Source organism: Promicromonospora sp. NPDC023987 (assembly GCF_040639055.1).
GTDB lineage: Bacteria > Actinomycetota > Actinomycetes > Actinomycetales > Cellulomonadaceae > Promicromonospora.
The window spans coordinates 1-48,531 of the sequence record NZ_JBEZZF010000045.1; the positions used below are offsets into that span (position 1 = coordinate 1).

The 48,531-nt window shown below is 72.2% G+C and carries 45 protein-coding genes and 1 riboswitch; of the genes, 7 read left to right on the forward strand and 38 right to left on the reverse strand.

Annotated elements, in window-relative coordinates:
- The first annotated feature begins 380 nt into the window (after positions 1 to 380).
- Positions 381 to 959 (forward strand): TOPRIM nucleotidyl transferase/hydrolase domain-containing protein, encoded by a 579-nt coding sequence (locus tag AB0F40_RS18585; protein WP_357470714.1) that lies wholly within the window; start codon positions 381 to 383, stop codon positions 957 to 959.
- 78 nt (positions 960 to 1,037) lie between these two features.
- Here the strand turns inward: AB0F40_RS18585 and AB0F40_RS18590 are convergent, their stop codons facing one another.
- Positions 1,038 to 1,928, reverse strand: a complete 891-nt coding sequence (locus AB0F40_RS18590) for a LysR family transcriptional regulator (RefSeq protein ID WP_357470717.1) — start codon at positions 1,926 to 1,928, stop codon at positions 1,038 to 1,040.
- A gap of 78 nt (positions 1,929 to 2,006) precedes the next feature.
- Here AB0F40_RS18590 and AB0F40_RS18595 point away from each other — a divergent pair, with 78 nt between their 5' ends.
- Entirely contained in the window at positions 2,007 to 2,978 is a 972-nt protein-coding gene (locus AB0F40_RS18595) for a DMT family transporter (RefSeq protein WP_357470720.1), read from the forward strand.
- A gap of 35 nt (positions 2,979 to 3,013) precedes the next feature.
- Here the strand turns inward: AB0F40_RS18595 and AB0F40_RS18600 are convergent, their stop codons facing one another.
- Genes AB0F40_RS18600 through AB0F40_RS18610 form a run of 3 tightly spaced genes read right to left on the reverse strand, consistent with a single transcriptional unit; the run spans position 3,014 to position 5,547 of the window.
- Positions 3,014 to 4,060, reverse strand: a complete 1,047-nt coding sequence (locus AB0F40_RS18600) for an alcohol dehydrogenase catalytic domain-containing protein (protein ID WP_357470723.1) — start codon at positions 4,058 to 4,060, stop codon at positions 3,014 to 3,016.
- A 24-nt stretch (positions 4,061 to 4,084) separates the two neighbouring features.
- Complete coding sequence (locus AB0F40_RS18605) at positions 4,085 to 4,699, reverse strand: TetR/AcrR family transcriptional regulator (protein ID WP_357470726.1); 615 nt, start codon at positions 4,697 to 4,699, stop codon at positions 4,085 to 4,087.
- Positions 4,699 to 5,547 carry an oxidoreductase gene (locus AB0F40_RS18610; protein WP_357470729.1) on the reverse strand — a complete coding sequence of 283 codons (849 nt, stop codon included), beginning with the start codon at positions 5,545 to 5,547 and terminating at the stop codon, positions 4,699 to 4,701. The genes AB0F40_RS18605 and AB0F40_RS18610 overlap by 1 nt, the downstream gene beginning before the upstream one ends.
- Positions 5,548 to 5,824: 277 nt before the next feature.
- On the opposite strand from AB0F40_RS18610, the gene AB0F40_RS18615 reads away from it, so the two are divergent.
- Complete coding sequence (locus AB0F40_RS18615) at positions 5,825 to 6,856, forward strand: tyrosine-type recombinase/integrase (RefSeq protein ID WP_357470732.1); 1,032 nt, start codon at positions 5,825 to 5,827, stop codon at positions 6,854 to 6,856.
- A gap of 52 nt (positions 6,857 to 6,908) precedes the next feature.
- Positions 6,909 to 8,219, forward strand: a complete 1,311-nt coding sequence (locus tag AB0F40_RS18620) for a phospholipase D-like domain-containing protein (protein ID WP_357470735.1) — start codon at positions 6,909 to 6,911, stop codon at positions 8,217 to 8,219.
- 6 nt (positions 8,220 to 8,225) lie between these two features.
- Here the strand turns inward: AB0F40_RS18620 and AB0F40_RS18625 are convergent, their stop codons facing one another.
- The 10 genes from AB0F40_RS18625 to AB0F40_RS18670 form a co-directional block, all read right to left on the reverse strand.
- Positions 8,226 to 9,311, reverse strand: coding sequence for a mechanosensitive ion channel domain-containing protein (locus AB0F40_RS18625; protein WP_357470738.1), 1,086 nt, complete (start codon positions 9,309 to 9,311; stop codon positions 8,226 to 8,228).
- Positions 9,312 to 9,413: 102 nt separating this feature from the next.
- On the reverse strand, positions 9,414 to 10,094 hold the full coding sequence (locus AB0F40_RS18630; protein WP_357470741.1) for an MBL fold metallo-hydrolase: 681 nt from the start codon (positions 10,092 to 10,094) through the stop codon (positions 9,414 to 9,416).
- Positions 10,095 to 10,208: 114 nt separating this feature from the next.
- Positions 10,209 to 10,799 carry a MerR family transcriptional regulator gene (locus AB0F40_RS18635; protein ID WP_357470744.1) on the reverse strand — a complete coding sequence of 197 codons (591 nt, stop codon included), beginning with the start codon at positions 10,797 to 10,799 and terminating at the stop codon, positions 10,209 to 10,211.
- A 122-nt stretch (positions 10,800 to 10,921) separates the two neighbouring features.
- Positions 10,922 to 11,431, reverse strand: coding sequence for a bifunctional nuclease family protein (locus AB0F40_RS18640; protein ID WP_357470830.1), 510 nt, complete (start codon positions 11,429 to 11,431; stop codon positions 10,922 to 10,924).
- A 178-nt stretch (positions 11,432 to 11,609) separates the two neighbouring features.
- Complete coding sequence (locus AB0F40_RS18645) at positions 11,610 to 12,404, reverse strand: MerR family transcriptional regulator (protein WP_357470747.1); 795 nt, start codon at positions 12,402 to 12,404, stop codon at positions 11,610 to 11,612.
- Entirely contained in the window at positions 12,401 to 12,874 is a 474-nt protein-coding gene (locus AB0F40_RS18650; protein WP_357470750.1) for an FHA domain-containing protein, read from the reverse strand. Before AB0F40_RS18650 ends, AB0F40_RS18645 begins: the two co-directional genes overlap by 4 nt.
- A gap of 222 nt (positions 12,875 to 13,096) precedes the next feature.
- Complete coding sequence (locus AB0F40_RS18655) at positions 13,097 to 13,984, reverse strand: DUF881 domain-containing protein (protein ID WP_357470833.1); 888 nt, start codon at positions 13,982 to 13,984, stop codon at positions 13,097 to 13,099.
- Positions 13,985 to 13,986: 2 nt separating this feature from the next.
- Positions 13,987 to 14,319, reverse strand: a complete 333-nt coding sequence (locus tag AB0F40_RS18660; RefSeq protein ID WP_357470753.1) for a small basic family protein — start codon at positions 14,317 to 14,319, stop codon at positions 13,987 to 13,989.
- A complete protein-coding gene (locus AB0F40_RS18665; protein WP_357470755.1) occupies positions 14,316 to 15,200 on the reverse strand; it encodes a DUF881 domain-containing protein in 885 nt (294 codons plus the stop codon). Before AB0F40_RS18665 ends, AB0F40_RS18660 begins: the two co-directional genes overlap by 4 nt.
- A complete protein-coding gene (locus tag AB0F40_RS18670) occupies positions 15,197 to 15,751 on the reverse strand; it encodes a CDP-alcohol phosphatidyltransferase family protein (protein WP_357470758.1) in 555 nt (184 codons plus the stop codon). The genes AB0F40_RS18665 and AB0F40_RS18670 overlap by 4 nt, the downstream gene beginning before the upstream one ends.
- A gap of 363 nt (positions 15,752 to 16,114) precedes the next feature.
- Between AB0F40_RS18670 and AB0F40_RS18675 the strand changes: the two genes are divergently transcribed.
- Entirely contained in the window at positions 16,115 to 18,136 is a 2,022-nt protein-coding gene (locus AB0F40_RS18675; protein WP_357470761.1) for a DEAD/DEAH box helicase, read from the forward strand.
- A 111-nt stretch (positions 18,137 to 18,247) separates the two neighbouring features.
- Here the strand turns inward: AB0F40_RS18675 and AB0F40_RS18680 are convergent, their stop codons facing one another.
- The 8 genes from AB0F40_RS18680 to rpe all read right to left on the reverse strand — a co-directional run bounded on the left by AB0F40_RS18680 (position 18,248) and on the right by rpe (position 25,042).
- Positions 18,248 to 18,745: a PH domain-containing protein gene (locus AB0F40_RS18680; protein ID WP_357470764.1), complete on the reverse strand. Its 498-nt coding sequence runs from the start codon at positions 18,743 to 18,745 to the stop codon at positions 18,248 to 18,250.
- Between the two features lie 5 nt (positions 18,746 to 18,750).
- Positions 18,751 to 19,614 carry an ATP phosphoribosyltransferase gene (gene hisG / locus AB0F40_RS18685; protein ID WP_357470767.1) on the reverse strand — a complete coding sequence of 288 codons (864 nt, stop codon included), beginning with the start codon at positions 19,612 to 19,614 and terminating at the stop codon, positions 18,751 to 18,753.
- 55 nt (positions 19,615 to 19,669) lie between these two features.
- Positions 19,670 to 19,933: a phosphoribosyl-ATP diphosphatase gene (locus AB0F40_RS18690; protein WP_108494143.1), complete on the reverse strand. Its 264-nt coding sequence runs from the start codon at positions 19,931 to 19,933 to the stop codon at positions 19,670 to 19,672.
- Between the two features lie 225 nt (positions 19,934 to 20,158).
- Positions 20,159 to 20,638, reverse strand: coding sequence for a 6,7-dimethyl-8-ribityllumazine synthase (gene ribH / locus AB0F40_RS18695; RefSeq protein ID WP_357470770.1), 480 nt, complete (start codon positions 20,636 to 20,638; stop codon positions 20,159 to 20,161).
- Positions 20,635 to 22,083, reverse strand: coding sequence for a 3,4-dihydroxy-2-butanone-4-phosphate synthase (gene ribB, locus AB0F40_RS18700; RefSeq protein ID WP_357470773.1), 1,449 nt, complete (start codon positions 22,081 to 22,083; stop codon positions 20,635 to 20,637). The genes ribH and ribB overlap by 4 nt, the downstream gene beginning before the upstream one ends.
- Positions 22,080 to 22,748, reverse strand: a complete 669-nt coding sequence (locus AB0F40_RS18705; protein WP_357470776.1) for a riboflavin synthase — start codon at positions 22,746 to 22,748, stop codon at positions 22,080 to 22,082. Before AB0F40_RS18705 ends, ribB begins: the two co-directional genes overlap by 4 nt.
- Positions 22,748 to 23,875, reverse strand: coding sequence for a bifunctional diaminohydroxyphosphoribosylaminopyrimidine deaminase/5-amino-6-(5-phosphoribosylamino)uracil reductase RibD (gene ribD / locus AB0F40_RS18710; protein ID WP_357470779.1), 1,128 nt, complete (start codon positions 23,873 to 23,875; stop codon positions 22,748 to 22,750). The genes AB0F40_RS18705 and ribD overlap by 1 nt, the downstream gene beginning before the upstream one ends.
- Positions 23,876 to 23,995: 120 nt before the next feature.
- Positions 23,996 to 24,130: riboswitch (FMN riboswitch) on the reverse strand.
- Between the two features lie 249 nt (positions 24,131 to 24,379).
- Complete coding sequence (rpe, locus tag AB0F40_RS18715; protein ID WP_357470782.1) at positions 24,380 to 25,042, reverse strand: ribulose-phosphate 3-epimerase; 663 nt, start codon at positions 25,040 to 25,042, stop codon at positions 24,380 to 24,382.
- On the opposite strand from rpe, the gene AB0F40_RS18720 reads away from it, so the two are divergent.
- Positions 24,950 to 26,443 (forward strand): hypothetical protein, encoded by a 1,494-nt coding sequence (locus AB0F40_RS18720; RefSeq protein WP_357470785.1) that lies wholly within the window; start codon positions 24,950 to 24,952, stop codon positions 26,441 to 26,443. The two genes, rpe and AB0F40_RS18720, sit on opposite strands and share 93 nt — an antisense overlap.
- Before the next feature lie 49 nt (positions 26,444 to 26,492).
- On the opposite strand, the gene AB0F40_RS18725 is transcribed toward AB0F40_RS18720, so the two are convergent.
- The 9 genes from AB0F40_RS18725 to mihF form a co-directional block, all read right to left on the reverse strand.
- Positions 26,493 to 28,064, reverse strand: coding sequence for a transcription antitermination factor NusB (locus tag AB0F40_RS18725; RefSeq protein ID WP_357470788.1), 1,572 nt, complete (start codon positions 28,062 to 28,064; stop codon positions 26,493 to 26,495).
- On the reverse strand, positions 28,061 to 29,029 hold the full coding sequence (fmt, locus tag AB0F40_RS18730) for a methionyl-tRNA formyltransferase (RefSeq protein ID WP_357470791.1): 969 nt from the start codon (positions 29,027 to 29,029) through the stop codon (positions 28,061 to 28,063). The genes AB0F40_RS18725 and fmt overlap by 4 nt, the downstream gene beginning before the upstream one ends.
- A gap of 109 nt (positions 29,030 to 29,138) precedes the next feature.
- Positions 29,139 to 29,786: an HAD family phosphatase gene (locus tag AB0F40_RS18735; RefSeq protein ID WP_357470794.1), complete on the reverse strand. Its 648-nt coding sequence runs from the start codon at positions 29,784 to 29,786 to the stop codon at positions 29,139 to 29,141.
- Positions 29,783 to 32,161 carry a primosomal protein N' gene (locus AB0F40_RS18740; RefSeq protein WP_357470797.1) on the reverse strand — a complete coding sequence of 793 codons (2,379 nt, stop codon included), beginning with the start codon at positions 32,159 to 32,161 and terminating at the stop codon, positions 29,783 to 29,785. Before AB0F40_RS18740 ends, AB0F40_RS18735 begins: the two co-directional genes overlap by 4 nt.
- 181 nt (positions 32,162 to 32,342) lie before the next feature.
- Positions 32,343 to 33,533: a methionine adenosyltransferase gene (gene metK, locus AB0F40_RS18745; protein WP_357470800.1), complete on the reverse strand. Its 1,191-nt coding sequence runs from the start codon at positions 33,531 to 33,533 to the stop codon at positions 32,343 to 32,345.
- Between the two features lie 76 nt (positions 33,534 to 33,609).
- Complete coding sequence (gene coaBC / locus AB0F40_RS18750) at positions 33,610 to 34,887, reverse strand: bifunctional phosphopantothenoylcysteine decarboxylase/phosphopantothenate--cysteine ligase CoaBC (protein ID WP_357470803.1); 1,278 nt, start codon at positions 34,885 to 34,887, stop codon at positions 33,610 to 33,612.
- Positions 34,888 to 34,970: 83 nt separating this feature from the next.
- A complete protein-coding gene (rpoZ, locus tag AB0F40_RS18755) occupies positions 34,971 to 35,306 on the reverse strand; it encodes a DNA-directed RNA polymerase subunit omega (RefSeq protein ID WP_129788923.1) in 336 nt (111 codons plus the stop codon).
- A gap of 94 nt (positions 35,307 to 35,400) precedes the next feature.
- Entirely contained in the window at positions 35,401 to 36,009 is a 609-nt protein-coding gene (gene gmk, locus AB0F40_RS18760) for a guanylate kinase (protein WP_357470806.1), read from the reverse strand.
- Complete coding sequence (gene mihF / locus AB0F40_RS18765) at positions 36,002 to 36,313, reverse strand: integration host factor, actinobacterial type (RefSeq protein ID WP_357470809.1); 312 nt, start codon at positions 36,311 to 36,313, stop codon at positions 36,002 to 36,004. Before mihF ends, gmk begins: the two co-directional genes overlap by 8 nt.
- Before the next feature lie 473 nt (positions 36,314 to 36,786).
- On the opposite strand from mihF, the gene AB0F40_RS18770 reads away from it, so the two are divergent.
- Positions 36,787 to 38,958: an SGNH/GDSL hydrolase family protein gene (locus tag AB0F40_RS18770; RefSeq protein ID WP_357470812.1), complete on the forward strand. Its 2,172-nt coding sequence runs from the start codon at positions 36,787 to 36,789 to the stop codon at positions 38,956 to 38,958.
- Positions 38,959 to 39,036: 78 nt separating this feature from the next.
- Here AB0F40_RS18770 and pyrF read toward each other — a convergent pair whose 3' ends face one another.
- From pyrF to pyrR, 7 genes are read right to left on the reverse strand one after another with little or no spacing between them, the layout of a single operon-like run.
- Positions 39,037 to 39,984, reverse strand: a complete 948-nt coding sequence (gene pyrF / locus AB0F40_RS18775) for an orotidine-5'-phosphate decarboxylase (protein ID WP_357470835.1) — start codon at positions 39,982 to 39,984, stop codon at positions 39,037 to 39,039.
- A gap of 20 nt (positions 39,985 to 40,004) precedes the next feature.
- Positions 40,005 to 43,397 carry a carbamoyl-phosphate synthase large subunit gene (gene carB / locus AB0F40_RS18780; protein ID WP_357470815.1) on the reverse strand — a complete coding sequence of 1,131 codons (3,393 nt, stop codon included), beginning with the start codon at positions 43,395 to 43,397 and terminating at the stop codon, positions 40,005 to 40,007.
- On the reverse strand, positions 43,397 to 44,674 hold the full coding sequence (carA, locus tag AB0F40_RS18785; protein WP_357470838.1) for a glutamine-hydrolyzing carbamoyl-phosphate synthase small subunit: 1,278 nt from the start codon (positions 44,672 to 44,674) through the stop codon (positions 43,397 to 43,399). Before carA ends, carB begins: the two co-directional genes overlap by 1 nt.
- 8 nt (positions 44,675 to 44,682) lie before the next feature.
- A complete protein-coding gene (locus tag AB0F40_RS18790) occupies positions 44,683 to 45,297 on the reverse strand; it encodes a hypothetical protein (RefSeq protein ID WP_357470818.1) in 615 nt (204 codons plus the stop codon).
- On the reverse strand, positions 45,294 to 46,637 hold the full coding sequence (locus AB0F40_RS18795) for a dihydroorotase (protein WP_357470821.1): 1,344 nt from the start codon (positions 46,635 to 46,637) through the stop codon (positions 45,294 to 45,296). Before AB0F40_RS18795 ends, AB0F40_RS18790 begins: the two co-directional genes overlap by 4 nt.
- Complete coding sequence (locus AB0F40_RS18800; RefSeq protein WP_357470824.1) at positions 46,634 to 47,644, reverse strand: aspartate carbamoyltransferase catalytic subunit; 1,011 nt, start codon at positions 47,642 to 47,644, stop codon at positions 46,634 to 46,636. Before AB0F40_RS18800 ends, AB0F40_RS18795 begins: the two co-directional genes overlap by 4 nt.
- Complete coding sequence (pyrR, locus tag AB0F40_RS18805) at positions 47,641 to 48,306, reverse strand: bifunctional pyr operon transcriptional regulator/uracil phosphoribosyltransferase PyrR (protein ID WP_357470827.1); 666 nt, start codon at positions 48,304 to 48,306, stop codon at positions 47,641 to 47,643. Before pyrR ends, AB0F40_RS18800 begins: the two co-directional genes overlap by 4 nt.
- Positions 48,307 to 48,531 lie beyond the last annotated feature (225 nt).

The window sequence follows — 48,531 nt, forward strand, 5'->3', positions numbered from 1 at the left end:
GTGGGGGTTGCTAGGGCTCTGGCTTTCTACCCCCCCACACACCCCCCCCCCGACCGAGCTCACAGGCCCGGACGCGCCAAACTGCCGAACTCACGGGCCTGGACGTCACACCTGACCGAGCTCGTCGCCGTGCAGCCACCCGGGGGTGCCCAGAGCCGTCCAGGTGCAGCGTTTCCTCAGCACACCCTCACTGCACCGCGCTCACAGCATGACCGTTCGGCACGACCCCTCGCCCGCCCCGCACGATCAACCGTGAACCGCCTCAAAGCACTGTGTTTAGCGCAACACAACGGTTAGTCGGCATGAAGTAAGGGCAAAACAGTAGCAGGACGGAAATCCGTCGGGCCCGTCCCCGGCCCTGCGGCATACGATCCAGGGACATGAACCCCGTAGGAGTACCCCCTGCTTCCACGAGCGCCGCCGTGCTCGTGGAGGGCGAGAGCGACCGGGCGGCGGTTGAGACGCTCGCCGCCCGCCTGGGCCTCCCCCTTGCCGACCTCGGGGTGCAGGTCCTCGCGATGGGCGGGATCACGAACATCGGGCGCCACCTCGTCGCGCTCGGCGACCAGGACATCCGTCTGGGCGGCCTGTACGACGCCGCGGAGGAACGCTTCGTCGTCAAGGGCCTCGACCGCGTAGGGCTGCGTCCGTTCGCGGCCACCACTCCCCTGACCGACCTCGGCTTCTTCCGCTGCGACCGGGACCTCGAGGACGAGCTCATCCGGGCGATCGGCGTCGACGGGTTCCTCGCCCTGATCGATGCCGAGGGAGAGCTGCGCAGCTTCGAACGCCTCCAGGGCCAGCCGGCGCAGCGGGAGCGCACCACCACCCAGCAGCTGCACCGCTTCATCGGCTCGAAGGGCGGCCGCAAGGAGCGCTACGGGCGCCGTCTGGCGCAGGTGCTGCCGCTGGACCGGGTACCGGCTCCGCTCGACGCGCTCCTGCGCTGGGCAGTCTGAGCCGCGACTGAGGCCCCGACCCGGCCTGAGCCAGACCCGGGGTCGGGCGGCAGGCAGGCGGCGCGGGTTCACCGGCAGTCAGTCGCCGCCCAGCCGAGCAAGCCGGTCGGCAAGGTGCAGCACCGCGCGGCTGCTGCTGCGCCGGTTGGTGGCGAGGACGAGCTCCCGCCACAGGGGCTCGGCCAGTGGGAGGAACGTGACGTCGTCGGAGGCGTACCGGCGAGCGGAGGCAGGGACGCACGCCACGGCGAGCCCAGCGCGGACGAGCTCGATCTGCGTGACGTGGTCCGCGACGTGAAAGCGCACGTCCACGTCGACGCCGCGCGAGTGAGCGACCTGGGTGAGCGCGACATGCGGGTCGGACCCTGCTGGGCAGGTGGCCCAGGACGCGCCCTCGAGGTCCCGGAGATCGACCTCGGCCCTGGTGTGTCCCGGGTGGCTGGCGGGCAGCGCGATGTACGCCTCCTCCGTGGCGAGCCGCCGGTACGTCAGACCGGCAGGGAGCCGGACCGGGGTCGGGGACCATGACTCGGCGATCACGAGGTCCAGGTGTCCCTCCGCGAGCCGGCGAACATGATCGACCGCTTCGCCGTCCTCGACGAACACGTCGACGCCTGGATGGGCCGCGCGCAGGTCGACGAGCTCGGTCGTGAGGACCGTTCTGACCGCCGACGCGACCGCACCGATACGGACCACGCCGGCCAGCGGGTCCCGGGCGTGCACGGCGTTGTCGGCCTCTTGCATCAGGGCTGCCACTCGCCCCGCGTAGCGGGCCAGCACCTCCCCCTCGGAAGTGAGCCGGATGCCTCGTCCGCACGGTTCGACAACCTTGACCCCTGCCTCGGCCTCCAGTCGCCTGAGCTGCTGGGAGACCGCTGGCCCCGACATGCCGAGCAGCGTGGCGGCTTCCCTGACCGAACCGGTGCGGGAGAGCGCGTCGAGTGCTCTGAGCCGATTCCATTCCCACATATTCTTAACGTTAGCTTATGACTTGATTCAACAAACCGGTCGTAGACAAGCGCAATTCCGGCCCATAGCGTCACCTGCGTGGAGAAGACCAGGACGATCGCGCAGCCGAGACGCCAGAGCACGGCACGATCACACAGAGCCGCATCCCTGTCGGTGCTCGCCGGGGCGCTGTGTCTCTCCGCCTCGGCGGTCCTCGTCAAGCTCGCCGGGGTCGACCCGTCCACCACCGCGGTCCTGCGCTGCGCGATCGCCTGCGCGTTCCTGGTCCCGCTCGCGCTGTGGGAGCGTCGACGCCGGGGTGCGCCCTCGCGGACCGCCACGCTCTGGGCCATCGTCGCCGGGATCGCGCTGGGTGTGGACTACGCAGCGTGGACGGCGTCGATCTACCACGTCGGCGCCGGGATCAGCACCGTGCTGGTCAACGTGCAGGTGATCGTCCTGCCCGCGCTCGCGTTCGCCTTCGACGGTGAACGTCCACCGCGACGGTTCCTCCTCGCGGTCCCGGCGATGGGCGCGGGGATCGTCATGGTCGGCGGGATCGGCGCCGGCGCAGAGACCGACGGTGACCGCGTCGTGTCGGGAACGGTGCTCGGAGTGCTCGCAGGCGTCGGGTACGCCGTCTACCTCTATCTCACCCGCCGCGGGAATCGGGCGTCACCCGGTAGGACCGTACAGTCGCTGGCCTGGGCGACCCTGTCCGCGGCGACCACGGCCGCGCTCCTCGCCCCGTTCGGCTCCGGCCTCGACATCACCGGCATCTCCGCCCGCTCGTGGCTCCTGTTGCTCCTGCTGGCCGTCCTCGGCCAGGTCATCGCCTGGATGTTCATCAACACGGGCAGCGCCGAGCTCGCGCCGAGCACGACCGCGGCGCTGCTGCTCGTCCACCCGATCCTCGCGCTGGCGCTCGCCGCGGCCGTCCTCGCGGAGCGGCCCCAGCCCACCCAGCTCGTGGGCGCCGTGCTCGTGGTGACCGGTGTCGCCGTCGCCGGCAATGCCGTACCGGGCGCCGTGGCGCTGCTGCCTCGTGGGAAGCGCGGCGCCGGGCGTTAGCAACGCCCCGCACCGACCGAGGGTGTGGCTCCCCGTCACGCCCGCCGCGGGTCGAGAACGACCATCCCGGCGCGCGGCGTGGTGTCCATCGTCGGCAGGAGCTCCGCGGCCTGCGCCAGGCCGACGACCCGGTCGAGCAGGTCCTGAGGACGTAGCGCCTCGGAAGCGACCAGGTCGAGCATCTCGGGGTAGTCGGCCGCTGCCATACCGTGGCTGCCCAGCACGTCGAGCTCCCAGGCGATCACCCGGCCCATGGGCACGCGCGGGCCGCCGTCGACGGGCGGGAACAGGCCCACCTGGACGTGGCGCCCACGACGGCGCAGGCTCCCGATCGCGTCGGCGCACGTCTGCTCGCTCCCGACCGCGTCCACCGCGACGTGCGCGCCGCCGTCGGTCACCTGCCGCACGACGCCGGGGACCTCGAGACCGTCAGCGAGCACCGTGCGCTCCGCTCCGGTGCGCCTAGCCGCGTCCAGCGCCACCGCGGAGCGGTCGACCGCGACGACGCGCGCCCCACGGGCCACGGCGATCATGATCGCGCTGAGGCCGACGCCGCCCGCGCCGACGACCACCACCCACTCCCCTGCCCGGACCTGCGCCCGCCCGGCCACTGCCCGGTAGGCGGTGGCGAAGCGGCAGCCCAGGCTCGCCGCGGTCTCGAACGAGACGCCGTCAGGGATGGCGACGAGGTTCGCGTCGGCCGCGTGCAGCGCCACGAGCTCCGCGTAGGAGCCCCAGTGCGTGAAGCCGGGCTGGGTCTGGTCGGGGCAGACCTGCGCCTGGCCGGTCCGGCACCACTCGCAGGTACCGCAGCCGCTCACGAACGGCACGGTGACCCGGTCCCCCACGTGCCAGCCCGTGACGCCGGTGCCGACCTCCGCGACAACTCCCGCGAGCTCGTGGCCCGGGACGTGCGGCAGGGCGGCGATGTCGGCGTCGTGCCCGGACCAGGCGTGCCAGTCACTCAGGCACAGGCCGGTGGCGTGCACCCGCACGACTACTGCGCCGTCGGGCGCCCGGGGATCAGGTACCTCGCGGACCTCGACGGGACCGTGGAACTGGTCGAAGAGAATGGCTCGCACGAGCGGATTCAATCACGGGGTGCGTCAGGCCTTCAGGCCCGCGCTGATCAGCCAGATGTGCTCGCACGTCGCGGAGGCCCGGCGCAGCTCTTGCGGGGACTGCTGGGAGGCGTGGTAGAAGGTCCGCTCGATCATCCAGCACAGCGCGCGACCCATCGCTGACGCCTGCTCCGGGCCGGTGCCCGCCTGGACGCCGGCCCGCTCCAGGACGGCGGTGATGGCCGCGCTGAACAAGTCTGCGGTCCGGCTCCACAGCGCGCCGATCTCCGGCACGCTCAACGACAGGTCGATCGCGGTGCGCATGACCGGACCATGGTCGCTCCACAGCTCGATCGTGCGTCGCATGGCCACCGCGATGGCCTGACGCGGCTCCTCGGCCTCCGCGGTGGCCCTGGACCGCTCCCACAGGTGCGCGACGGTCCGGGCCACCAGCGCCGTGACGACCTCCTGCTTGGAGCCGAAGTAGAAGTACAGGGCGCCGCGGGTGATGCCGGCGCCCTGAGCGAGGTCGCCGACCGTCACGGCGTCGTAGCCCTGGCGCGCGAGCAGCGCTTCGCAGGTGTCCAAGATGGCCCGTTCCCGCAGGTCGCCCTTGCGATCTGCGGTGCGCCGCCGCCGTGCGGCGTGGTCGCCGGTCATCAGAGCTGAGCGCCCTCGGTGAAGTCGGTGGTCCGGGAGAGCGTCTCCCAGGTGCGGATGTCGTCGTCCACGGCAGCTCGCGCGGCGGTGATCAGGCGCAGGGCGTCCGAGCCCAGGACGAGGTGGGCCGGCGGCTGGTCGAGCGACGCGATCTGCACCACAGCCTGTCCCGCCTGGACCGGGTTGCCCAGCTGGTTGCCGCTGGCCTTGTGCCGCGCCGCCCGGATGGGGTCGAACAGCTCGTCGTAGTCGTCAACGGTCCGCGCGGCCCGGGACATGGACCGCCCGGCCCAGTCGGTGCGGAAGGATCCGGGCTCGATGGCCGTCACATGGATCCCGAACTGCGCGACCTCCTTGCCCAGCGCCTCCAGGACGCCTTCCAGCGCGAACTTGCTGCCGCAGTAGGCAGACATGCCGGGCACCGCCATCAGCCCGCCCATGGAGGTGACGGCCATCAGGTGCCCGCGCCGGCGTCGGCGCATGTGCGGCAACGCCGCCTGCAGCGTGGCCATCGCCCCGAAGACGTTGACCTCGAACTGCCGCCGCACCTCCCCCAGCGGGGTCTCCTCGAACGTGCCCTCCAGGCCGTAGCCCGCATTCGCGACGACGACGTCCAGGGGCCCGACGTTCTGCTCGACCTCCGCGACGACGTCCGACACGGCGTCGCCGTCGGTCACGTCCAGGACGCGGCCGTGCGCGTACCCGGGGGCGAGTCCCTCGAAGGCCTGCAGGTCCTGCGCCGAACGAACGGTTCCGACGACGGTGTGCCCGGCCGACAGGGCGGCCTGGGCGAACGCGCGCCCCAGGCCTGAGCTGACGCCGGTGATGAGCCACTTCTGCTGCTGCACTGCCCCTCCGAGGAGTCGTGTGGAGAGCCTGCTGCCCTCTGCCTGCCAAAGTCTACACCGTGTCGATTTTAGTAAACGCACTGTAGATTCCTCGGAGGCAGTACCTGGGTGCTGTGGTGCTCACGGTGCCGCGCCGCCGCGACCTCGCCTGAGCCACACCGCCCCGGCGTACCACGGCGCACCCGCGGCACCTGTCGAGAGGTGCGGATCGCATCGCAGGTCAGCGGCATATTCCGGCATATCGGGAGTGTCAGTGGTCCCGCCTAGGGTGACGGTCATGGTCGCCCCTCCGCGCCTCGAGCGCATCACCGTCGCCGAAGCCACCCGTCGTTATCTCGCGGCGGTCGAGGTCGAGACGATCCGCGGTGTCCTGTCCCCCGCCACGGCACGCAGCTACACGCGTGACGTCACCGAGTTCGGCCGGCTGACCGGCCGCGACCGCGTCCTCGACGACGTGACGGGGCCCGACGTCGACAGCGTCCTGGTGCGCTACCAGTCCGCACCCGACGCCCGGTACACCGACCCGGACCGCAAACCAGGCCCCGGACGCAGCACGGCCACCGTCAACCGGTTCCGGCAGTCCGTCACCCGGTTCCTCGCGTACGCCGCGCGCGAGTGCTGGGTACAGGCCGACCCCATGCAGTGGGCCGCACCGCCCGCCAAGGTGCGCGGCACCCTGCGCACCGCCCGCACAGCCCTGTCCGCCGGTGCGGCACGCAGCCTGCTGACCACCACCCCCGCCGACGCACCGGCCCGCACCGACCAGGACCTCGTCCTGCGCGACCGGCTCGTGGTCGCGCTCCTGCTCGTCCTCGGCCCGCGCGTCTCCGAGCTCGCCCGCACCGACGTCGACGACGTCGCCCGAGAGCCCGAGCGCACCACGTGGCGCATCCGCGGCAAGGGCGGCAACACCCGCACCGTGACCCTGTCACCGCCCCTGGCCCGCGCCCTCGAGGACTACCTCACCAGCCTGCGCCCCACCCTCGCCACGAAGCGACCCCAGGACGCCGACGCCCAGCGCGCCCTCCTGCTGTCCTGGCGCGGACGCCGCATCGACACCCAGGCGATCCGCGCTCTGCTGTCCCGCGCCGTGTCCCGCATGCCCGCGCCCTACCAGCGCGAGGCCACCCCCCACGCCCTGCGGCACACCACCGCGACCCTGCTCGTCGCCGACGGATGGGACGTCAAGGTCGTCGCCGAGCTGCTCGGGCACGCGTCGATCGCCACCACCGGCGTCTACCTCGACCGCATCGAGGGCGAGCTCGCCGCCGCCATCCGCTCCCACCCCCTGGCAGCGGCGATCGACTGAGACCGAAGCACAAATCCGATGCCAGAACCGCGAGACCGGGTACCGTGAGCCCGTGGCGTCTCGCAAGGTCCCCGGTAACCTCCCCCAGCTCAGCAACCTCCCCAAGCTCACGCTCGACATCCCGTCCGGATTCGTGCAGCGGGCCCGCACGCTCGCGACCCGGGCCGCGATCGTCGCGGCCGCCGTACCGGTCGGCGCAGCGGTCGCACTCACCGTCACCGACATGGTCCGACGGCGCCGGCACCCGCTCACGGCGAAGTTCCCCACCGAGAAGCCGCTCACCGAGCACATCGACCAGACCGCCACCACGGTCTACACCTACGGCGCCGACCTGTTCGAGGCGATGCTCGAGGCGATCCGCGGCGCTCGCAGCACCGTGATGCTCGAGTCGTACATCTGGAAGAACGACCACGTGGGCCAGCAGTTCAAGCAGGCCCTCATCGACGCGTCCGCTCGCGGGGTCGAGGTCTACGTCATCGTGGACGGCTTCGCCAACCTCGTCGTGCCGTACTCGTTCTTCCGCTTCCCGCCCGCCGTGCACATGCTGCGCTTCCCCGTGCTGCGCCCCGGGATGGCCTACTTCAACATCCGCACCTCCGGGCGCGACCACCGCAAGATCCTCGTCGTCGACGACGAGATCGGGTTCGTCGGCGGGTACAACATCGGCTCCCTGTACGCCACGCAGTGGCGCGACACCCACGTGCGCCTCGCCGGCCCGTCCGTGTGGGAGCTGCGCAACGCGTTCGTCGACTTCTGGAACCGGCACCGCAAGCCGCGCCACCCCATCCTGCCCGACGTCGGGTCCGAGGCCTGGCTCCCCCACCTCAAGGCCGCCCGCAACGCGCCCTCGGAGCTGGTGTTCCCGATCCGCGGCCTCTACCTCGACGCGATCGACCGCGCCACGAACCACGTGTACATCACGCAGGCGTACTTCATCCCGGACCACGACATCCACGCGGCGCTGCTCGCCGCGGCCGCACGCGGCGTCGACGTCCGGGTCCTGGTCCCCCACCGTTCCAACCATGTCGTGGCCGACTGGCTCGCCCGCGGCCAGTACGCGTCCCTGCTGCGCGGTGGCGTGCGGATCTTCCTGTACCAAGGCGCCATGGTGCACGCCAAGACCGCCACCATCGACCGCCGGTGGACCACCATCGGCACGGCCAACATCGACCGGCTCAGCCTGACGGGCAACTACGAGGTCAACCTCGAGATCGTCGACCCCGGCCTGGCTGGCCGCATGGAGGACATCTTCGCCATGGACCTGTCCAACGCGCAGGAGCTCACGCTCGCGCAGTGGGAGGAACGCGGGGCGCTCGCGAAGATCGGGGAGTACCTCCTGATCCCGCTGCGCCCCCTGCTGTAGAGGCCCTCACACCGCGGCCTGGGCGGCGCTCCGCACCACGGCCCCGGCATCGGAGTGCTCCCACCGGGTTCGCGGGAGCGCGTCCGGTGCTTCCCGCTGGAGCCACGTCACCAGGCCCTCGCGCACCAGGCACTGCAGGTCCCACAGCGCCAGGCTGTCCGCGCTGCTGATCGTCGCCCGCGCACGCACCAGCCCGGACACGGCGGAGGTGACCTTCAGGCTCACCACCCGGCCGTCCCACAACGGTGACTCCACCAGGATGCGCCGCAGCTCGTCGCGCATCGGCTCCAGCGGCACCCGGAAGTCGACGTCGATCTCCACGATGCCCATGACCTCCGTCTTACGCCGCGTCCAGTTCTCGTACGGCGTGGAGGTGAAGTACGTGCACGGCAGGATCAGCGTGCGCTCGTCCCAGATCTGCATCACCACGTACGCGAGCGTGATGTCCTCGATGGTGCCCCACTCGCCCTCGACCACGACCACGTCACCGACACGCACCGCATCGCTGAACGCGATCTGCATCCCCGCGAACAGGTTCCCCAACGAGGACTGCGCCGCGAGGGCCGCCACGACCGACAGCACGCCGGCCGACGCCAGCAGGCTCGCGCTGGCGGTCCTGGCCTCGGGGAACGTGAACAGGACCGCCGCGCACGCCACCACGGACACCAGGCCGATCGTGAGGCGCCGCACGACCAGGATCTGGGTACGCAGCCGGCGCGCGTGCCGGCCTTCCATGCTGGTGCCCACCCGGTGCAGCGCGCGGTCCTCGACCACCAGGGCCACGGTGGCGACCATCCACGCGGAGCTGACGATCACCGACACCACCACGACGTGCTCCAGCACGGGGAACCAGTGGTCACCACGGTTCGCGGTCGACCACACGGCGATCCACATGCCCAGGACCATGAACGTGGCGTGGGCGGGCTTGCGCAGCCGCACGGCGATCTCCCGGACGGTCTCGTTGCTGCGTGCGGCGAACCGCACCACCTTCGAGGCCAGCATCACGGCGAAGAACGCCACGGTGATCGCGAGGGCCACCCATCCGAGCGTCACGGCGAGGTTGGTTGCCTGTTCGATCTCTTCCTCTGCCACGGGCACAGCGTCGCCCATCGGTACCGCGCGCCGCAAACTCCACAACCGGGACATTGCGGAGTTCACCCTGGCGGTCGTCGGGCTGCTGCGGTGGTGGCCGCGTCAGACGGTCAGCGACTCCCCTGCCGACAGGCGCGTGTAGGTGTACTTCCCGCCGAGGCGTGCCGTGTCCAGCCACCGCGCGGTCAGGGTGTGGCCCACCTCGGACAGCGGTGCGTCATGGATCGGCACGACGACGGCGGCGGGGACGGCGCGCGCGAAGTCGATGACCTCGGCGAGCTTGACCCAGGGTCCGGAGACCGGCACGAGCAGCACGTCGAGGACGTCGTCGGGCAGGGCGTCGGGTGCGGTGTATGAGTCGCCGGGGTGGTAGATCCCGCGCCCGGGCGTCGTGACGTGATAGGTCACGTTCCTGGCCAGCCGGGGGGCGTCGGGATGGATCTCGGCGTGGTCTCCCCCGCCGACGGTGACTTGGGCGCCCGAGATGTGCAGGACGTCGCCGGGCGTGACCTCGTGGACGCGTTCCGTCGGTGCGTCGCCGGAGAGGAGGTCGTCGATGGCCGAGCGTGGGCCCCACACGTGGGCGTCGGTGCCGGATGCGAGGTGCTGGAGCACTGCTTCCGCGTCCAGGTGGTCGGCGTGGTCGTGCGTGATCAGGACGGCGGTGGCACCGTTCAGGGCGGCCTGGGTGTCGGAGAAGGATCCGGGGTCGATGACGAGCGTGCCGCCGCCGTCGGGCAGGGCGAGGCTGACGCACGCGTGACCGTGGAAGGTGAGCTGCATGCTGGCAGGTTACGCCTGCACGCCGTATCCAGCAGGGATACAGCAGACCGCCTGGTCGGGTTCGTCGCGGCCCCGTCCCAGACGGCTGAGTGATGCGGTGTGGTGGCGGCCGGGTCAGCCGGCGGAGCGTGCCGCCCGGCGTTGCGCGAGCTCGTCGCCCTCGACGGCGGGGACGTCGCCGGGCTCGCCCGGGTCGAGGGTCTCGGTCGGCATCTGGGCGAGGGTGCCTTCGATCTCTCGCCACACCCGGCCGACGGCGATGCCGAACACGCCCTGGCCGCCCGCGACGAGGTCGACGACCTCGTCGGGTGAGGTGCACTCGTACACGCTCGCGCCGTCGGACATGAGGGTGATCTGTGCCAGGTCGTCGACGCCCCGCTCACGCAGCGCGGTGACGGCGGTGCGGATCTGCTGCAGGGAGACACCGGTGTCCAGGAGGCGCTTGACGACCTTCAGCACGAGGATGTCGCGGAAGCTGTACAGCCGGTGCGTTCCGGAGCCGGTGGCCGGTTTGATGCTGGGCTCGACGAGTCCGGTGCGGGCCCAGTAGTCGAGCTGGCGGTAGGTGATGCCGGCGATGTGGCATGCCGTGGTTCCGCGATAGCCGGTCGTGGAGTCCTGCTCCGTCAGGTCCTCACCGAAGAGGAGGCCCTGCGCGCCGTGCGGGACCGTAGCGCGTGTGGCTCTCTCACCGCTGGTGTTCACTGTGCCTCCTGGGGTGTCGTGACCACGCTATGGCGCGTCGAAGGTGATTTCAAAGATGCGCGCCGTGAAAGGTTCGGCGTGTCGCGAGCTGTTCGGTTTTCACCCGGTGAGTTGGTCCGCTTTCATCCGGTTCGGCCACCACCGCCTGGGGTGCCGCCACCTGGGGGTCCGAGGAAGTCCTCGGGGGTGACGTGGTCGAGGAAGTCGCGGAACCGTTCGACCTCGGCCTGCTGGTCGACGTCGACGATCTCGACGCCGGCCAGTGCCACGATCTCGGCGGAGCACAGGACGGGGCTGCTGGTGCGCACGGCGAGCGCTATGGCGTCGGAGGCCCGGGAGTCGAGGTGGACGCCGTTGCTCAGGACGAGCTCGGCGAAGTAGATCCCGCCTTCCAGGGCGACGATCTCCACGCGTTCGAGCGTGACGCCGACGGCGCCGAGGACGTCGCGCAGGAGGTCGTGGGTCATGGGGCGGGGTGTGGCGAGGCCTGCCTGAGCCATGGCGATGGCGCTGGCCTCACGTGCGCCGATGACTATGGGGATGGCCAGGTCGGCGGCGCTGTCCAGCAGCAGCACGACGATCTCCTGATCGCGTTGCTGCTGTCGCACACCGATGATCTCCACGGGAACCATCGGCACGTCGTCGGGCCTCACGCTTTCACCGTACGGCTTCTCGTGGTCACTCGTCGCGCGCGCGGGACAAATTCCTGGTCACCGACGGGTCGGCCGGCGGCAAAGACGGGTGATCTTTACGTGCGGGCGCGGCGCGGGAGGGGCCACGTGGCGGGGCCGTGTCCTGGGCGGACGCCGGTCAGCCGAGGTCGTCGATGCCCTGCCGGACCCATGCGGCGTGCAGGCGGGTGAACAGCTCACCGATGTCGCTCGCCATGCTGGCGGCGCGGCCGCGTGCCGCGCTGGCCTGCTGGCTGCGCAGCGGTGCGACGACCTGGTCGACGAGCGCGACCTGCCGGTCGGCGGAGGTGCGGAAGGAACGCAGGTGGCGGGGCTCGATGCCGAACTCTGCCAGGGCGCCGGCGATCCGGGCGACGTCGACGGCGCTCGACCCGAAGGTGCTGCCCGACGACGGCAGGAGGCCTGCCCTGGCCAGGTCCTGCACGAACTCTTCGGTGACGCCGGCCGCGTCGGCCACGGACTGCGCGGTCCAGCGGCGCCGGGCGGGTGCGGCGGCGCCGGCCAGGCGTGGTGCGGGGTGCTCGGCCGAGTCGGGGTCGGCGTCCATCGCGGCGAGGCGTTCCTTGATGACCTTCAGCGGCATGTAGCTGTCGCGCTGCTCGGTCAGGACGAACCGCAGTCGTTCGACGTCGGCCTGGCTGTACTGGCGGTAGCCCGACGGCGTGCGCACCGGCTCGATCAGGCCCTGCTCCTCGAGGAAGCGGAGCTTGGAGTGCGAGACGGAGGGGAACTCCTGGCCCAGCGCACGCAGCACGTCGCTGATGCGCATCGTGGCCTGGCGGGAGATGCCACGGGGCCAGGGCGCGTCGAGGTCGTCCTGGTCCTGACCGTGCTCGGTGTCCTGTGCACGGTCGTGGCGCGGGACGGCGGGGCCGTGGACCCCACGATCGTCGCGCGCGGCGCCGGTCGTCACGGGGCGGGCGTCCCCGCGCCCCACTGCCCCGGCGACTGCGGGCTGGCGTGGAAGGTCAGGCGGAACTTGCCGATCTGCACCTCGTCGCCGGTGACCAGCGTGGCCGCGTCGATGCGGCCACGGTTGACGTAGGTGCCGTTCAGTGAGCCGATGTCACGGACGACGAACGAGTCGCCCTCGCGCACGAACTCCGCGTGCTTGCGGGACACGGTGACATCGTCCAGGAAGATGTCGGCCTGCTCGCTCCGGCCGGCCACCGAGCGACCGGTGTCCAGGAGGAAGCGTGCACCGAATCCTGGGCCGCGCTGCACGATCAGCAGCGCGGAGTGCCGCGGCAGAGCGGCGACCGCGGCGGCTTCCTCCGGGCTGAGCGCCGTGCGTGGCGCCTGCTCGTCGGAGGTCGGGAACGCGATGCGACCCAGGTTGGCCGTGGTATCGGGCCCGACCGGATGGGCGCTGGGGTCCGTCATCAGGTCTCCTCGGGTGCGGTGATGATGTGCTGGGTTACTACGCTCGGACAACGGCTGGGACCGTCCCCGGGTTCCACTCAACCTACCCCGACCACGATGGACACGGAAACCAAAGTTGGGAACCAACCCGGATAAAACTACCCACGTCGCGGCGGTTCCGCATGCCGGTTTCCACAGCTCGTACCACCGGCCCCCCGATCAGCGCCCGGAACGTGGCGCGGGTCACTCCTCCTCGACCGGTTCGGCATGCTCCGGTTCCCCCGGGATACGCAGCGCGTCCACCCTGACCTGGTCGGAGACCGTGGTGGTCGCTTCACCGCCCTCCTCACGGATCCGCGGCAGCGCACCACCCGGGATCTCCAGCGCACGGTCGATCGTCTCGGGGTCACCGATGGCCGTCCACTCGTACGGGGAGCTGATCGCCGACCCGTCCAGCACCACGCTGCCACCGGAGTCCACGAAGTAGCTGGTCGTCACGAGCCGCACCCCGTTGACCTGGATCGCCTCGGCCCCCGCGTTGCGCAGCTCCTCGAGCAGGTTGAACAGGACCTGCGCCTCCAGCGGCCGCTCACCGTCGGCCACATGGATCTGCACCCCCGGACCATGCGCAGGGAGCCTGCCCGAGAGGATGCCCTCCTGCTCGGCACGCTTCAGCGCGAGATCCCGCGCGGCCTGGTCCCGGCCGTCCTCCGACCGCAGCTCGTCCCGGATCTCCTCCAGGTTCGCCACCTCCGCGTCGAGCTGGTCCGCGCGCTGCGTCACCTCGTCCAGCAACCGCACCAGCTCGTCCTGGCGCAGACTGCTGAGCTGGTCCCCCGTCGACTGCCCCACCTGCACCGCCAGGGCAAAACCCAGCAGCAGGCACAGCAGCCCCGTCAACAGCTCCGAACGCGTACCACGCGGCCGCAGCAGCTGCGCCACCCGCCGCCAGCCCGACGCCGGCAGCGGCTGCTCGGCGCTCGCCGGCGCACCGGGCTCGTCGTCGACCCGATGCTCGACCCGGCCCTCGGCCTCCGTCTGGTCCACGCCCCGGTCCTCGCCGCGGTCCTCGACCCCGTCACGGGCCTGGTCCGCAGACCCGTCCGGTCCCCTGCCGCGCTCGTCGCCCATGCTCACGCCTTGAAGATGTGCCGGCGGATCGAGGCAGCGTTCGAGAAGATCCGGATACCGAGCACGACCACCACAGCCGTCGACAGCTGCCCACCCACACCGAGCTGGTCACCGAGGAACACGATGAACGCGGCCACCACCACGTTCGACAAGAACGACACCAGGAACACCTTGTCGTCGAACAACCCGTCGAGCATCGCCCGCAGCCCCCCGAACAGCGCGTCCAGCGCCGCCACCACCGCGATCGGCAGGTACGGCTGCAGCATCAACGGGACGGTCGGCTGCAGCACCAGGCCGGCAACCACCCCCACCACGAGCCCCACGATCGCGATCATCCGTCGTCCTCCTCGGATCGGTCCTCTGTCGTACGCGCGAACCGCAGCGTCGGGGAGCCCGCACCCGGCAGGTACATCCCCTCGCTCGTCGTCACCTCGTTCTCGATGCCGTACTCCGCTTCGAGCAGCTGCAGGAATCCCAACCCCGCCGACCGCGCGAACTCGGCCTGCATGTCCTCCGGGTCCCCCACGGCCTCCACCGTGTACGTCGGCCCGTTCAACGGCTGCAGATCCACCAGGATCGCGTCACCCGCGTTCCGGATCGCCGACAACGACGTCAACCGCTCATCATTCACCGCGACCGCCTCAGCACCCGCCGCCCACAGCTCGTTCACGACGAACTGCACGTCCGCGTCCCGCACCCGCGACTCCGCCGGCGCATCACCCGGATCCACCAGCCCGCCACCCGAACCGTCAGTCAGCCTCACCACCATGCCAGGACCCCGCACCGGCACCGCACCGCTCACCCACCGGTCCAGCTCGTTCACCTCCACCAACGCAGACGGCAACAACCCACCGCTGCGCAGCCCGTCCACCTCCGCACCGAGCTCCACCGACCGCCGCGACAACGACTCCACCGCAGCACTGCGCTCCTGGATCCGCTCCATCAGCACCGTACGTCCCTTCGCCACCGACGGCTGCGGCGCCCGCAGCTCGCGGACCGCGACCGTGGTCGCCGCACCGAGCAGGACCGCCACCAGCAGCCACGTCACCACGCTCACCGCGCCCCGCCGCGACGTCGTCTCCCCCGCCTCCGCGCGCCGCTGAGCCATCTGCGCGTACCCCGGGTCCAGCGGACGCTCCGTGACCTCGCGCAGCAGCGTCATCGACTCGTCCGGGCGCCGGACCTGCGCACCCGCCGACGAACCCGGTGCGGTCATGCCCCGCCCGCCAGTCGCCGCACCTGCGCCACGTACTGCAGCCCCGCCAGCCAGTACAGACCCACACCCCACCAGGTGAAGGCCCAGCCCACCACGTGGGCGCTCGCGCCGACCCAGCCCGGCGCCTCCGCGAGCAGCAGCAGCGGGAACGCGTACAACAGGGCGAACGTCGCGACCTTGCCGACCAGGGTCACGTTCAGCGTGCCGTACCCGAGACGGGCCAGCACCGGCACCGTCAGCGCCAGCAGCACGTCACGCGCCACGATCGCCACCACGAGCCACAGCGGGACCACCTCACGCCAGGCCAGGCCGATCAGCGTCACGAAGATGAACAGGCGGTCCGCGAACGGGTCCAGCATCTGCCCCAATCGGGTGACCTGGTTCAGGCGACGGGCCAGCACACCGTCGAGCCAGTCCGACACGCCCGAGACCGCGAGCACGAGCAACGCCCAACCGTCCTCGCCCAGGACGATCAGCACGGCGAAGACCGGCACGAGCGCCAGCCGCACCAGGCTGATCACGTTGGGCACGGTCAGGACCCGGGAGCTCATCTCCGCCCCAGCAGACACGCACACCGCCCTTGTTCACGCCGGTTTCGTCTCGGCCGCCATCCTACGTGGCCGCCGTTGCGTATCCGCACTGGCGCGCCGTCCAACCACACAACCACGCCCCTCACCACGCACAACATCACCCCCGTGCTGCACGTCACGCTCCCCGCACCTGTGCCGAAGCCCCCAGCAGCCGATAGGGTGGTGTCACATCCCCTTGGAGTTCGTCGTCTTCCCGTGTGTGCACATAACGTGCGAGGCAGGCCCGCAGCCTTGGCTGCGGGGAAGGTGTTTCGGGAGCGAGCGACGCGAGGGCCCTCACCTCGGCCCTGACTCCGCCCGCGACGACGAACGGTGCAGCACTGCATGTCTATCGACACCCATGACCTGATCGCGCCTGCTGAGCAGGACACCGAGCAGGCCATCGCCGACACCGGCGACCAGACGACCCCCGAGGCCGTCACCACTGAGGGCACCACCTCGGAGACCACCTCCGAGACCCCGGCCCCCGAGGCAACCGCCACGGAGCCCGCCGCCGAGCCGGCCACGTCCGAGCCCGCAGCGCCCGCCCCGGAGCCGGAGCCCACCGGCCCGACCTTCGCAAGCCTCGGCCTCCCCGCGCAGCTGATGGCAGCCGTCGACAAGCTCGGCTTCGTCACGCCCTCCGCCATCCAGGCGCGCGCCATCCCCGAGCTGCTCGCCGGCCGCGACATCACCGGCGTCGCCCAGACCGGCACCGGCAAGACCGCCGCGTTCGGCCTCCCGCTGCTCGCCGCCATCGACCCCAAGCTCCGCAAGGTCCAGGCCCTCGTCCTGGCCCCCACCCGCGAGCTCGCCATGCAGGTCGCCGACGCCATCGAGTCCTTCGCGACCGAGCTCGACGACGTCCGCGTCCTGCCCGTCTACGGCGGCGCCCCCTACATCCCCCAGCAGCGCGCCCTGCGCGACGGCGTCCACGTCGTCGTCGGCACCCCCGGCCGCATCAAGGACCACCTCGACCGCGGCGCCCTCAAGCTCGACGACATCCGCTTCCTCGTCCTCGACGAGGCCGACGAGATGCTCCGCATGGGCTTCGCAGAGGACGTCGAGGAGATCTTCGGCCAGGCACCCACCAAGCGCCAGGTCGCCCTCTTCTCCGCGACCATGCCCCCGGCCATCCGCAAGGTCGCCGACCACCACATGACCGACCCCGTGCAGATCGCCGTCACCCGGCAGGCCTCCACCGTCACCGCGGTGCGCCAGACCTACGCCGTCGTGCCCTTCCGCCACAAGGTCGGCTCCCTCGCCCGCGTCCTCGCCACCTCCGACGCCGACGCCGCCATCGTCTTCACCCGCACCCGCGGCGCAGCAGAAGACGTCGGCTCCGCCCTCATCGAGAAGGGCATCTCCGCCGCCACCATCTCCGGCGACGTCGCACAGAAGGAACGCGAGAAGATCGTCGAGCGGCTCCGCTCCGGCGCCCTCGACGTCCTCGTCGCCACCGACGTCGCAGCCCGCGGCCTCGACGTCGACCGCATCGGCCTCGTCGTCAACTTCGACGTCCCCGGCGAGCCCGAGGCCTACGTCCACCGCATCGGCCGCACCGGACGCGCCGGACGCACCGGCGAAGCACTCACCTTCGTCACCCCCCACGAGCGCGGCAAGCTCCGCAGCATCGAGCGCACCATCCGCGCCTCGCTCGAAGAGATCGAGATCCCCTCCCCCAAGGACGTCTCCGCCCACCAGGTCAAGCGCACCCTCGGCAAGGTCGCGACCCGCCGCGAAGCCGGCCGCCTCGAGATGTACACCGACCTCATCCGCACCTACACCCAGGACAACGACGTCGACCCCATCGACGTCGCCGCCGCCATCGCGGCGCTCGCGGTCGGCGACGACGGTCCCCGTGCCCGTGCGGAGCAGGAGGAGTACGAGCGGGAGCGCAGCGAGGCCAAGTCGGCCGCGGCCCGGCGCAACGCCCGTGACGGTGACCGGCACGACCGGGCCCCGCGTGGCCGTTCCGAGGGCGAGCGCGGCATCCGTCGTCCGGCCCGTGGCACGCGCTACCGCATCGCCGTCGGCCACACGCACGGCGTGCAGCCGGGCGGGATCGTCGGTGCGTTGACGGGCGAGGGCGGCATCACCGGCGCCGACGTCGGCAAGATCGACATCTTCGGCAGCTTCTCCCTGGTGGACATCATCGCGCCGCTGGACAACGACGCGCTCGACCGTCTGGCCCGCGCCCGCGTGGCCGGCAAGCCGCTGCGCATCACGCTCGACCGCGGTCCGGCACGGCCCGGAGGCGACCGCGACCGTGCGCCCCGCAGCGGTGGCGACCACCGCCGTCCGGACGGCGAGCGTGGTCCCCGTGCCCGCAGCACCGCCCACTGGGAGGCGCGCAGCAGCCGCTGACCCGGCTGACGCTCGACGAGCAGTCGCATGACGACGGCGGTCGAGCTTGCCGAGACCTGGTCTCGGCAAGCTCGACCGCCGTTCTTGCTGCCCGGGCGCTTCCCGGTCCGGCTACCTCTGGTCGGGCTCGTCCCGGTCGGGCTCGGGGGCCTCGCCCAGCTCGGCGATGAGCGCCACCAGGCGGCGCGCCTCGGCCATTCCGTGCTCGCCGTCGGCGCGCTGGATGCCCATCACGGCGAGCACGTCGCCGTCGGCCAGGTCGAGGTGCACCCACGGGTCGTTCGGCCCGAACCGCACGCCCACGATCTCGGCCCACGACAGCCGACGGCGCTTGGCGTAGTTCACCACGGTCAGGCCGGTCGGGTCCGGGAGGGCGCGCACGGCACCGAAGCGCCAGGCGATGACGGCGCCCAGGAGACCGAACACGATGATCCCCGCCCGGTTCGCGGCGTCGGCGCTGTTCGCGGCCAGCGCGACGAACGTGCAGCCCCCGGCGACGAGCAGCGCGAGCCCGTACGCCGTCGGCGTCCCGAAGCGCCCGCGGAAGGCACGGAAGTGGTCCCGGCCCCGGTGGGGGCCGGTGTCGCCGCTGCCGGTCTCCGCGCTCATGGGGCCTACAACCGGGAGGCGTGGATAGACGTCACGATGATGGCGCGCGCACCGACGTCGTACAGCGCGTCCATGATCTGGTTGGTCTCGCTGCGGGGCACCATGACGCGCACCGCGCAGGCGTCGCTGTGGTGCTGGGCGGAGACGGTCGGGGACTCCTTGCCCGGCGTGATCGCCACGGCCCGCTCCAGCCGTGCCGCGGGGACCACGTAGTCCATGAGCACGTACTCCCGGGCCGTGATCACGCCCTCCAGCCGCCGCGTCAGGACGTTCAGGCCCGCGGGCTGCTCGACGTCCGCCTGCCGGATCAGCACGGCCTCGGAGCGCAGGATCGGGTCGCCGAAGACCTCGAGGCCCGCGGCCCGCAACGTGGTACCGGTCTCCACGACGTCGGCGATGACGTCCGCGACGCCGAGCCGCACGCTCGACTCCACGGCGCCGTCCAGGTGCACGATCGCGGCGGGCTCGACGCCCTGCTTCGCCAGGTGCTGGGCCACGAGTGTGGTGTACGACGACGCCACGCGCCGCCCGGCGATCTGGCTCACCTCGGTCACCGGCGCGGTCTCGCCGGGCCCGGCGGGCGCCGCGTACCGGAACGTGGACCGGGCGAACCCGAGGCCGAGGTGCTCGACCGCGTCGGCGCCCGAGTCGAGCATCAGGTCCCGGCCGGTGATCCCGACGTCGACGGTTCCGGTGCCCACGTACACCGCGACGTCGCGCGGGCGCAGGAAGAAGAACTCGACGTCGTTCTCGGGGTCGGCGAGCACGAGCTCGCGGGTGTCACGGCGCTGACGGTAGCCCGCCTCGCGCAGCATCTCGGAGGCGGGGCCGGACAGGGCACCCTTGTTGGGGACGGCGATGCGCAGCATGTGGTTGGTTCCTCTCTGGGTGTACGGCGGATCTGGGTGCGAGGTCGAGGCCTCGCTACAGATGCGTGTACACGTCCTCGAGGGTCAGTCCCTTGGCGACCATCAGAACCTGCAGGTGGTACAGGAGCTGGGAGATCTCCTCCGCGGTCTCGCTGTCCGACTGGTACTCGGCTGCCATCCACACCTCGGCGGCCTCCTCCACGACCTTCTTGCCGATCGCATGGACGCCGGCATCCAGCTGGGCCACGGTGCCTGAACCCGCTGGACGGGTCTCGGCCTTCTCGGTCAGCTCGGCGAACAGGGTCTCGAAGGTCTTCACGGGCCCAGCCTAGTCGGGCACCGGGGGCACTACCCGCCGCCGTCCCACCTGCTGGCCATGTCGGACCTATGGCGCAGGCCACTCCCGGGCTTCCCGATCTTGGCTGAGGTGCGATGTGCTTGGGAGCTCCGGGTGGGTTCAGAAGTGCTTGGCACACTATTAATCTCGGTGTCAACCATGACATGTCGCGGTGGCCGCTCCCTTCGCGGCCACCGCGACAGCAGGTCACCGGGGTGCGGGCACCAGGTCCCGGAGCGTCACGGCCGTGGCGACCGCGGCCTCGGCCGCCTCGGCGCCCTTGTCCTCGCGGGAGCCGTCCAGACCGGCCCGGTCCAGCGCCTGCGCCTCGTCGTCGCACGTCAGCACCCCGAACCCGACCGGGACGCCCGTGCGCACGCTCACGTCGGTCAGGCCGGTCGTCGCGGCGGAGCACACGTACTCGAAGTGCGGCGTCCCGCCCCGGATCACCACGCCCAGCGCGACGACGGCGTCCGCTCCCCCGGCGGCCGCGCGTGCCGCCGACACCGGAAGCTCGAACGAGCCAGGCACCCGGACCTCCGTCCAGTCGGCGCCCGACGCCTCCAGCGCCCTGCGCGCCCCGGCCAGCAGACCGTCCATGACCTGCTCGTGCCAGCTCGCCGCGACGACCACGACCCGCAGGCCGGTTCCGTCCACGGTCACCTTCGGTGCTCCAGCGCCGCTCATGCGCATGCTCCTTCGTCCTCGTTCACAGCAGGGTTCACAGCAGGGTTCATCGCCAGCTTCAGCTCCGTGAGGTCCAGCCTCTCGATGCGGTGCCCCAGGAGGGCGCGCTTCGTCTCCAGGTAGCGGTGGTTGTGCACGCCGCGACCCACCACGAGCGCCCGCCGCCCGACGACGTCCGTACCCGCCTCCCGCAGGCCCGACACCTTCTCCGGGTTGTTCGTCAGGAGGGTCACGCCGTCCAGCCCGAGGTCCGCCAGCATCGCCGACGCCGCGCCGTACTCCCGCGCGTCGACCGGCAGCCCGAGGTCCACGTTCGCCTCGACCGTGTCCCGGCCGCCGTCCTGCAGCGCGTAGGCCTGGATCTTCGCCGCCAGGCCGATCCCCCGGCCCTCGTGGCCCCGCAGGTACACCACTGCGCCGCCCTCTGCGGCCACCGCCTCGAGCGAGGCCTCCAGCTGCGGGCCGCAGTCGCACCGCAGGGAGCCGAGCGCGTCGCCGGTCAGGCACTCCGAGTGCACCCGCACCAGCGTGCCGCGCGCCGAGCCCTCCCGCCGCGGTCCGGACAGCGCCACCGGGGTCAGCGCCAGGTGCTCGGCACCCGAGAGCAGGTCCCGGTACGCCACCACCCGGAACTCGCCGTGCCGCGTCGGCAACGACGCCTCCCCCACGCGGAGCACGCGGGCGGCCGGGACGTCGTCGAACGCGGAGTCGCCCGGCAGCACGTCGTCCGGTAGCGGAGCCTCGCCCAGCAACGGCGCGGGGTCGTGCGCACGACGCCACGCCACCAGGTCCGCGACCGTCAGCACCACGAGCCCGGCTTCCGCCGCCAGAACCCGCGCCTCGGACAGGCGCAGCACGTCGCCGTCGTCCCGGACGAGCTCCGCGATCGCACCCACCTCGCCCAGGTCCCGGCCCGCACCGCCCGCGAGCCGCACCAGGTCCACCGCGGCCTCCGTGTGGCCCGCACGCTCCAGCACGCCGTCTGGCCGCGCCCGCAGCGGCAGCACGTGCCCCGGCCGGATCAGGTCCCGCGCGCCCGACGCCGGGTCACCCAGCACCCGCAGCGTCCGCGCCCGGTCCGCACCAGAGATGCCCGTCGTCACGCCTTCCGCCGCGTCCACCGACACCGTGTACGCGGTGGCGCGGGGGTCCTCGCTCCGCTCCACCATCAGCGGCAGCTCCAGCGCGTCCGCACGGTGGGCGGGCATCGGCGCACACAGGTAGCCCGACGAGTGCCGCACCGTCCAGCCCACCCACTCGGCGGTCGCCGTGCTCGCGGCGAGCACCACGTCCACCTCGTTCTCCCGGCCCGCGTCGTCGGCCACGAGGACCGGACGGCCGGCAGCCAGCTCGGCGAGGGCCTGCTCCACGAGGCCAGAGCCCGGCCCGGCCACGAGCCGCTCGTCCACGACGCCAACGGCGCTCGCGGTGTCCCGCGCGCTCATCGTGCGGCCTCCGTCGCCAGGTCGCCGAAGGCGGCCCGAGCACTCGGTGCGGGAGCGCCGGTCGTGCCCGTCGCCAGCAGCCGCTCGACGTACTTCGCGAGCACGTCCACCTCGACGTTGACCAGGTCACCCGGGGTGAGCCGGCCGAGCGTCGTCGCGGCGAGCGTGGTCGGGATGAGCGACACGCCGAACCCCTCGTCCGACACCCAGGTCACGGTCAGCGAGACCCCCGCGAGGGCCACGGAGCCCTTCTCCGCGACGTACCGGGTCAGCGTGCCGGGCGCGCCGAACGCGAGGTCGTCCCAGCGCGGTCCGGGCGTGCGGCCCACCAGCGTCGCGACGCCGTCGACGTGCCCCTGAACCACGTGCCCGCCCAGCCGGCCGTTGGCGGGCAGGGCGCGCTCCAGGTTGACCGGCGCACCCGGGACGAGGCCGCCGAGCGAGCTGCGGCGCAGGGTCTCCGGCATGACCTCGGCCACGAACGCGCCGTCGGCAACCGAGGTGACGGTGAGGCACACCCCGTCGACGGCGATCGAGTCGCCGGGACGGGCGTCCGACGCGGCGAGCGGGCCCACGACGGTCAGGACCGCGTCGGACGCGTCGTCGCCGTCGGGCCGGGCGATCGCGACGACGGAGCCGAGCTCCTCGATGATTCCGGTGAACATCAGATCTCCTCCTGGGTGGGCCGGACGGGCCGACCGTCCTGTCGTGGCTGGTTCGTTGTGGGCTGCGCGCGGCGCGCGACCATGAGCACGTCGTCCCCGAGCCGGGTCACGTCGTGGGTGGTGAAGCGCGCCGCCGCGCCGATGGTGGTGATGCCGAGGTCCCCTACGACGGTCGGACCGGCGCCGAGCAGCACCGGCGCGACATAGGCGTGGAGCTCGTCGACGGCGTCGGCGGCCAGCAGCGCGGTCGCCAGGGTCGGGCCGCCCTCCACGAGGAGGTGGCGTACCTCGCGTTCCGCGAGCCGGTCGAGCACGGCTGCGAGATCGTGCTCCGGCAGGTGCAGCAGCGCGCCGCCGGGCCCGCGCAGGCGGGCGGCGTCCGGCACCGGGCGGCGGCCCAGCACCACCCGGAGCGGCTGGTGCTCGAAGAGCCCGCCGTCGATCGTCCGGGCGGTCAGCGACGGGTCGTCGGCCAGGGCGGTGCCCGTGCCGACCGCTATCGCGTCGACCTGCGCACGGACCGTGTGGGCGTGGGCACGTGCCTGCGGGCCCGTGATCCAGCGGCTCGTCCCGTCCGCGGCGGCGACCCTGCCGTCGAGGCTCGTCGCGAGCTTCAGGGTCACGTAGGGCCGGCGGGTCCGGACGGCGTGCAGCCAGTGCCGGAGCAGCTCCTCGCCCTCGTCCGCCAGGGTGCCGGTGGTCACCTCGATACCGGCGGCCCGCAGCTTGGCCGCCCCGCCGGTCGCTACCGGGTTCGGGTCGCCGACCGCCACGTGCACGGCGGCGACGCCGGCGTCGATCAGGGCGTCGGCGCAGGGCCCGGTGCGGCCGTGGTGGGCGCACGGTTCGAGCGTCACGACCGCCGTCGTACCCCGCGGGTCGATGCCGCGCGAGCGTGCGGAGGCCAGGGCCGCAGCCTCAGCGTGCGGGGTGCCCGCACCGCGGTGGAAGCCCTCGGCGACGGTGCGGCCGTCCGGGTCGAGGAGCACGCAGCCGACACGCGGGTTCGGGCCGTGTGCCGGGCCCTGGGCGGCCAGCGCGAGGGCGCGGCGCATGGCGCTCTCGACCACGGTCGGTGCGGCGGATACCGCCGCGTACTGCGCGGCGCCCTGCGGTGCCTGGGTCATGCGGTCCTTCCCCGAGCTTCGGCGCTCCGGGGGTGGACGACGGGTGCGCGGACGAGACCTCTCGGCCCTGCCCGCGCGCACGACGTCACGGCGACGCACGCCCCAGGGGGCGACGACGCCGCACGTGCTTCCTCCCATCCGGACTTTCACCGTCGGTCCTGGAGTTCCACCAGATCAACCGGCCCTCCTTGCGGAGGACGCGGGTCGCGGACTGTCACCGCCGGCTCGGAATTACACCGACCCCGGAGCACGTGTGTGCGTACTGCTGCTTGCCAGCATGCCATATCTGGCCGGGCGACCGGCATGGTCTGCGTCACACCGTGGGCCGGTGGTGCACTGCCTGCACGGTCCGGGTGTGATGTGGGTCCGCTTGGCACACTTTTTCTCACCAGACCACGTCGAGAATGACCTGAGGTACCGAATCCGGCCTCGTTCGGTACCTCAGGTCATTTTCGAACCGGACCTTGCTCCCCCTCCCAGCCTGGCACCGCTCACCCCGCCGTCTCAGTGGGTGTGCTTGGCCGCCAGCTCGCGCAGCGTCGCGATCTCGGCCGGGATGTCCTCGGCCCCGTACACCGCCGACCCCGCGACGAAGACGTTCGCGCCCGCGTCGGCCGCTCGCTCGATCGTGTCGCGCGACACTCCCCCGTCGACCTGGATCCAGACGTCCAGACCCGACTCGCTCACGGCCTCCCGCGCTCGGCGGATCTTCGGCAGCGTCCCCTCGATGAAGGACTGCCCGCCGAATCCCGGCTCGACGGTCATCACGAGGATCATGTCGATCTCGCCGAGCAGGTCCAGGTAGGGCTCCACCGGCGTAGCGGGCCGCAGGGCGACCCCCGCCCGCGCACCGAGCTTCCGCAGCTCCCGCGCCAGGCGCACCGGCGCCTGGGCCGCCTCCGCGTGGAAGGTGACCGACGCCGCCCCCGCCTCCGCGAACGCCGGTGCCCACCGGTCGGGGTTCTCGATCATGAGGTGCGCGTCGAGCGGGACCGGGGACACCTTCGCGAGCCGCTCGAAGATCGGCAGCCCCAGCGTCAGGTTCGGCACGAAGTGGTTGTCCATGACGTCGACGTGCGCGTAGTCGGCGTCGGCGATCCGGCCGAGGTCGCGCTCGAGGTTCGCGAAGTCGGCGGACAGGATGCTCGGGGCGATGAGGGCTGCCATGACGTCAGCGTAGAGCGCGACTCTCGGCGTCACCGAACCGTGCCACCCGACCTCGCCGCCGAACCCGAGGTGCGCGCGCCAGGTCTCCTGAAGAACGATCACATCTGCACGACACAGTTCAGCCAGGACGAACTGTTCGGGACAGGCCGCAGACCCGGCCCACAGCCGAACGTGGCTCACGTTGACCTCCTGCCGCTACGCTCTCGCCGTGGACCGTGCCGACAGCCCAGAGGACGGCGGGCGCCTCACGCACCGGCGGTCGAGATGACTCGCCGCCAGAAGGAAGCCCGCAGGGCGATGGAGCGTCGGATCGCGGCTCAGTCCGCGGCTCAGTCGAAGCAGTCGGTCCCGGAGAGCTCATTCTGGGAGAAGTTCCGCACCGGCCTCGCCACCATGCGAACCAATCTTTCCAAGGCTCCGACGAGGGTCTTGTCGGCCAGTGCCGTCGCCCTCCTCGTCTTCTGGATCCCGGTCGCCTGGATCACCGTTGATCACCTCGTCACGCCCCTGATCCTCGATGTTCGCGGCGTCACCGTCGAGGCGTTCGTCGACCAGCGTTTCTACGGCAGATCCAGTCATACGCTCGATGTTCAGACCCTTGAGGGTCCACAGTTCTCGACCACCCTTGAGCACTGGCCGCGCGGCCTCGAGGTCGGTGACCTGTTCAACCTGACCTACGACCCGCAGCAGCCGAACCGAGCCACCGCGGAGGACGCGCCCTGGATCGACGCGACCGTCATCCAGTTCCTCTTCCTGGCTCTGCTCATACTCCCGCTCGGACTCCTGCTCGTTCCGATCGCTCTCGAGCTCGCCCGGCGTGGGTGGAGCCGCGCAACGTCGCGGCGCGGCGCGGACAGCACGGATGCACCGGGTACACGACCCCGGGACATGCAGCGCGCGTACCCGGCCGCGGTCCGGTACCTGCGCAGCAACACCGAAACCCAGCCGGCGATCATGACATTCGCGGTGTTCGTGCTGATCCCGGCGTTACTCGTCCTCGGTAGCGGAACCTTGGCCGTGGTACAGGTCGCAGAAGCGGCTGCGCTGCACCAGCGAGGAGGCTCCGGTACGGCGATCGTCGACCGGACGAACACGGTCTCCGGATGGGGCGAACGCGTTGAGATCCACTTTGTTGCGCCCGCCGAGCCACGGGTCAGGCCTGTGCGAACGACCGTCACGAACCTTGCGGACGTGCACTTCGAGGGCGAGCGCATCAAGATCGTCTACGACCCCGAACATCCGGAGAACGCTGTTGAAGCGGGCGCTGTCGCATGGGGCTGGTCCGAGTGGAACGCAATCTTCTTCTTCGTCGCTTCTGCAGCGTTCGGGGCGGTGAGCTTCCCCGCCGTCGTCCCGCGTCTTGGCCGCGCGGTGCGTCGCGACCAGCCCACGATCGGGTAGGCGACCCGGTTCAGCCACCCAGGCCGCTCGGCCCTCGCACCCGTCCGCGCTACGCCGTGCGCCGCAGCAGCGTCAGGTGCATCGCGTCCGTCCCGTGGACGTGCGGCCAGAGCTGCACGTCGTCGCGGTCCGCCAGGGGGATCTCGTCGGCGGCCCCGCCCGCGCGCACGACCGACCGCACGGCGGCGGGCGTGTCGAGCCGCTCGACGTCGTCGCGCTTCTTCAGGACGTCTGACACCACGAGCTGCGTCTCGGCGAGGTGCGGGGAGCACGTCACGTAGGCCACCACTCCCCCGGGCCGCACGGCGTCCAGCGCCGAGGCGAGCAGCTCGCGCTGCAGCGCGGTGAGCGCGGCGAGGTCCGACGGCGTCCGCCGCCACCGGCTCTCGGGCCGACGGCGGAGCGCGCCCAGCCCGGTGCACGGCGCGTCGACGAGCACGCGGTCGTAGGCGCCCGGTTCGTCGGCGCCGACCTCGCGCCCGTCGCCGGTCCGCACCTCCTCGACCACGCCGTCGAGCATCGCCGCCAGGGTCTTCTCCACCAGGCGGGCACGGTGCGGCGCCACCTCGTTGGCGACCAGCGTGGCACCGCGCCGGCCGGCCAGCGCCGCCAGCAGCGCCGCCTTGCCGCCAGGACCGGCGCACAGGTCGAGCCAGCGCTCGTCGCGGCCCTCCAGGGGCGCGCCGGCCAGCGCCAGGGTCACGAGCTGCGAGCCCTCGTCCTGCACGCCCGCCAGGCCCTCCCGGACCGCGGGGATCCCGGACGGGTCGGAGCCCTCCAGACGCAGCGCCGTGGACGCCCAGCGGCCGGCGACCAGGTCGGCGTCGCCCCAGGCGGCCTCGTCGGACACGTCGACGAGGCCGGGCCGGGCGACCAGGGTCACGCGCGGCGGGACGTTGTCCGCGGCCAGCAGGTCACCGATCTCGTCGGCGTCGCGGCCGTTGCCCGCCAGCGCCTCGCGCATGGCGCGGGCGATCCACAGCGGGTGCGACTCGGTTGCCGCAAGGCCCGTCAGGGCGTCGGGCGCCTCCTTCTCGAGACCTGCCATCCATTCGTCGAGTGGGCGCTCCGAGACCCGGCGCAGCACAGCGTTCACCATCTGCGCGGGTCCGGCGCCCACGCGGTTGCGTGCGAGGCCCACCGTCTCGGAGACGGCGGCGTGCACGGGGACGCGCATGCCGAGCACCTGGTGCGCGCCGAGGCGCAGCACGTCGAGCAGCGCCGGGTCCAGCCCGGGCAACGGACGGTCCACGCAGGTGGACAGGATGGCGTCGTACCGGCCGCGCAGGCGCAGCGTGCCGTAGGTCAGCTCGGTCGCGAACCCGGCGTCACGCCCGCGGATGTGCCGCTCGCGCAGCAGCGGGGGCAGCACCAGGTTCGCGTACGCGTCCGACTCGTCGACCTCGCGCAGCACGTCGAACGCGGCCATCCGGGCCGGGTCGGTGCGCTTGCGACGTTCCGACGGCGCCTGCGACGTGCGGAACCGGTCGCCGCCCCGGGAGCGCGACGCGGAACGCTGACGACCGGAGGAGTTGCGCCGGTCGTCGTCGAAGCTCCGGCCGCCGCCCGGGCCGCCGCGCTCGGGGCCGCCGTCGCCGCGGTCTGCCTCGTACCCGCTCATGCCGACACCTCCGTCGCGCCGGTCGTGGAGCCACCGAGCACGAGACCCGCCTCGACGAGCGGGCGCCCGGCGCCACGGGCCCAGTCAGGTGCGGGCATCGCCTTCTTCCCGACAGGTCGCACCTCGCCGAGCGCGACGGCGTGCGTGGCCGTCCCGACCAGGACCTCGTGCTTGAGCGCGCGCACCTCGCCCGGCCGCAGGTCGACGACCTCCGGGCGCGGCGCGACGGGGCCGAGCCCCAGTCGGGAGCCGTCCGGCAGCACCGTCCACGCGCCGGGTGCCGGCGTGCAGCCGCGCACGAGGCGGTCGACCGCGAGCGCCGGGGCCGTCCAGGTGACGCGGGCGTCGTCGGTGGTGAGCTTGGGGGCGACGGAGATGCCGTCGGCTGGCTGGGCCTGGGGGTGGAGGGTGCCGTCCTCCAGGGCGTCGAGGGTGGCGACGAGGAGCTCGGCGCCGGAGACGGCGAGGCGGCCGAGGAGGTCGCCGGAGGTGTCGGTGGGCCGGATGGTCTCGGTGGCGGTGCCGAGCACGGGGCCGGTGTCCATGCCTTCGTCGAGCAGGAACGTGGTGGCGCCGGTGACCTGGTCGCCGGCGATCACGGCGCGCTGTACGGGTGCGGCTCCGCGCCAGGCGGGCAGCACGGAGAAGTGCAGGTTGATCCAGCCGAGTTGGGGCACCGCGAGGACGGCGGGGCGCAGGATGTGCCCGTAGGCGACGACGGGCGCGGCGTCGATCTCGAGGTCCCGCAGGCGTGCGATGAACTCGTCGCCGCGCGGGACGTCGGTGAGCACCGGGATGCCGGCCTCCTCCGCGCGGGCGCGCACGGGGCTCTGCGTGAGCTTGCGGCCGCGGCCCGACGGCGCGTCGGCGCGGGTCAGGACGGCGACGACCTCGTGGCGTGAGGCGATGAGTGCCTCGAGCGAGGCGACGGCGGGTTCGGGGGTTCCTGCGAAGAGAAGACGCACTCAGCCAGTCTAGGTGTGCGCTTTCGGTGCGGCTGCCTGGGCCTCGGCCGGCCCGGCGTCGGATCGGTCACCCTCCGGGGGCCCTGCGGCTGCCCGCACCGCGTCGTGGCTACTCGGCCACCGGGAGCCCCAGCGCTCGGAGGTCCTTGCGGAGGGCCTCGGTGGTCGTGAAGACCACGCCGTGGAAGCCGACGCCGCGCGCGGCGTCCACGTTGACGTCCTTGTCGTCGATGAACACGGCGCGGGCCGGGTCGACGCCGAAGCGCTCGACGACCAGCTCGAAGATGCGGCGGTCGGGCTTGGCCATGCCTTCGCGGCCGGACACGATGACGTCCTCCATGAGCCCGATCGCGGGTGCGGCGGGCTCGGCGCTGTGGAAGGTCTCGGCCTGCCAGTTCGTCAGCCCGTACAGTCGCAGCCCGAGGCCCTTCAGCTCGGCGACCAGCTCGGCGGACCCGTCGATCGGCCCGATCAGTGACAGCTCGTAGTGCTCCACGTACCGGCGCAGGTCGTCCACCAGGTCCGGGCGGGTCCGCTCCACGCGCTCGAGCAGTACCGCGTAGGGGGTCCCTGCGTCGGCGGCGTGGTTGATCGAGGCGAAGTCCACGGCCTCGAAGAAGGCTTCGATCTCGGCCCGGGGCCGGCCCTCGTACGGGCCGAAGGGGTCCCAGCCGATCAGGACGTTGCCGAAGTCGTACACGACGGTGTCGATCGTCGGGCGGTCTTCTGCGGGCGGGGTCACGGGGCTGGTCGTCAAAGGATCTCCTTGGGGTCGAGCTGGACACGGACCGTGCCGCCCTCGCGACGCGCGGAGCGGACGGCAAGGCTCGCCTTGAGCCTACGGGCCAGCTCGGCGCCCTGGCCAAGGGGTACGCGCAGCACTGTCCGTACGGGCAGGTCCAGGGCCTGCACGGCGGCTCCGGCACCGCTGCCTCTGCCCGACGGCGCTCCCGGGCCGCGGCCCGCCGGTCCTCGGCCGGTGGCGTCGGGGTCGACCTCGACCGGGCCCAGCACGCCCGAACCGGTCCCCGGGTCCTCGCGCAGCCCGACGCGCGCGACGACGGCGTCGACCGCCGTGCGGTCCCCGGTCACGGCGGCGATCCGGACGGCGGGGGGCAGGTGCAGCTCGGCCCGCTCGTCGAGCTCGCGCGCGGCGAAGCCTGCCGGGTCCCAGCGCACGAGGGCCTGCGTCGGCCCCGGGGCGCCGTCGCCCACGAGCAGCACCTGCCCCTGTGGCCCGGGACGCACCAGCGACGCGGCCGCCAGCCACCGGTGCAGTGCCTCCGTGCCGGCGGCGAGGCCCGTGCCGCCCGTCATCACGGCGGCGTCCAGCAGGAGCGCTGTGGCGTACCCGGTCTCGGCGACCGGCTCGGCACCGGGGGTCGCCACGACGAGCGCCGGCGTGGCCGGGACGGCGTCGAGCACCCCGCCGGGGGCCGACGCCGACGACAGCCGCACCGGTACGCCCGTGAACGCGCGGCCGAGCTCCTCTGCGGTGCGCGCCGACCCGACGCGCACCGACCGCAGGCCGGTCCAGCCGCACTCCGCGCAGTGCCAGCCGCCCGCGAGCCGCCCGCACCAGGTGCACTGCGGTGCGCCGTCGGCGTGCGGCAGGCCCAGCGGGCCGTGGCAGTGCTCGCAGCGAGCCGCCACCCGGCACCGTGAGCACGCCACGACGGGCAGGTAGCCCGACCGGGGCACCTGCACCAGCACGGGGCCGTGCTCGAGCGCGTCCCTGGCGGCCTTCCAGGCGGCCGACGGCAGGCGGGCCGCCGCGGCGGCACCGTCCCGGGCGAGCTCCACGGACGTCAGGGCCCGCACGCGCGGCGCACGGGAACGCACCACGTCCCGGGACGCCGCGAGCTCGCGGGCCCACCCGGACGCCAGCAGCGCCTGCGCCTGCACGGTCCGGCCCGGCGATCCCAGCAGGAACGCCGCGCCCTCCCGCTCCGCGCGGAGCGCCAGCACCTCGCGGGCGTGGGGGTACGGGGCGTGCGGCTCGGCGAGCGTCTCCTCGCCGTCACCCCACAGGACCACCAGCCCGAGGTCGGCGACCGGAGCGAACATCGCGGCCCGCGTGCCCACCACCACCCGCGCGGTCCCGCGCAGCGCCCGCAGGAACGCGCGGTAGCGGGGTGCTGGCCCGTCGTCGGCGAGGAGCCGCACGACGTCGCCCGCACCGAGCCCCGCGCCCTCCAGGGCCGTGCTCACGCGCGCCACGTCCCGGGCGTCCGGCACGACCATGAGCACGCCCCGTCCGCCGGCGGTGCACGCCCGCACGGCCTGCGCGACGGCGGCGGCCCAGTGCGGTGTGCCCCTGCCCGCACGGCCTGTGCCGGGGTCGGAGCCTGAGGCGGGGCTCGCCTCGGTACCGGTGTCCGTACTCCTGTCAGCACCGGTGTCCGTGCCCACGCCCGAGAGCGCCGACCAGACGGCCCGCGGTGCCTCGCCGGCCTGGATGCGGCGCAGGTACGCCTCTCCCCCGCGGTACGGGGCCCACGCGGAGGACTGCGGCGGCGTGGTGGCGACGTCCGGTACGGGCGGCTCGGGCGCCGGCTCCTTCTCCACCCGTGCGTGGCGGGGAGGCAGGGCCAGGCGCAGCACGTCCGCGAGCGTGCCGGCGTACCGGTCCGCGACCGCCCTGCACAGCTCCAGCACCTGCGGCGTCAGCACCTGCTCGCCGGACACCACCTTGCGCAGCGGCACGAGGCGGCCGTCGTGGTCGGAGGTCTCCTGGCGCGCCACGACGTACCCGGCGACGTCCTGCCGCCCGAACCGCGCCTTGACGCGGACGCCGGGCTGGGCCTCCTCGGCCATCGTGGCCGGGACCAGATAGTCGTACGCCTGGTCGAGGTGCGCGGGCTGCAGGTCGAGCACGACCCGGGCCACCGGAAGGGTCTCGCTGATCGGGACGCCGTTGGTCTCGGCCTTGTCGAGCGGGTTCTTGCCACGGCCGCGTCCACGGGCGGGCGCCGCGCCCACCTCGTCGAGCCCCAGGAGAGCGCCGTCAGGTAGGTCATCCTGCTGCACGGCCTCGTGCTGCACGGCTTGGTCCTGCACAGACCCGTCCTGCACAGCCTCGTCCTGCGCAGCCTCCTCTGGCGACACCGCCTGCCCCACGTCCCCGTTCACGTCCCTATCCCACCACGCGCCACCGACATCCCCGGGCGCCGTGCCAGGGTCGGCAGCTCGCAGCCAGGTCGGCACCTTGCACCGAGGTCGGCACAGGCCTGGACCGACCTCGGTGCAAGGTCACGACCTCGAGCGAGGGTGCCGACCGCCGAACAGCTCGCTCGCGGCGGGCCAGCAGCCGTCAGAAGAGGCTCAGCAGGTCCTCGACGCGGTCCGTGCGCTCCCACGTGAAGCTGGGCAGGTCGCGCCCGAAGTGCCCGTAGGTCGACGTAGCGCGGTAGATGGGCCGCAGCAGGTCGAGGTCGCGCACGATGGCGGCGGGACGCAGGTCGAACACCTCGCGGATGGCTGTCGTGATCCGCTCGACGGGCACCGTCTCGGTGCCGAAGGTCTCGACGTAGAGGCCGACCGGGTGCGCCTTGCCGATCGCGTAGGCGACCTGTGCCTCGCAGCGCCGCGCCAGCCCTGCCGCGACCACGTTCTTGGCCACCCAGCGCATGGCGTACGCGGCGGACCGGTCCACCTTGGACGGGTCCTTGCCCGAGAACGCGCCGCCGCCGTGCCGCGCCATGCCGCCGTACGTGTCGACGATGATCTTGCGGCCCGTCAGGCCCGCGTCGCCCTGCGGCCCCCCGATCACGAACTTGCCGGTCGGGTTCACGAACTGCTGCGCGCCGGACCAGTCCAGGCCCGCGGCGTCCAGCACGGGGGCTATGACGGTCTCGGCCACCTCGGCGTGCAGCTTCTCCTGCTGGACGTCGGCGTCGTGCTGCGTGGAGAGCACCACCGTGTCGATCGCGACGGGGCGGTCGCCGTCGTACCCGACGGTCACCTGGGTCTTGCCGTCCGGGCGCAGGCCCAGCAGCTCGCCCGACTTGCGCACGGCGGCCAGGCGCTCCGAGAGGCGGTGCGCCAGCCAGCCGGCCACGGGCATCAGGGACGGCGTCTCGTCGGACGCGTAGCCGAACATGAGTCCCTGGTCGCCCGCGCCCTGCGCGTCCATGGGGTCGAGGTCGCCCGTGTCGTCCCGCATCTCCAGGGCCTTGTCGACTCCCTGCGCGATGTCGGGCGACTGCTGGCCGATCGACACGGAGACACCGCACGAGTCGCCGTCGAACCCGATGGCCGACGACGTGTAGCCGATCCCGCGCACCACGTCCCGCACGATCTGCGGGATCTCGACGTAGGCCTCGGTGGTGACCTCACCGGCGACGTGCACCAGGCCGGTCGTGACCATGGTCTCGACCGCCACCCGCGACGTCGGGTCCTGTTCCAGCAGGGCGTCGAGGATGGCATCGCTGATCTGATCACAGACCTTGTCCGGATGACCCTCGGTCACGGACTCGGACGTGAAAAGGCGCAGCTCGCTCATGGGTACCAGCCTACGGTCTCGCACAGCGAACAGTCGATCCTGAAAGGTGAGACGGGGATCACGGCCCGGCCGAGAACTACTGCGGCAGCAGCTTGACGACGGCGTCCCACAGGGCGTCCGCCACCTCACGCTTGGACCCGGCGGCCTGTCCGACGACGTCGCCGGCCCCGTCCAGGACCGTGACCTCGTTGCCGTCCGTACCGAACCCGCGACCGGAGCCGACGGCGTTGACCGCGATCAGGTCAGCGCCCTTGCGCCGGGCCTTGGCGCGACCGTGCTCGAGGACGGTCCCGGAGGCGTCGCCCGTCTCGGCGGCGAAGCCCACCACCACCTGCCCGGACCGCAGCCGCTCGTGCGCCAGCTCCGCGAGGATGTCCGGGTTCTCGACGAGCTCGATCGGCGCGGGGCCCTGCCCTGGCACTTTCTTGATCTTGGCGTCTGGCGTGGCGGCCGGGCGGAAGTCTGCCACCGCCGCCGCCATCACCACGACGTCCGCGTCCGCACCGGCGGTGCGGACCGCGTCACGCAGCTCGGCGGTGGACTCGACCTGCACGACGGCGCAGGGCCGCTCCCCGGTCCGTACCTGGTCGGTCACGTCCTGCGCGAGGTTGGCCGCCACCAGGGTCACGTGAGCGCCGCGTGCGGCAGCCGCCTGAGCGAGTGCGACACCCTGCCTCCCGCTCGACCGGTTACCGATGAACCGGACCGGGTCGATCGACTCCCTGGTGCCGCCGGCGGACACGACGACGTGGCGACCGGCCAGGTCCTGGGTCTCGACAGGCTCGACCACCGGAGGCACCGGCTCGACCTGCGAACGGTCGGTCGGCGGCGCGTCGACCAGGGAGAGCGCCTCGCGCGCGATGTCCTCCGGGTCGGGCAGCCGGCCCGGCCCCGTGTCGGTGCCGGTGAGTCGACCCGCTGCGGGCTCGATCACGTGCACACCCCGCTCGCGAAGGGTGGCGACGTTCGCCCGCGTCGCGGGGTGGTCCCACATCTCGGTGTGCATCGCGGGAGCGAACACCACCGGGCAGCGGGCCGCCAGCAGCGTCGTGGTCAGCAGATCGTCGGCGAGGCCGGCGACGGCGCGCGCCATGAAGTCGGCGGTCGCCGGGGCGACGATCACGAGGTCGGCGCCCTTGCCCAGCGCCACGTGCTGTACGCCGGGCACGTCGTCGAACACCTCGGTGCTGACGGGCTCACCCGACAACGCCTCGAAGGTCGGCGCGCCCACGAACTCGAGGGCGGCACGCGTGGGGACCACCCGCACGGCGTGCCCCTGCTCGCGCAGCAGGCGCAGCAGGAGCACCGCCTTGTACGCGGCGATCCCCCCGCTCACGCCGAGGAGGATCCTCATCGGTGGTCGCCCTTCGGCACGCTCGACGACAAGCTCATCAGAAAGCCATCAGGAAAGCTCAGGTACCGCGCGTCGAGCCCTGGTCAGGCCGGGAACTCGGGCAGCGGCTGCTCGGCCTTCGCGGCCGCGGCGGCGTCGGCCTGCGCCTGAACCTCCGCCGGGTCGACCTCCTCGATCGTGAGGAGGCCCTGGGTGATCTCGCGCATCGCGATGGAGAGCGGCTTCTCCTGGTTGCGGGTCTCGACGAGCGGACCCACGTTCTCCAGGAGGCCCTCGTTGAGCTGCGAGTAGTACGCGTTGATCTGACGGGCACGCATGGACGCGTACAGCACGAGGCCGTACTTCGAGTCGATGCGCTCGAGCAGCTCGTCGATCGGCGGGTCGGTGATGCCCTCGGGGGCGGCGACGGTTCCGGCCATGATGAAGCTCCAGAAGTCTGAGGTGAGTGGGGGAAAGTCCGAAGGAAGAGTCTACCTGCTCTGTCGCTCGGAGGTGTCGGGCGAGCTGCCCGCCCTAGCCGGCGACAGGTGTGGAAGAGCCCACACCCATGACGGAGACCAGCTCGTCGGTGGCGCGGTGGACGTCGTCGTTCACGATCGTGACGTCGAACTCCTTCTCCGCCGCGAGCTCGACCCGGGCGGTGGCGAGCCGACGCTCACGCTCCTCGGAGTCCTCCGTACCGCGGCCCACGAGCCGACGTACCAGCTCGTCGAAGCTCGGCGGGGCGAGGAAGACGAATCGGGCCTCCAGGCCCGAGGTCGTGACCGCGGAACGCACCTGGCGCGCACCCTGGAGGTCGATCTCCAGGAGGACGGGCACCCCGGCGGCGAGCTTCTGCTCGACCTGCCGACGCGGCGTTCCATAGCGGTTGCGACCGTGCACGACGGCCCATTCGAGCATCTCACCGTCGGCGACCATGCGGTCGAACTCCTCCGGCGACACGAACAGGTAGTGCACTCCGTCCACCTCGCCCGGGCGCGGCGACCTCGTGGTCGCCGACACGGACAGCCAGACCTGCGGATAACGGTCCCGCACATCGGCGGAGACCGTGCCCTTGCCCACTGCTGTGGGGCCTGCGAGCACGGTCAGCCGTGCGGGTTGTGTCGTACTGATCTCAGCCAAACCTCTCGATGAGCGCCGCGGACTGGTGCGGTCCGAGGCCTCGGACGCGGCGGGTCTCGGCGATCCCGATCTCTTCCATGATCGCCTTGGCCTTAACCTTACCGACCCCCGGCAGTGCCTCGAGCAGCTTGACGACCTTGAACTTGCCCACGACGTCGTCATGCTGCCCCTGCTCGATGACCTCCTTGAGGGACCCTTGCGAGTACTTGAGCTTGTTCTTGATCTCTGCCCGCGCGCGTCGCGCCTCGGCTGCCTTCTCGAGTGCTGCCGCACGCTGCTCGGGTGTGAGTGGAGGTAGTGCCACGCAAGTCACCTACTCGTGTCTCGACCGGTCTCCTGACCCGGACGCCCGTGGTCCTCGCTCGGGCACGATGCCCAAGTCCGTGACCTGGTCCGCAACCGGTCTGGTGTGAACTGCTGCATCGAAAGTAGCCACCGGCTCAGTGGTCGGCAATCGCAGAACGCCACTTCGTGAAAATTCATGCAGACGCGCGTTTAGTCATTTAGTACATATCGCACGAAAAGGCCCTCAATTGCGACGGTTGACGCCTCGGCGACCGGGAACCGGCCCGGGACTTCCGATCACCTTGCCTGCGGTTCGCGCACCTCGTCGAGGGTCACGTCGTGGCCTCGACCTTGCCCGTTGCTGACATCGGAACCACCGGCGGCGGGCTGGACGGCCCATTGACGCAGGATCGACCGTCACCGTACCGTCCATCGACACTGACAACGATGTCATGGCCAGAGGAGTGCCGCGTGCCCCGAAGCAGCAGATCGATGACCCGTCTCGCCTCGTTCACCGCAACCTTCACCGCGGTGTTCGCCGTCTCCACCGCCCTCGCCATCGGCGGCCTGGCCGGCCCGCCGGCCGCCCTGGCCCAGGACCCGCCTGGTTCCGCCGAGCGGCCGACCTGGGTCGGCACCTGGTCGGCGGCACCGAACGGCGGCACCGGTACCGCCGGGTTCGCGGGTTTCACGATCCGCAACCTCGTGCACACCAGCGTCGGGGGCGATCGCGTCCGGGTGAAGCTGTCCAACGCGTTCGGCACCGAGCCGGTCCTGGTGGAGCACACCACGGTGGGTATCCAGCGGCTGCCCGGATCGGCCGCCGTCGCGGAGGGCACCCTGCGCGACGTCACCTTCGACGGCACCACGGCGGTCACGATCCCCGCCGGGGCCGAGATCTACAGTGATCCGGTCGCGCTGCGTCTCGGCGCGGCGACCGACCTCTTCGTCACCACCTTCACGCCCGAACCCTCCGGACCAGTCACGTACCACGCCGAGGGCCTCGCGACCTCGTACTTCGCCACCGACGGGACGGACCATGCCGGCAGCCTTGACGGCAGCGCCCTGACCGAGACCACCACCGCGCTGCACTACGTGACCGAGGTCGACGTCGAGCCGGGACAGAGCCCGGGCGCCGTGGTCACCCTCGGGGACTCGATCACCGACGGGGTGGGTTCCCGACCGGACCTGAATCACCGCTACCCCGACGTGCTCGCCGCACGCCTGCGCGCGGAAGGCGGCGACCTCGCCCGGATCGGCGTGCTGAACGCCGGCATCAGCGGGAACCGGGTGCTGCTCGACGGCGCGGGCGTACGCGCCACCGATCGCGTCGACCGCGACGTCCTGCAGCGGGCCGGTGCCAGCAGCGTGATCGTGCTGCTGGGTATCAACGACATCCAGCAGGACCCCCACCAGCTCGACGCCGACAAGATCATCGCGGGCCTCCGGCAGATCGCCCGCGACTCCCGGGACGCCGGTCTGACGGTGATCGGCGGCACCATCACCCCGTTCAAGGGCTGGTACAGCTACAGCCCCGAGCAGGAGGCCACCCGCCAGGCGGTGAACGACTGGATCCGGACCAGCGACGAGCTCGATGCCGTCGTCGACTTCGACGAGACGATCCGTGACCCCGAGGACCCCCAGCGGATGCTGCCGCGCTACGACAGCGGCGACCACCTCCATCCCGGCGAGGCGGGCCTGGCAGCGATGGCGGGTGCCGTCGACCTGTCGGTGCTCGGTACGCCGGGCAAGGTCCTGCCGGGCGAGCCCGCACCGGTGGAGCGCTCGGTCGGCGTCGCGAGCTCCCCGCAGTCCGCCGTGGCCATCGCGGGGCGGCCCGCCGAGGTCGACTTCCGCGTCCGGGCCGTGGTCCAGAAGCCTGGTGCCGTCGCGGGCACCCTGACCACCGTCGTCGACGGCGACCGCACCGTGACCCCGTTCGAGGCGACCAGCGGGGGCCGCCTGACCCAGATCGACCTCAGCCCCACCGTCCGGCTGGCGGACGATGCGAGCCCCGGCACCAGGACCGTCCGGTTCGAGCTCGCCGTGGAAGGTGGCGGCCGGGCCGTGACGACCTCGGAGCTGGAGCTGGTGTCGGTCGGTTGCGCGCAGGACGACGACGCGTGCCCGGTCGAGCTCGACCACGACCACGACTCCATCGCCAGCGCCGCCGACGACGGCGACGGCAACTTCGACGGGCTGGGCTGGAGCTACGCGGCCGAGACCTTGCCGGCCGCCGGCACCACCCTGTTGGCCGAGATGGCGTACGCGTTCCCGAGCGGCGCCGACGGCGCGGACAACACAGTGGTCGCGGACGGGAAGACCATCGATCTGCCCGACCTGAGGTCGGACCGCCTGCACGTGCTGGCGGCCGCCGCCAACGGGTCGGTGGACGAGACAGCGACGGTCACCTACACCGACGGCAGTACCGAGACGGTCTCGCTCGCCGTCAGCGACTGGGCCCAGGGCGCACAGAGCGGCGAACGGGTGGCGGTCCGGGCCCCGTACCGGCTGCGCGCCGGGGTGGGCCGGGACGGTCCCGCCGTCAGCATCTTCAGCCGCGCGAACGAGCTCGATCCGTCCCGGACGGCGGCCACCCTCACACTGCCGGACGAGTCCAGGCTGAAGATCTTCGCCCTCACCCTGGAGCAGACCGCGCCGTAGCCGACAGCCGAGAAAGCTCTCCCGACCGGACCTGGACGGTCCGGCCGGGAGAGCTGTGCCGAGGACGGCGCAGGCTGGTCAGGCGCGCAGCGCCGCCTGCGCCTCGCGCGCGGCGGTGCGTGCCGCGCTCACCAGCGCGTCCGGGTCGGGTCCGGCCGCGAGCACCGCTCGGGACGACGACGCCAGCACGTTGCGCCGAGCGTCACCGAACGTCGTGGCGAGCTCCCGCTCCCCCGCGCCCTGTGCGCCGACACCGGGGGCGAGGAGGGGACCGTTCACCGCTACCAGGTCGGTCCCCGTGGCCCGGACCGCGTCGCCGATCGTCGCGCCCACCACGAGCCCGACGGAGCCCATGGGCTCGGCGCCCGCGTTGAGCACCGCCGCGCGCGCGGCCAGGAGGGCCGCGACCGTGCCACCGGCTGCGCCCCGCACCGCGTCGACGACCGGGCCGCCGGCCGTGTCCTGCGGGCCGCCGGTGCGCGCGTGCTGCACCTCGAAACCCTCCTTGTTGGAGGTGAGGCACAGCACGAACAGCCCCCGGCCCGTGGCCGCGGCGAGCTCGACCGCCGGCTGCAGGGAGCCGAACCCGAGGTACGGCGACACCGTGAGCGCGTCACCGGCCAGCGGCGAGCCGTCCGCGAGGAACGCCTCGGCGTAGGCGCCCATCGTCGAGCCGATGTCACCGCGCTTGGCGTCCACGATCGTCAGCGTGCCCGTGCCGCCGGTGCCCGAGGCGCCGGCCGCCGCGATGACCTCCTCCAGCACCGCCAGCCCGCGCGAGCCGTGCCGCTCGAAGAACGCCGACTGCGGCTTGAGCGCCGCGACCTTCCCCCCGAGCGCGTCCACGACCCGCAGGGAGAACTCACGCAGGCCGTCGACGTCGTCGGGCAGGTCCCAGGCCTGCAGGAGCGACGCGTGCGGGTCGATGCCCACGCACAACGGGCCGTGGGCATCCATCGCGGCGGCCAGGCGGGCCCCGAAGGGCGGGGTCTCGACAGGCTCGACCACCGAAGGCGGCTCGACCACCGGGTCGGGCTCGACGCCGCTCACGCGTTCGCCGCCACCGTGGCCGCCACCCTGGCTGCCTCAGCCAGCCGCGCCACCGTCGCCGCCTGGTGCTCCTGCAGGCTCGCCACCTCGAACGGGCCGGCGAGCACCGCCTCGATGCCCTGCACCGCGGCCGCGAGCTGGTCCACCGTGGTCGCTATCGGCTTGTCGGCCGCCGTCGTGGCCGCCCGGATCTCATAGCCGTCCGCGCGGGCGCCCTGGCCCGACGGCGAGTTCACCACGAGGTCGATCATGCCCTCGGTGATGAGGCCAACGACCGTGAGCTCGCCGTCCGGTCCGCGGCCCTCGGTGTGCTTGCGCACCACCGTGGCCTCGATGCCGTTGCGCCGCAGCACGGTGGCCGTGCCCTCGGTCGCCAGCACCTTGAACCCGAGCTCCACCAGCCGCTTCACCGGGAAGACGACGTGCCGCTTGTCGCTGTCGGCCACCGACACGAACACCGTGCCCGACGTCGGCAGCCCGCCGAACGCCGCTGCCTGCGACTTCGCGAACGCGTGCGGGAAGTCCTTGTCGAAGCCCATGACCTCGCCGGTGGAGCGCATCTCCGGGCCGAGCACCGAGTCGACGACCAGGCCTTCACGGGTGCGGAACCGCTTGAACGGCAGCACCGCCTCCTTGACCGCCAGCGGCGCGCCCAGGTCGAGCGTCGCGCCGTCGTGCTCCGGGAGCATCCCCTCGGCCCGCAGGTCGGCGATCGAGTCGCCCACCATCACGCGCGCCGCCGCCTTGGCGAGCGGGGTACCCGTCGCCTTGGAGACGAACGGCACGGTGCGCGACGCGCGGGGGTTGGCCTCCAGGACGTACAGCACGTCGCTCACCAGCGCGTACTGCACGTTCAGCAGGCCACGCACCCCGACGCCGCGCGCGATGGCCTCGGTGGAGCGGCGGATGCGGGTGATCTCGCTCTCGCTCAGCGACACCGGCGGCAGCACGCACGCCGAGTCGCCCGAGTGGATGCCCGCTTCCTCGATGTGCTCCATGACGCCGCCGAGGAACATCTCCTCGCCGTCGAACAGGGCGTCGACGTCGATCTCCATCGCGTCGTCGAGGAACCGGTCGATCAGCAGCGGCGCGGCCAGCGTGCCGTGCGCGCCGCCGTTGCGGGCGGCGGCCTCCGCGCCGTCGGCGAGCGCGCGCTCCACGTACCCGGTGAGCTGGTCCTCGCTGTAGACGATCTCCATGCCGCGACCGCCCAGCACGTACGACGGGCGCACGAGCACCGGGTAGCCGATGCGGTCGGCGATCTCCCGCGCCTGGGCGAGCGACCGCGCGGTGCCGAAGGCCGGTGCGGGCAGGCCGGCGTCCAGCAGGACCTGACCGAAGATGCCGCGGTCCTCGGCCGCGTCGATCGCCTCGGGGCTGGTGCCGAGGATCGGCAGGCCGGCCTCGGCCAGCCGCCGCGCGAGGCCCAGCGGCGTCTGCCCGCCGAGCTGCACGATGATGCCCTTGACGGGCCCGGCGGCGAGCTCGGCCTGGTAGACCTCCAGGACGTCCTCGAAGGTCAGCGGCTCGAAGTACAGCCGGTCGGACGTGTCGTAGTCCGTCGAGACGGTCTCCGGGTTGCAGTTCACCATGACGGTCTCGTACCGGTCCGCCAGCGCGAGGGTCGCGTGCACGCACGAGTAGTCGAACTCGATGCCCTGCCCGATGCGGTTGGGCCCGGAGCCGAGGATGATCACGGCCTCGCGCTCGCGGGGCGCCACCTCGGTCTCGGAGTCGTAGCTCGAGTAGTGGTACGGGGTCTTGGCCTCGAACTCGGCCGCGCAGGTGTCCACGGTCTTGTAGACGGGGCGAACGCCCAGGGCGTGCCTGAGCTCACGGACCGTGACCTCGCCGGAGGAGCCCATGCCGCGCAGCCGCGCGATCTGGGCGTCGGACAGGCCGTGCCGCTTGGCGTGCCGCAGCACGTCCTGCGTGACGGTGGGCGCGGCCGCGACCTCGGCCGCTACCTCGTTGACGAGCTCGATCTGGTCCAGGAACCACGGGTCGATCTTGGTGGCGTCGAAGACCTGCTCGAGCGTGGCGGCACCGGTCGCCACGGCGCGCAGCGCCTGCTGCACCTGGACGAGCCGCTGCTCGGTCGGCCGCTCGATCTCCTTGAGCAGCGTCGCCAGCTCCTCGCCGGCCGGGGCGGCGCCGTCCCAGTGGAACGTCACGCCGCCCTTGTCGATCGAGCGCAGGGCCTTGCCGAGCGCCTCGGTGAAGTTGCGGCCCAGCGCCATGGCCTCACCCACGGACTTCATGGTCGTGGTGAGGGTGTCGTCGGCGGCCGGGAACTTCTCGAACGCGAACCGCGGGACCTTCACGACCACGTAGTCGAGCGTGGGCTCGAAGCTCGCGGGGGTGACCTTGGTGATGTCGTTCGGGATCTCGTCCAGCGTGTAGCCGACGGCGAGCTTCGCGGCGATCTTCGCGATCGGGAAGCCGGTCGCCTTCGAGGCCAGCGCCGAGGAGCGGGACACGCGGGGGTTCATCTCGATGACGATGACGCGCCCGTCGGCGGGGTCGATGGCGAACTGGATGTTGCAGCCACCGGTGTCGACGCCGACCTCGCGGATCACGGCGATGCCGATGTCCCGGAGCTTCTGGTACTCGCGGTCGGTCAGCGTCATCGCGGGGGCCACGGTGACCGAGTCGCCGGTGTGCACCCCGACGGGGTCCACGTTCTCGATGGAGCAGACGACCACGACGTTGTCGTCCTTGTCGCGCATCAGCTCCAGCTCGTACTCCTTCCACCCGAGGATGGACTCCTCCAGGAGGACCTCCGTGGTGGGCGAGTAGTGCAGGCCCTGGCCGACGATGCGGTGCAGGTCCGCCTCGTCGTAGGCGAGGCCGGAGCCGAGGCCGCCCATGGTGAACGACGGGCGCACGACCATCGGGTAGCCGAGGATCTCGGCGGCCTTCAGCGCCTCCTCGATGGAGTGCACGATCTCGGAGCGGGCCGACTCTCCGCCGCACTTGGCGACGACGTCCTTGAACTGCTGGCGGTCCTCGCCCTTCTGGATGGCGGGGATGTTCGCGCCGATGAGCTCGACGCCGTACTTCTCGAGCACCCCGGCCTCGTCGAGCGCGATGGCCGCGTTGAGCGCCGTCTGCCCGCCCAGGGTGGGCAGCAGGGCGTCGGGGCGCTCCTTGGCGATGATCGTGGTGAGGACCTCGGTGGTGATGGGCTCCACGTACGTGGCGTCCGCGAACTCGGGGTCGGTCATGATCGTGGCCGGGTTGGAGTTGACCAGGACGACCCGCAGGCCCTCCTCGCGAAGCACCCGGCAGGCCTGCGTGCCGGAGTAGTCGAACTCGCAGGCCTGGCCGATGACGATCGGGCCGGACCCGATGACCAGTACCGAAGAGATGTCGGAACGGCGAGGCATCAGTGGTTCTCCTCGGTGTTGAGCTGAGGTGCTGCGTGCTGGGACGTGATGGCCGGGGGCCAGGCCGCCGGGTTCGTCAGGAGGCCGACGAACCGGTCGAACAGGTAGGCGGCGTCGTGCGGGCCCGCGGCCGCCTCGGGGTGGTACTGCACCGAGAAGGCGGGCAGGTCGAGGCAGGTCAGGCCCTCGACGACGCGGTCGTTCAGCCCGATGTGGGAGACGACGACCCGGCCGTAGCGGCCACCGTCGTGCGGGGCCGTGGAACCCGCGTCGTCGAGCGGCGCGTCGACGGCGAAGCCGTGGTTGTGGGCGGTGACCTCCACCTTGGCGGTGGTGCGGTCGAGCACGGGCTGGTTGATGCCGCGGTGCCCGTAGCCGAGCTTGTAGGTGCCGTAGCCCAGGGCCCGGCCCAGGAGCTGGTTGCCGAAGCAGATACCGAAGAACGGGATCTTGCGGTCCAGGACGGCGCGCAGCAGCTCGATCTCGTGCTTGGACGCGCTCGGGTCGCCGGGGCCGTTGGAGAAGAACACCCCGGCGGGCGTGCCGTCGTCGGGCAGGGCGGCCTCGATGTCGGCGATGGTGGAGGCCTGCGGCACGACGACGACGCGCACGCCGCGCTCGGCGAGCCGCACCGGTGTCATGGTCTTGATGCCGAGGTCGACGGCGACCACCGTGGCGACAGGGGCCTTGCCGGGGTTGTTCTCCAGCCACTCGCCCTTCGGCTCGACGGTGTAGGCCTCGGTCGTGGAGACCTCGCGGGCCAGGTCGGCGCCGGCCATCTGCGGGGACGCCTGCACCTGGGCCACGAGCTCCTCGACGGGCCGCGGGTAGCCGCCGCGTACGAGGTCGTCGCCTGAGAAGATGCCCGCGCGCATCACGCCCTCCTCGCGCAGGCGACGGGTCAGCGCACGGGTGTCGACGTCGGAGATGCCGACGATGCCCTGCTGGGCGAGCTCCTCGCCCAGCGAGTGCTGCGCGCGCCAGCTCGACACGCGCCGCGCGGGGTCGCGGACCACGTAGCCGGAGACCCAGATCTGGCCCGACTCCGGGTCCTCGTCGTTGACACCGGTGTTACCGATGTGCGGGGCCGTCATGACGACGATCTGCCGGTGGTAGGACGGGTCGGTCAGCGTCTCCTGGTAGCCGGTCATGCCGGTGGAGAACACGATCTCCCCGAACGTGGTGCCGGTGGCGCCGTACGCCCGGCCGCGGTACGTGGTGCCGTCCTCGAGTACCAGTGCTGCGGGTGTGGCGGTGGACGTAGCTGCGGGTGTCATCGGGATGGTCACCGGGCCTCCTGCTGGTGCGGGTCCTGCTGGTGCGGGTGCTGCTGGGGGTGCTGCTGTGCCTGGGCGGGCTGCTGGGCGGCGAGCAGGTGGCGGACCGCGTCGACGAGCCCGCCGCGGTCCTCGGCGCGTCGGGTGCGCAGTCCGGTGTCGACGAGGGCCGCCGCGACGTCGTCGGCCGCTGGGACCGCCCAGGTGAGGACGACGAGGCCGTCGGCGCCGACGTACTTGCCCGCCATGCCAGGGGCGAGGCTCGCGCTGCGGATCGCGTGCACGGGCACCCAGAGGTCCTCGGTGCCGTCGCGCTCGACCAGGACACCGCCTTCATGAACGGACACGAGCGCGTTCGACCGGTCCCCCAGGCCGTGCGCGCCGACGCGGGCGAGCCAGTCGCCGTGCAGCGTGGTGGACACGTAGACCGCCTCGAGCGGCCCGAACCGGACGGAGCCCACTCCTGCGCCTCCGTCGGCGGGCCCGTTCGCGCCGGGCACCGCCGGGGGCCGGGGCACGAGGGTCGTGGTGCGCTGCGCGAGCCGGCGTCGGCCGATCAGGGTCACGTACAGCACCAGGAAGATCGCGAGCGCGACCAGCAGGGCGACGGCGAGGATCTTCATCGGGTGGCTCCTTCGAGGCTCTTGCCGTCGACGACCGCGCCGTCGAGGACCGTGGCCCGGCCGCGCAGGAACGTCGCGACCACGCGGCCCGGCAGCTCCATGCCGGCGAACGGCGTGTTGTCGCTGGCCGTGACCTGGGTGCGGCCCTCGATCGCGCGGGTGGCGGCCGGGTCGACCAGGGTCAGGTTCGCGGGCTCCCCCACTGCGACGGGGCGGCCCTGGCTCTGCGTGATCCGGCCGATGCGGGCCGGGTTCTCCGAGAGCACGCGGGCGACGTCGGCCCAGGTCATGCGGCCGGTGTCGACCATCGTCCGCTGCACGACCGACAGCGCGGTCTCCAGGCCGGTCATGCCGAACGCGGCCGACGACCACTCGCAGTCCTTGTCCTCGACCGGGTGCGGGGCGTGGTCGGTGGCGACGATGTCGATGGTGCCGTCGGCCAGGCCCTCGCGGACCGCCTCGACGTCCTTCGCGGTGCGCAGCGGCGGGTTCACCTTGAACACCGGGTCGTAGTCGCGGGCGAGGTCGTCGGTCAGGACCAGGTGGTGCGGCGTCACCTCGGCGGTCACGTCGATCCCACGGCCCTTGGCCCAGCGGATGATCTCCACGGACCCCGCGGTGGACAGGTGGCACACGTGCAGGCGCGAGCCCACGTGCTCGGCGAGCAGCACGTCGCGCGCGATGATCGACTCCTCGGCGACCGCGGGCCAGCCGGTCAGGCCGATCTGCGCGGAGACGACGCCCTCGTTCATCTGGGCGCCCTCGGTCAGCCGCGGCTCCTGCGCGTGCTGGGCCACGACGCCGTCGAACGCCTTGACGTACTCCAGCGCGCGGCGCATCAGGACCGGGTCGTGCACGCACTTGCCGTCGTCGGAGAAGACGCGGACGCGGGCGGCGGAGTCGGCCATGGCGCCCAGCTCGGCGAGCTTCTCGCCGCCGAGGCCCACCGTCACGGCGCCCACCGGGTGCACGTCCACCCAGCCGGCCTCCTGGCCCAGGCGGTACACCTGCTCGACGACGCCCGCGGTGTCCTGCGTCGGCGTCGTGTTCGCCATGGCGTGCACGGCGGTGAACCCGCCCGCGGCGGCGGCCCGGGTGCCGGAGAACACCGTCTCGGCGTCCTCCCGGCCGGGCTCGCGCAGGTGCGTGTGCAGGTCGACCAGCCCGGGCAGCAGCACCTGCCCCTCGGCCTGGATCTCCGTCGCGTCACCTGGCACCTCGACGGTGCCGGGCGCGCCGAGCGCGGCGATCACGCCGTCGGCGAGCACGACGTCGACCGGGTCCGTGCCGTAGGGACGGACCCCACGCAGGACGTAGGCCGTGGTTGAGGGGGTGCTCACAGGGTGTTCCTCTCGTCGGTGCCGGCGCTGTCGTCGCCGGAGAGCAGCAGGTACAGGACGGCCATCCGGACGGCGACGCCGTTCGCCACCTGCTCCACGATCACGGAGCGCGGGTGGTCGGCGGCCGCCGCCGAGATCTCCAGGCCCCGGTTCATGGGGCCGGGGTGCATCACTATCGCGTGGTCGGGCAGCACGGCGAGGCGGCGGGCGTCGAACCCGAACTTACGGCTGTACTCCATGGGGCTCGGGAAGAACGAGCCCGAACCGCCCGACATCCGCTCACGCTGCACCCGCAGCATCATGACCGCATCCGGCTGCCACTGCTCGAGCGTCTCGTCCAGGTGGTAGGAGACGCGGCACGGCCACTCCTCGACCCCCACCGGGACCAGCGTGGGGGGCGCGACCAGGGTCACCTCGGCACCGAGGGTGCGCAGCAGGTACACGTTCGAGCGGGCCACGCGCGAGTGCAGCACGTCGCCCACCACCGCGATCCGTAGCCCGGCCAGGTCCGCGCCCACGGACGTGCCGGGCCCGCGACCGTCGGCGCCGACGTTGCCCACCAGGTGCCTGCGGATCGTGAACGCGTCCAGCAGCGCCTGCGTGGGGTGCTGGTGCATGCCGTCGCCCGCGTTCAGCACGCCGGCGTCGAGCCAGCCGGCGTGCGCCAGCTGGTGCGCGGCGCCGGAGGCCGAGTGGCGCACCACCACGGCGTCGGCGCCCATTGCGTGCAGGGTGAGCGCCGTGTCCTTCAGGGACTCGCCCTTGGAGACGCTGGAGCCCTTGGCCGAGAAGTTGATGACGTCGGCGGACAGCCGCTTGGCCGCCGTCTCGAACGAGATCCGGGTGCGCGTGGAGTCCTCGTAGAACAGGTTCACGACGGTGCGTCCGCGCAGCGTCGGCAGCTTCTTGTTCTCGCGGGACTGGGTGGCGGCCATCTGCGCGGACGTGTCCAGCAGCAGGATCGCGTCGTCCTTGGACAGGCCCTGGGTGGTCAGCAGGTGCTTCACCGCACGCCCCCGCTCTCGCCGGAGCCTGTCGAGACCGAGCTGATCACCACGGCGTCCACACCGCCGTCGACGTCGGCCAGCCGGACCCGCACGCGCTCGCTGCGCGACGTGGGCAGGTTCTTGCCCACGTAGTCCGCGCGGATGGGCAGCTCGCGGTGCCCGCGGTCCACCAGGGCGGCGAGCTGCACCACGCGGGGACGGCCCAGGTCGTTCAGGGCGTCGAGCGCCGCACGGATGGTGCGGCCGGAGAACAGGACGTCGTCCACCAGGACCACCACCTTGTCGTCGATCGTGCCGTCCAGGCTGCCCGGCAGGACCGTCTGCCCGACGGCGCGCGTGGGCTGCCTGCGCAGGTCGTCGCGGTACATGGTCACGTCGAGCGTGCCGTACTCACCGCTGAAGGTCGGCTCGATCTGCGTGAGGCGCTCGGCCAGCCGGTGCGCGAGCTGCACGCCGCGCGTCGGGATGCCGAGCAGGAGGAGGTCGGCGGCGCCCTTGTTCCGCTCCACGATCTCGTGGGCGATGCGGGTCAGCGCCCGAGCGATGTCGGCCTCGCCGAGCACCGTCCGCTCGGCGGCGACGCCGGGGTCCGTACTCGGGGCCGCGCCCGACGACTGGCTCGGTGGGGCGCTGGATTCGGGCATGCGGTTGCCAGGATTCATCTGGCGACCTCCTTCTCCGCCTCACGGGACGGGATTAAAGGGAGTCTGACATCCACCACTTTACCGTGCTGAACCCGTGCCGACACGGTCAGGGACGGCGGCCTATCTCACACCGACGTCGAGGTCGGCAGTTCGCATCGAGGTCGGTCCAGGCCTGCTGGAACGCGTACCCGGACGCGGTGCGCGACCAGGTGTCCCAGCTCAACGAGCACACCTACGGCACCG

What these genes read in the sequence shown, in the direction of transcription:
- AB0F40_RS18585 (WP_357470714.1), top strand. Translation starts at nt 381, where the DNA reads ATGAACCCCGTAGGAGTACCCCCTGCTTCCACGAGCGCCGCCGTGCTC.
- AB0F40_RS18590 (WP_357470717.1), bottom strand. Translation starts at nt 1,928, where the DNA reads ATGTGGGAATGGAATCGGCTCAGAGCACTCGACGCGCTCTCCCGCACC.
- AB0F40_RS18605 (WP_357470726.1), bottom strand. Translation starts at nt 4,699, where the DNA reads ATGACCGGCGACCACGCCGCACGGCGGCGGCGCACCGCAGATCGCAAG.
- AB0F40_RS18615 (WP_357470732.1), top strand. Translation starts at nt 5,825, where the DNA reads ATGGTCGCCCCTCCGCGCCTCGAGCGCATCACCGTCGCCGAAGCCACC.
- AB0F40_RS18630 (WP_357470741.1), bottom strand. Translation starts at nt 10,094, where the DNA reads ATGCAGCTCACCTTCCACGGTCACGCGTGCGTCAGCCTCGCCCTGCCC.
- AB0F40_RS18640 (WP_357470830.1), bottom strand. Translation starts at nt 11,431, where the DNA reads ATGGTTCCCGTGGAGATCATCGGTGTGCGACAGCAGCAACGCGATCAG.
- AB0F40_RS18650 (WP_357470750.1), bottom strand. Translation starts at nt 12,874, where the DNA reads ATGACGGACCCCAGCGCCCATCCGGTCGGGCCCGATACCACGGCCAAC.
- AB0F40_RS18655 (WP_357470833.1), bottom strand. Translation starts at nt 13,984, where the DNA reads ATGGGCGACGAGCGCGGCAGGGGACCGGACGGGTCTGCGGACCAGGCC.
- AB0F40_RS18660 (WP_357470753.1), bottom strand. Translation starts at nt 14,319, where the DNA reads ATGATCGCGATCGTGGGGCTCGTGGTGGGGGTGGTTGCCGGCCTGGTG.
- AB0F40_RS18665 (WP_357470755.1), bottom strand. Translation starts at nt 15,200, where the DNA reads ATGACCGCACCGGGTTCGTCGGCGGGTGCGCAGGTCCGGCGCCCGGAC.
- AB0F40_RS18670 (WP_357470758.1), bottom strand. Translation starts at nt 15,751, where the DNA reads ATGAGCTCCCGGGTCCTGACCGTGCCCAACGTGATCAGCCTGGTGCGG.
- AB0F40_RS18675 (WP_357470761.1), top strand. Translation starts at nt 16,115, where the DNA reads ATGTCTATCGACACCCATGACCTGATCGCGCCTGCTGAGCAGGACACC.
- AB0F40_RS18680 (WP_357470764.1), bottom strand. Translation starts at nt 18,745, where the DNA reads ATGAGCGCGGAGACCGGCAGCGGCGACACCGGCCCCCACCGGGGCCGG.
- hisG (WP_357470767.1), bottom strand. Translation starts at nt 19,614, where the DNA reads ATGCTGCGCATCGCCGTCCCCAACAAGGGTGCCCTGTCCGGCCCCGCC.
- ribH (WP_357470770.1), bottom strand. Translation starts at nt 20,638, where the DNA reads ATGAGCGGCGCTGGAGCACCGAAGGTGACCGTGGACGGAACCGGCCTG.
- ribB (WP_357470773.1), bottom strand. Translation starts at nt 22,083, where the DNA reads ATGAGCGCGCGGGACACCGCGAGCGCCGTTGGCGTCGTGGACGAGCGG.
- AB0F40_RS18705 (WP_357470776.1), bottom strand. Translation starts at nt 22,748, where the DNA reads ATGTTCACCGGAATCATCGAGGAGCTCGGCTCCGTCGTCGCGATCGCC.
- ribD (WP_357470779.1), bottom strand. Translation starts at nt 23,875, where the DNA reads ATGACCCAGGCACCGCAGGGCGCCGCGCAGTACGCGGCGGTATCCGCC.
- rpe (WP_357470782.1), bottom strand. Translation starts at nt 25,042, where the DNA reads ATGGCAGCCCTCATCGCCCCGAGCATCCTGTCCGCCGACTTCGCGAAC.
- AB0F40_RS18725 (WP_357470788.1), bottom strand. Translation starts at nt 28,064, where the DNA reads ATGAGCGGGTACGAGGCAGACCGCGGCGACGGCGGCCCCGAGCGCGGC.
- metK (WP_357470800.1), bottom strand. Translation starts at nt 33,533, where the DNA reads ATGAGCGAGCTGCGCCTTTTCACGTCCGAGTCCGTGACCGAGGGTCAT.
- coaBC (WP_357470803.1), bottom strand. Translation starts at nt 34,887, where the DNA reads ATGAGGATCCTCCTCGGCGTGAGCGGGGGGATCGCCGCGTACAAGGCG.
- rpoZ (WP_129788923.1), bottom strand. Translation starts at nt 35,306, where the DNA reads ATGGCCGGAACCGTCGCCGCCCCCGAGGGCATCACCGACCCGCCGATC.
- AB0F40_RS18770 (WP_357470812.1), top strand. Translation starts at nt 36,787, where the DNA reads ATGACCCGTCTCGCCTCGTTCACCGCAACCTTCACCGCGGTGTTCGCC.
- carB (WP_357470815.1), bottom strand. Translation starts at nt 43,397, where the DNA reads ATGCCTCGCCGTTCCGACATCTCTTCGGTACTGGTCATCGGGTCCGGC.
- carA (WP_357470838.1), bottom strand. Translation starts at nt 44,674, where the DNA reads ATGACACCCGCAGCTACGTCCACCGCCACACCCGCAGCACTGGTACTC.
- AB0F40_RS18790 (WP_357470818.1), bottom strand. Translation starts at nt 45,297, where the DNA reads ATGAAGATCCTCGCCGTCGCCCTGCTGGTCGCGCTCGCGATCTTCCTG.
- pyrR (WP_357470827.1), bottom strand. Translation starts at nt 48,306, where the DNA reads ATGAATCCTGGCAACCGCATGCCCGAATCCAGCGCCCCACCGAGCCAG.